Origin of the sequence: Acinetobacter shaoyimingii, assembly GCF_011578045.1 — a bacterium.
Classification (GTDB): Bacteria; Pseudomonadota; Gammaproteobacteria; order Pseudomonadales; family Moraxellaceae; genus Acinetobacter; species Acinetobacter shaoyimingii.
In genome coordinates, this window is the sequence record NZ_CP049801.1 from 1,499,456 (window position 1) to 1,557,126 (window position 57,671).

Here is a 57,671-nt window from a genome sequence, read left to right on the forward strand (position 1 = left end):
CATCACGCATTGCAGCATTAAAGCGTTCAACCAAACTGTCTTTAAGTTGTTCTGAAGTTTTGTCTCCATAAACCGCTTGATATGCTTTAAACGAATGATAAAAACGTGACAGGGTATTTTTTGCTTCTTTTAAAGCGGCATCCGAGAAGTTCACTGGACTACGGTAGTGTGAAGACACAATGAAGTAACGAATCACTTCAGGGTGGAATTTTTCCATCACATCACGAATGGTGAAGAAGTTGCCCAGCGACTTCGACATTTTTTCGCCATCAACGTTGATGAAGCCGACATGCATCCAGTAGTTCACATATTGTTCACCTGTTGCTGCTTCACTTTGAGCAATTTCATTTTCATGGTGAGGGAAAGTTAAATCTGAACCACCACCATGAATATCGAAATGATTACCAAGGCAGCAAGTAGACATGGCTGAACATTCAATATGCCAACCTGGACGGCCATTGCCCCACGGTGATGCCCACGATGGTTCATTTTCTTTCGCATGTTTCCAAAGTACAAAGTCAAACGGATGTTTCTTTTCAACTTCTACATCAACACGTTCAGATGCACCTGCTTGCATATCCTCAAGCTTGCGACCAGATAAACGACCGTATTTGGCAAACTTTTCTACTTCAAAGTAAACATCACCATTGTTTGATGGGTATGCTGTACCATTATTGACCAGCGTGCCAATCATATTTTGCATTTGATCGATGTATTCGGTGGCACGTGGTGCTTCATTTGGCGCTTCGCAACCTAAGCTTGCCGCATCTTCATTCATGGCTTGAATAAAACGATCTGTTAAAGCGGTAATGCTTTCCCCATTTTCATTGGCACGTTTAATAATTTTGTCGTCGATATCTGTGATATTGCGGACATAATTAACATTCCAACCTTGACTACGTAAAAAACGAATAATGTAGTCAAATGCAACCATGACTCGAGCATGTCCAATGTGACAGTAGTCATACACGGTCATACCACAGACATACATGTCAATGTGGCCTTCTTTACGTGGTACGAATTCTACTTTTTTACGTTGCTCTGAGTTGTAAAGAACAAAAGGTTGCATAGGTCTTCAAAATGTTTCATTAAAAAGGTGCTTCATCATAACGTAAGGCGTATATTTCACAAAGTTTTATACGTTAATTTTCTATATAAATGAAATTTGTACATTTAGGAAATCCTACTTAGCGCTGATATGTTAATATAGGAATATTATTCCTCTGTTTGAAATCATAAACTCCAAGTGAGTTAAGGTACGTTTATTTTGAATTCTGCAAATATGCCAAATCAGATTGATTTTCAAAAGGTTGCAATTGAGACTTTGTCTATTGAGCAACAAGCGCTTGCTGTACTTGCGACGCAAATTGATGATCGCTTTAGCAAAGCATGTGAAATAATTCTGCAGTGTCATGGTCGATTGGTTGTGACAGGTATGGGAAAATCTGGGCATATTGGTCGTAAAATGGCCGCAACCTTTGCCTCAACAGGTACACCATCATTCTTTATGCATCCAGGCGAAGCTGGTCATGGTGACTTAGGTATGCTCGTGCGTGGCGACGTCTTGATTGCGATTTCAAACTCAGGAAAAAGTGATGAAATCATGATGCTGATGCCACTGATTAAGCATTTAGGTGTGCCACTCATTACGATTTCAGGCGATGACAAAGGACCGATGCCTCAAAACGCTGACGTGGCTTTAACTTTGGGCAATATTCAAGAAGCTTGTCCACTTGGTCTTGCACCGACTTCAAGTACGACTGCAACTTTGGCTTTAGGTGATGCACTTGCAGTTGCTTTATTGGAAGCCCGTGGCTTTACTGCCAATGATTTTGCAATGTCGCATCCTGCAGGGGCTTTAGGCAAACGTTTGCTGTTGCATGTAAAACACTTAATGCATACAGGGCAAGAGCTACCCAAAGTCTCGCCAGATACACCAATGAACAAAGTTCTTTACGAAATCTCTAACAAACGCCTAGGTTTAACCACAATTGTCGATCAGAATGATGTTCTATTGGGCATTTTTACAGATGGTGACTTACGTCGCTTGATCGATAAGCAACAAGGCTTTGATGTGACTTTACCTGTGTCGGCGGTGATGATTCAAAACCCATTGACCATTTCACAAGAAGCGCGTGCGGTAGAAGCGCTTGAACAAATGAACGCAAAAAAAATTAATCAATTTGTGGTGGTGAATGAGAATCAGCAGGTCATTGGGGTCATTAGTATGCATGATTTGATTCAAGCTGGGGTAAATTAAACAATGGCATCGTATGTAATGTTAGAACAAGCGCGTCATGTAGAAGCTTTAGTTTTAGATGTTGATGGTATTTTAAGTGATGGTTTTGTAACATTAACCAATACGGGTGATGAAATTAAATCATTTGATATCCGTGATGGTCTAGGAATGAAACTGGTCCAGAAGGCTGGCATTAAAGTCATTATTATCACGGGTCGTAAGAGCAATATCGTTGAAAAACGTATGTCAGACTTGGGTGTAGATTTAGTTTTTCAAGGTCGTGAAGACAAAGGTGTTGCACTGAAAGAAGCGTGTAAACAGTTGAATCTTACACCAGATGATTGCTTATATATGGGGGACGATTGGCCCGATTTATCTGCCTTTGCAATAGCAGGTATGTCAGTCACCGTACCAAATGGACATGTTGAAGTACGACGTCGTGCAGATTTGGTCACTCAAGCTTATGGTGGTCGTGGCGCTGTTCGTGAAGTCTGTGACATGTTACTCATGGCAAAAGGCGTTTACGATGAACTACTTGAACAATTCCTTCAAGTGGCTCATTAAGTAAAGTAATTGCTTTTGTATTAATTAAGATGATGATTTATGGATACTAAGGCCCTATATGTCACTGCAGTAATCATCGCGGCTATGAGCGGCGGGTATTACTATTACAGTGGCAAAGGCAAAAAGCTTGAGGTAGCATCAGCTCAAAGCATGATCAATACTGCAAATGGTATTCAGGTATTACAAACCAATGACCAAGGGCAATTGTATGTGACGGCAAAAGTTGATCGCCTTGAACAAGACATGAAACTGCAAACATCAAAGTTGGATCACTTAGATGCTTCGGTTTATACCAATAATCAAGTTACTTCTACGTTCTATGCGAAAGAGGGCTTTGGTTATAATGACAATGAAAAAATTGTCCTTAAAGGTGATGTTAAAGCCACCAAGTTTGGTAATTTAGGCGAGATGGTTTTAGTTACAGAGCAGTTGACGGGTTATCCGAAAACGATGAAGCTTGAAACTCAAAATGTAGTTACAGTAAATGCGCCGAATGCTCAATTTGTAAGTCAAGGATTACAAGCAAACTTGAATCAAGGGCAATACGAATTTTTTAATATTCGAGGAAAGTATGCACCACACTAATCATCATTCTTTAATTTCATCTTTCCTGAAAAATGCTCTTTTGGGTGCAGGATTGTTGACTTGTTCAGTCATGGCTTTTGCATTACCTAGCGACCGTAATCAACCGATTTCATTAGTGGCAGATCATGCAACATATAATGATAAGACCGGTGTTACCACATACACAGGCAATGTGCTGATCGAGCAAGGGACAATGAAGCTACAAGCAGCTTCAATTGTGGCAAACCTCAATAAAAATAAGCAAATCAGTACGATTACTGCAAATGGTTCACCTGCAAAATTTCAGCAGCAAATAGAAACTAATCGTGGCATTGCGCGTGGTGAAGCCAAAAAGATTTTATACAATGCTGAAACAGGCATCATTACGCTCATAGGCAATGCTTATCTGAATCAAGATGGAGCAAGTCTACGAGGTAGTACCTTGAAATACAGTATGAACAAGGGTGATGTTGAAGTTTCTGGTAGCTCAAGTGAAGCAGGTTCAACCAAAGGTCGTGTACAAATCATTATACCACCATCAAGTTCACGTACATTCCAAGGAGTACGTGATTAATGTCAGCTGTAGAAAACAAAGTTCAAACGTTAACGATCAAACACTTGGCTAAAGTGTATAGCAAACGTTGGGTAGTCAAAGACGTTTCTTTTAGCATGCAAAGTGGTCAAATTGTCGGCTTACTTGGGCCAAATGGTGCGGGTAAAACCACAAGTTTCTATATGGTTGTAGGACTTGTACGTATGGACAAAGGTGAGATTCACCTTGATGATCGTGATATTTCTGATTTGGCGATGCATGAGCGTGCGCGTTATGGCATTGGATATCTTCCACAGGAAGCTTCAATTTTCAGAAAATTGACCATTGCTGATAACATCATGGCGATCCTGGAAACCCGAAAAGATTTGACCAAATCACAAAGACAAGCGCGCCTCAAAGAATTATTAGCAGATTTTAAAATCACCCATATTAAAGATTCTTTAGGTATGAGTGTTTCTGGTGGTGAGCGTCGTCGCGCTGAAATTGCACGAGCGCTTGCAGCCGATCCAAAATTTATGCTTTTAGATGAACCCTTTGCAGGTGTCGATCCGATTTCGGTTGGGGATATCAAAGATATTATTCGAAACTTGAAGGATCGTGGAATTGGTGTTTTAATTACAGATCATAATGTACGCGAAACCCTAGCAATTTGTGAGCATGCGTATATCGTGAGTGAAGGTGCTGTGATTGCTGAGGGAACACCTGAGCAAGTGTTAGCAGATGATACAGTGCGTAAAGTTTATCTTGGGGATGACTTTACGGTTTAACAGAGTGTTAGCACAAATCAGAAAAGAAATAAGGTGTAGAGATTTCATGAATGATTTGAATCTGCACCTTATTTTTTAATATAAATCTTTTTAATATAAATGTTTTTTAATATAAAATTAAAGATTACTATAGAATAATATATAAATAGTTTAATAAATATAATGAGCCAAGGTTACATCTTCAGCAGTAATGATGTAATTCAAATGAGAACAACGTGAATAATAAGAAGATCAAAATGAACAATAGGGGCATTGTTTGTTTTTTATTTTTGGCAATGTATGGCACAAGTTCATCAGCCGAAGATAAGAATAAAATTAATTTTCATGAGGTCAAACAGAATGTTCAACGTTTGTTTGTTCCAAAATCAAATGATGATTATCAAAAAGTTCAATTAAGTGAACTGAGTAACTTTGAATATCATTCAGAGCAGATCACTCAACTTCCTCTTATTTCTTTCACTGCAGAACATCAAAAGAAAGTGTTTAAAACAGCAGCTAAAATAACAAATATGAGTATAAATGAAGCCGTTCAAATGGCTGTTAAACGTCATCCAACCATTAGTCAAGGTGTTTCATCTCTTTCAGCACAAAATGCAAATATCGATTTTGCAAAGTCTGGCTATTATCCACAGCTGAGTGCAGGTTTAACTACGGGTGATTTAACCTCTCGTCAATATGGACGACAGTTATTTGAAGTTTCAGCTCGGCAGTTGCTGTATGACTTTGGAAAAACCAAAACCAATGTTGATTTGGAAAAAACACGATTACTGGCTTATCAAGCTAATTTCTTAGTGGGTGTTGATGATATTGCAGCGCAAGTTGCAAACTCAGTGGTCAATGTTCGTCGTTATGAAGAACTTATACGTATTGCAAAAGAACAAATTAAAGGCATAGCCCGTATTTTAGAAATTGCATCTTTACGAGCAAATGCGGGGATCAGTAGTCAAGCAGATCCCATTCAAGCCGAAACCTATTTACAAGCAGCTGAGGCGAATCTCATTGTTCAACAAACACAATTGAATTTGTATCAACAAAAACTCAGTACATTGTTGGGAATGGATGTAAAAAATATCAAATTTGATGTATCGGAAAGTTTAATTCGTTCTTCCGATATTTATGATGATCCACAATACAATAAAATTCCGCATATGATGCTGGCCAAAGTGCAATCGGATCTTGCACATTTGGAAAAAAAGCAAACCCAGCTGACTGCCTACCCAACACTTAGTGTACGCGGTAGTGTGAGCCAAGCGATTAATGGGCAACATCCAGATACGGGTAAAAGTAATGATACAGATGCCAATATGATGCTTGAAGTATCGAGTAATTTTTATCAAGGTGGAGCTATTGCTGCGAAAACACGCTCAGCAAGTTATGCAGAACAAGCTGCCAAAGCTAGACTAGATGAAATCTATCTACAAACCCAAGACAACATTCGCTTTGCCCAAGAACAAATTGAAAATAAACAAAAACAAATGAATGTGTTGTTTATTCAACAAGCAGCAACAGCCAAAACAAAAGAGCTATACCAAGAACAATACAAATTAAATACAAGAACGTTGGTTGATCTATTAAATGCAGAACAATCGATTCATAGTGCGCATCAGCAAATTGAATCGATACGATATGACATTTATACCCACATCATTGACTATATTTCTTCTGCTGGAAAATCTAGAGATGTGTATCAACTGAATCATTTAGTCATTCAAGGCATAGAGATCCAACCATGAATAATAAAATCAATGATCAAGCATGGTTGCAAGGGGTGCTAACCATTGCGAAACATTATCGAATCGAATGTTCTGCTGAACGTATTCGTCTGGCACTCAATTGGAATACGCAGAAAAATACCGACAATATTTTAAATATCATTACACGACAAATCGGGCTAAATGTTCGAAAGGTGAAGTTTACACCTGAAATCTTAAATCCTTGGCGTTTGCCTGTACTTGTTGCTTTTAAAGACAATATGGTGGGAGTAATTGATAAGGCAGATGCTGAAGGCAATGTGAGTATTCAATTCAGCGGTGATGAGGGCTTGACGCAAAATTTTTCAATTGAGTCGCTGAGTGAATCGATTGAAGCAGTTTATATTCTACGTCCTGAGACCTCAGTGCCAGATGCGCGAATAGATGAATATATTAAGCCTTATGAAAAAAGCTGGTTTTGGGACATCGTTTTAAAAGATTGGAAGCGTTATATAGACATTATGTTTTCATCGATGATTGCAAATATTCTTGCACTTGCAACCATCATATTTTCAATGAATGTTTATGACCGTGTTATTCCTTCACAATCTGAAACGACATTATGGGTATTGGCGGGTGGTGTTTTACTGGCTGCTATATTCGAATTTGCCTTGAAATACGCACGCCTAATTTTATCCGATATGATCGGTAAACGCGCGGATTTACGCATTTCAGACAAAGTTTTTGGTCACGCACTGCGTATTAAAAATAGTCAGCGTTCAAAATCGACGGGGACTTTTATTTCACAAATTCGTGAGTTGGAAGGTGTCCGCGATCTGGTCACTTCAACCACCATTACTGCTTTTGCAGATTTACCGTTCTTCTTTTTATTCTTGGGTATTTTTTGGCTGATTGGAGGCAATCTTTTTTGGGTCATTTTGGTGGTTGTACCGCTGATGATTATTCCAGGATTGCTTGCACAGAAAAAGTTCGCAGAACTTGCTAAAGAAGGAATGCGCGAATCTTCAATACGTAATGCCATATTGGTTGAGGCTGTTCAAGGCATAGAAGATATCAAACTGCTACGTGCTGAATCACGTTTTCAAAATCAGTGGAATCATATGAATGATGTGTCAGCCAGCATTAGTATGAAACAACGTAAGCTTGCAGGCGTCCTGACCCAATGGACACAAAGTCTTCAAAGCATCACTTTTGCTATTGTTGTGTTGGTGGGATGTTTTGCGGTGATGAAAGGGGATATGACGACAGGTGCTTTGGTCGCTTGCTCGATCTTGTCCTCACGAATGTTGGCACCTATTGCACAAATCACGGGTGTACTCGGGCGTTTTCAGCAAGCAAAAACAGCGAAAGAAGGTTTAGATGAGCTGATGAAAAAAGAAGTCGATCAGCCAGAACGAAGCCAACGAATACAACGCCCTGTGATTCATGGTGAATATCAACTGAGCAGTGTGTTATTTAAATACACAGAAGAGGATCCGAAACCCAGTGCAAAGATTGCCAATTTAACCATTGAACCAGGGGAGAAAATTGCCATTTTAGGGCGTAATGGTGCAGGTAAATCGACTATTTTACAATTATTGGCAGGCATGCAAACGGCCGTCCAAGGCAAAGTCAATTTAGATGGCGTAGACATCACATTGCTTGATCCAGCAGATATTAGACGTGATGTCGGGTTACTGAGCCAAACATCTAATTTATTTTTTGGGACTGTTCGTGAAAATCTGACATTAGGTGCACCACTTGCTTCAGATGAAGATATTTTACAAGCATTGGCTGTAACAGGTGCGCTGGCTTTTATTCAAGACAAAAAAGAAGGATTAGATCATTTAATTTTAGAAGGGGGCGTAGGTTTTTCAGGGGGGCAACGTCAAGCATTGTTATTGTCCCGATTACTACTTTGTCAGCCCAATATTTTGTTATTGGATGAACCGACGGCTTCTATTGATGATGTAGCAGAAAAGCAAATTATTGATCATTTAAAAACGTGGCTTGGGCATCGAACTTTAGTTGTAGCGACACATCGACGTGCAGTTTTAGAGTTGGTCGATCGTATTATTGTGGTGAGTGATGGTCAAATTGTCATGGATGGACCACGTGATCAGATTCTAAATGGCGCAACAAAAGAAAATGATCAAAAAATAAGTGCGGAGGCTGAAAAATGAGTGAGATTCGTAGACCAGGTGCAACGCAAATCACCCAATTAGAACCCCCGCTGCCTAAGGCCAGTATTACCATCTGGATTATTTGCCTAGGCTTATCTGCACTGTTGGTTTGGGCATGGTTCTTTAAATTAGAAGAGGTCTCTAATGGTACGGGTAAAGTCATTCCATCTTCTAAGGAACAAACGATTCAATCGCTTGAAGGCGGGATTTTAACTGAACTTAAAGTGAAAGAGGGCGATATTGTGCAAAAAGGTCAAGTGCTTGCTCAGCTTGATCCAACACGCTTTGCGTCCAATGTTGGTGAAACGCAATCCTTACTGATGTCATCGTTAGCTACGGCAGCTCGATTACGTGCAGAGGTTAATGGTGGGCCATTGAATTTTCCTGAAAGTGTTCAAAAAGATCCGAAACTGATTCAGGAAGAAACACAGTTGTATTATTCACGCCGTGCCAATATGCAAGAGTCGATTGCAGGTTTGAGGAAGTCTTTGGTCTTGGTACAACAAGAGCTACGTATGACTGAACCTTTGGTGGCGAAAGGGGCAGCTAGTGAAGTTGAAGTCTTGCGGTTAAAAAGTAAAGCCAATGAATTACAAAATCAAATCAATGATATTCAGAATCAATATTATGTCAAAGCACGTGAAGAATTATCAAAAGCCAATACCGATGTTGAAACCCAACAGCAAGTGGTCAAAGGTAAATCGGACAGCTTAAATCGCACAGTATTTAAAGCACCCGTACGCGGAATCGTCAAAGAAGTGGATGTCACGACTATTGGAGGTGTCATTCCTCAAAGTGGCAAAATCATGACCATTATTCCTTTGGATGAGCAATTGTTAATTGAGGCTCGAATTTCCCCAAGAGATATTGCATTTATTCATCCTGGTCAGGAAGCTTTAGTGAAAATCACTGCCTATGATTATTCTATCTATGGTGGTTTGGTTGGGAAAGTCACCGTAATTTCACCTGATACTATCCGTGATGAAGTAAAACAAGATCAATTCTACTATCGTGTTTATATTCGTACCGACACAGATAAGCTGTATAACAAAGCGGGCAAAGCATTTGCGATTACACCGGGTATGGTGTCCACTGTCGATATTAAAACTGGACAGAAAACCATCATGCAGTATCTATTAAAACCATTTAATAAAGCCAAAGAAGCTCTGAGAGAAAGATAAGCTAGCGATTGAACTTTATACTCATATAGTCAAATGTATATGCACTGGTTCAAATGGCAAAGGTGAATGATCTTGAGCATGGTGATGCAACTGGCTAAATCTATCTCATTTTGAAGCCCCATTTATTCATCATATTTGGGGTGTTTTTATAGATGGTTATCTTTAAAGGCATTGAAAACACGATATAATCGCTGATCTTTTTATGTTTAAGATGAAGATATGCCATTTACACTCACGCAAGAAACGCAGTTTGAAGAAGACATTAAGAAGAGTCGATTTCAAGCCATTGCGGCAGTCGTGGACAATGAGCAAGATGTTAAATCTTTCCTTGAACGACACAGAGACCCGACCACTACTCATCAATGCTGGGCATGGAAGATTGGTCATCATGTGCGCTTTAATGATGATGGTGAACCTTCAGGAACTGCAGGGCGTCCAATTCTCGCAACCATTGAAGGCAATGATTTGACCAATGTTATTGTACTGGTCAACCTTTGGTACGGTGGGATTAAACTCGGTACGGGTGGCTTGGTTCGGGCATATGGTGGCTGTGCGGGCCAATGTTTATTACTGGCTGAAAAAATCGAGCTGATTGCCAAAAAGAATGTTCAATTTAAATGTTTATTTAATGAATGGTCGATTTTGCAATATGAATTGAAAAGCCATGAGATTGAATATGTCGAGAATTATCAAGCCGATGGAGTATATGTTGAAGCTCGTTTGCAAATTCATCAAATTGAACCATTGGCACTTAAGTTACAAGACATTACTCGTGGGCGTGAAGCTGTAAAAGTTATGGACGAAGAAACATGAGCGATTTAGACAAAGACCATCAAGATCACGTCCAAGCTGAACGTCTATTAAAATATAGAGAGCAACATAAGCATCGTTTAAATTATATGCCTTGGCTCTATTGGTCGCTCAAAGCTAAAAACCGTGTCTGGGCGGAACAATGGCAAAAAGAATATCAGCAGTATTTGATGGATATGGAAACGGTCGAGATTGGTGAAAATTGCTTTATTTCACCATTGGCGCATATTTTTGCTGAACCTGGTCGTAAGATCAGCATTGGAGACAATTGTTTTATTGCAGCAGATTGTACGTTGCATGGACCATTAACCATTGGTAATGAAGTCGCAATCAATCATCATTGTATTTTAGATGGTGGACGAGTCGGTATTACCATTCATGATCAAGTGCGTATAGCAGCCTATTGTCATATGTATGCTTTTGATCATGGTATGGATTTGGAGCAACCCATTTATAAACAAGCGGTGACTTCAAAAGGCATCGAGATATTTGAAGATGTGTGGTTGGGTGCACATGTTGGGATCAAAGATGGTATTTCTATTGGGAAACAAGCAGTGATTGGCATGAATAGTATGGTCACCAAAGATGTTGCTGAGCGCGAAATTGTGGCGGGTAATCCTGCAAAATTTATCCGATATCGACATTAAATTCACAAGTATCTGTATTTTTTATGTTTTTTGGCTCACTTCGGCATAATCATTTTAAAAGCTAAATTACATAAAAAGGAATAATAATCTAAAAACTTATGTTAATTTAAAGAAAGAACAAAAACTGAGAATGTGTTTGGGAGACCATTATGAATCGTGTGATTGCATGTATAGATTCATCTCCATGCATTAATGCCGTTGCAGATGCTGCAGCATGGATTGCGCAGAGAACAAATCGTGAACTTGTGCTTTTACAAGTGTTGGATTATTACCCTGCAAGTTATCATTTAGGTGAAATTAGTGGTGTGATTGGCTTTGAAAGTAATGCAATGTTACTCAAAGAGCTGGCTGAATTGGAACAAAAGCAAAGTGAAATTGCTTTGGATTATAGTAATAATTTATTGCGTCACATCTCTGAAACGATTCATGAAAAATATGGCATTACTGCTGCACAAATTCAGGAAAAAGGGGATTTCTTAGAGCAATCTTTTAATAATATTGATGAAAAAGATTTTGTCATCATCGGCAAAGTTGGCGAGCGATCTGCGGAAAAAAATAAAAGTATAGGCGGTAATGTTGAGAATTTTATTCGCGGTGCCAAGTCTACAGTCATGACTGTTGGAGAAACTTTTAAGCCACCTACACGATTTATTTTTGCATATGAAGACTCACAAACGTGCAAAGACATGCTAGAACGTGTGGCGAAAAGTGATATTTTACGACAGCTCCAATGTCATTTGCTTTATGTTGGTGATCATCCTGAAATTTTAAATATTCCTTCGCAATTTTTAAAAGATGCAGGTCTTGATGTCGTGGTTGAATATCGCTATGGCGATGTTGCCGCCAATATTTTGGAATATCAACAAGAGCATCAGATACAACTCATCGTATTGGGTGCATACAGTCGAAGCAAAGTTCGTCAATTTTTCTTAGGAAGTGTCACAACTAATATTTTCCGAAATGCAACGATACCTTTATTGGTAGTGAAATAATTGATGCTAAAAAAATTGTTGGCAAATCGTTTTTGAATGAATGCAGCTGATGGTTTTATGATTTAAATTTATCTGAGAGTTAAGTTTAATCAATGAAGTTTATAAGCTGATTTCATCCTATATTTAGCCAACAAGATGTTTAAAAAATCATTTGGATATTTTATCATCTGTTAATTATTGTTTATTTAAAACAATAACTTAGATTTTAATTTAGTACTTATCCACAGAGATACAAACAGTAATCGGGGATAACTTCTGGGATATTTTGTTTATTTGTTAGGCATGGGATATTGACAAAAAAAGCCTCATATTTTATGAGGCTTTTTATTGTAATCTTCAACTTAACTTTGTGGATTAAATCAGTGATGAATTGCTCACCAAACTATTTAACAATAGCAATTGCAAAACCATCGTGTCCTTTACTTCCGACCGTTTGTAAAGCAGTGCTGCATAACAATTGTGGATGATTTTGCATGAGCTTATACATGTCACGAATGCCTTCAATGCTCGGTTTTTTATTTTCAGGATCCATGATATCACCAGCACGGATGACATTGTCCAACACAATAATGGTTCCTGAATGCGATAATTTCAGGCTAAGTTCTAAATATTCAGGATAGCTTTGCTTGTCAGCATCAATAAAAATGAAGTCAAACTTTTCAAAGTCTTCAGGGAGTGCACGTAAAATATTTGCAGCACGCCCCACTTTGAGTTCAATGGTCTGTGGGAGTTTGGCATTGTCGATATTTTCTTGCCCTAAGGCAGCATGCGTGTCACGACCTTCAATTGTTAAGATGTATCCATCCTCAGGTAAGCCTCGTGCTAACCACATGGTGCTATATGCAGCAAATGTCCCAAGCTCAAGCACTCGCTTACATTTGTTCATTTGAAGAAGCATTTGAAGGAGCATGCCTTGATTGGCAGCAACAGCTAAATGGTCAGGAAAACCTTTTTCATCCGTATTTTTTAACGTTTGTGTAAGAATTGGATCTTCTGGAATGAGATGTGATTCGATATACGCATCGATGTCTGACCACATTTGTTGCATAGCTGTGTTACCTAAATCTGAATAGTTGCATTGTAGTCGTTTCTCAAATCAGTGCAATTTATATCGTTTTTCTTGTTGATTATTTATACAAAGAAAAAAAGAAAAAGAGGCTGAAGCCTCTCATCAAGATCATCACGAATGGATAAAAATAAAATGATAAAGTTTTAGTAATTACACATTGAACTATAACGTGAATGATCGGGTCCCCACGTACGATAACCTTGAGTATCAATATGAATCTGACCAGATGAATATAAACCAAGACCCATATCTAGGCTTTGACCATGTGTTTTCCAGAATTCACACAGTTTAAATTTGGTATTTTCAATAAAAGCATAATCACTTGGTTTTGGATATTGAGGACCGATTCTAAAATCAACTGCAGAATTAAATAGATGGCGAGATGAGTTTGCACCGCCAGCACATTGATTTAGGGAAAGATCACGATAGACCGAAGTAACTTCAAAATCAGTCAATACTTTTGCAGCTACGAGATATTTAAACACACGTAAAGTTGGAACTTGATTTGCCCAAACTTCACGATTTGGCACCATATATTCTTCGCGGCCACATTTCTGCCAGTCACGAGCTGTTTTCATGAGCTCAAAACTTGGAATGATATTGCCAACACCTTTGGATTCTAAATATTCTTCATATTCACGTACAAGAGATTGATTATTCGACTGCATGATCCAATAACGATATGAATTCGGAACAACTTTTGGCGTAATTGGACGTTCTATAATAATTCTTTCTTGTGGAATATAAATGCGTTGCCCAGTTGGTGTTTGAATGGTTCTGGTTTTTTGAGGGCTTGAGGTACATGCAACCATAAGAAATGAAATTGCGCTGATCGAAAATATGCCCTTCAAAAGTGCTTTCATTATTAAGTAAGTACTGAATTTAAATAAATAACTATTTTAGTCCAATTTTGGTGCTGAAATGAGGATATTTTGAAAAAATATGTACTTTTTAAGTATAAAAAAAGACCAGACAAAGCTGGTCTTTTTTGATTGTATTATTTTTCTAAATACTGAAGTTTGTCTGGTTTACCATTCCATTCTTCACGGTCAGCAGGTTGATCACCAATTTGAGTGATGTTCGGCCATTTTTCTGCAAGTTCAGCATTTAATTCAATAAATACTTCCTGACCTTCTGGTAATTCATCTTCAGAAAAAATTGCATTTGCAGGACACTCAGGTTCACACAATGCGCAATCGATACATTCATCAGGATTGATGACGAGAAAGTTTGGACCTTCGTAGAAACAGTCAACTGGGCAAACTTCTACGCAGTCTTGATATTTACATTTAATACAATTTTCAGTGACAACAAAGGTCATGGCGACAGCTACCTAAAAAATATGGTTCTAATGACGAATGGTGTATTTTAGGCAAAAAAGGGTTGAACAAACAATTCCTTTTATTGATATTTGTTATTTATATGTGTGAAATACGAATAATAAATTGATATATAGCAATTTCGAACATGCTAGCTAACCATAAAAAAACATTTTTTATCAAGTACTCATGATTAAATCTAATTTTAACTCAAATTTAAAGTCTATTCTGATGATTCTTTCTTATGTTAGGTGATGGATATTATTTATTTTGAATCGTGATGATGTCGGCATATTTTGCTAAAATACGCTCATGCGAAAACGTCCTTATCGAAAGCCTGTTATTCCAGCATCAAGTTGGTCTACAGAGCAAGATTGCTATTTGATTGAACATAGCTTAATGAGCTATGAAGAGCTTAAGCAGGTGCTACCGTATAGCAACGAAGAGATCCAAGAACGTAAAGAGATTTTGGGTCTCATTCGTCGTAGCAAGCAATTGAAAAAGTGGATTTAAAAAAACCTCGTTCTAGAACGAGGTTTTTGCTTTTTTAAGATTTAAGTTGGTCTTTTAAAGCATACAACTGTTGCAAAGCTTCACGTGGCGTTAAATTGTCAATATCCAGTTGCATCAAGGCTTCAAGAGCTGGTGAGGTTTTCTCAATTTCAACAACTTTCTCTATGACCTTTTCCACCACCTGTATTGAACTTTCACTGCTTTCAGCAAACAAATCTGTTTGAATGGTCGGTTGTAACGGTTGGTGGTGTTGTTTTTCCAAAATTTTTAAACGATGTTGTGCTTCTTTGATGACGCTCGCAGGAATACCAGCAAGCTTAGCCACTTGTAAACCATGACTTTGACTGGCTGGGCCTTGTTGAACTTTGTGTAATAAGATCAAATTGCCATTCATTTCTTTGGCTGTCACATGATAATTTTCAATGGCTGCATCATGCCCTAATTCGGTCAGTTCAAAATAATGCGTCGCAAATAAACACAAGCATTTAATACGATGTGTTAAATCGAGCACGCAGGCCCAAGCCAGTGATAGACCATCATAAGTACTGGTTCCACGTCCTACTTCGTCCATCAGCACCAATGATTGATTGGTCGCATGATGTAGAATTTGCGAGGTTTCAGTCATTTCCACCATGAAAGTTGATTTACCTGAAGATAAATCATCGGCTGAACCAATACGGGTAAAGATGCGATCGATTGGGCCGAGTTTCGCAAATTTGGCAGGTACAAAACTTCCACAATAGGCGAGTAGGCTGATGAGGGCAGTTTGACGCATAAAGGTCGATTTACCGCCCATATTTGGACCTGTGATAATCGCCATACGGTGATTAAAATCAAGCTTTGTATCATTGGGTGTATAGGGAACTTTAATCAGTGATTCGACTACAGGGTGTCGACCTGCAACAATATGAATACCAATTTCAGGACTATATTCAGGACGTGCCCAGTTTTTTAATCGTGCTTGATGGGCGAAATTACTGATCAGATCAATCTGTGCAATGGCGCTACTCATCATTTGCAAATTGGCAATGTCTTGACGTAATTCATCCAGTAACATTTCAAATAACAGTTTTTCACGTGCCAATGCACGTGATTCACTAGACAAGACTTTATCTTCAAAAGACTTCAGTTCAGGCGTGATATAACGCTCTGCATTTTTAAGGGTTTGACGTCGAATGTAATGATCAGGCGCTTGCTCTGCTTGAGCGCGTGTCAATTCAATATAATAGCCACTGACACGGTTATAACCAATTTTTAAAGTATTGATCCCTGTGGCTTCACGTTCTTGAATTTCTAAATCAATCAGGAATTGCCCAGCATGATCACGAATTTGACGGAGTTCGTCGAGTTCTGTGTCGAAACCTTCTGCGATGACATTACCGTCACGTAACAGTACAGGTGGATTTTCAACGATTGCGGATATCAACCGTTGATGAAGTCCATGAAAATCTCCAAGTTCATCATTTAAATGTGCCAATAATATTGATTGATTTTGGCTGATAATTGGGTTTAAGGCATGGCGTAAATAGGGGATTTGCGCGCAAGCTTGGCGTAATTGAACCAAATCACGGGGTCTGGCACTGCCTAAAGCCACACGACTTAGCACGCGTTCGATATCGCTAATTTCTTTAAGTACTAAACGAATAGGGGCTTCATGATAACCCTTCAGCATGACCTCTATGGCATCTAAGCGTTGATCTAAAATGGCTGTATCACGCATGGGTTGCATCAGTGTTCGACTGAGTAATCGACCACCCATGGCTGTTTGGCAATCATTAATGAGAGAAAATAAAGAAGTACCATGTTCAAATAGTGGATCAATAATTTCCAAATTGCGACGTGTCACAGGATCGAGCGCAATAAAGTCACTGCTTTGTTCAAGTTGAATAGAGCGAATATGCGGTAATGCTGTTTTTTGAGTTTCTTTAGCATAGTGAATCAAGGCTGCTGCACAAGCTTTTGCAAGTGGCAAATGATCAATGCCAAAGCCTGAAAGTGTCGAAACGGCAAATTGATCGCACAATGTTTTTTGCGCATTATTTAAATTAAAGTCAACATTGGGGCGTTTAGTGATAGGGCATTCAATGTGTTTTTTTAAGTTCTCAACAATTTGCTGATCGACAAGATTTTCATCAATTAAGATTTCGCTTGGCATAAGACGTGCCAGTTCAAGCGGTAATTGTTCAAGTTGAAATTCTTGTTGTTGAACTTTAAAAATACCTGCACTTAAATCAAGTAGCGCAATACCAATCTGATTTTGCTGGATACACAATGCGACCAGATTTGAACTTTGATGTGCATTGAGTAAAGCGTCATCCGTTAAAGTTCCAGGAGTAATAATACGTACTACACCTCGTTCAACGGGTCCTTTACCTGTAACTTCACCAATTTGCTCACAGATGACAACGGTCTCGCCTTTTTTGATCAGTCGAGCCAGATAACCTTCAGCAGCATGGTAGGGAACACCCGCCATTGGAATAGGTTCACCATTGGCTTTACCACGATGCGTCAATGTGATGCCTAAAATTTTGGCTGCTTTATGTGCATCATCAAAAAATAATTCGTAGAAATCACCCATTCGATAAAACATCAATGAATGAGGATGCTGCATTTTTACGGACATGTACTGTTGCATCATAGGTGTGAGAGTTGAAAAATCAGTCATGTTTTCCGCAAAGTTCATGTATTCGAAATCCTAAAGTCAAAGCCGTAACTTTTAAAATTAAATAGCCTAAGTAATTATGAATAGATTAAGCCTTCAAGCCTTTAGATTCTAGCAAAAAGCATAGGTCAAAGGTAATTGTAAAAATTCAGTTCAATCTATTCATTTCCATGGATTCTTGAAAGTTACACTATAATGAACTGAGATGTCTTAAAGCCAGTCAGTATAAGTCAATCAGGGTTTCACTTATGTTCATTAAATCCAAAACTTAAAGCAATTCTTTCGGCAATTTCTAATGCACCAATGTACCAAATGATAATAAAAGAAAATCCAATTAGACAAATAAAAATATACCGAAACGAAAATGTTAGAAGATTTACTTTTGATGTTTTTATTAAGTAATAAGTCATTTGAGAAGTTGAATTTTTATGTTGTATTTTTATGGGTTGAATTTTTAAAGATTGCTCGTTCGATACAGCATCGACACAACTTTCTAAATAGATTTTAAAGTCGTGACGTAAGACATGGATATTCGCAATTACTAGATAAAGTGACCACAGTAAAACAATCAATCCTACTGAATTCAATAATAGATGATCCCATACTTCGATATCCTTTTTAGTGTTTGCGCGAACTATAATTACAATAGACAAACCTGTGATGAACGTGATTGCGGCAATATTGCGAGCAAAGGAAAGTAATCTTTCATTAAATTTATGATCGAATAGCATGTTTTAATTCCATATTTTTATAAAAATGTGTTGAATAAATGATCATAAATAAAATATGTAACTTCACAATATACATTGTACATCATGACGTCATTTTGTGACGCTGTAGATCGGCTTGAGTAAAAATAAGGAATGGTTATCGGAATGTTGAATTTGAAATATATGTTGAATAAATGTAGCTAACTAAAGCTTAGCGACTTAGCAGGAGTATTTAAGATAAGTGTTAGGTTGTGATGCTTGTTTGAATTTTTCATCAAAACAAATTTACTCAAAATAAAAAACCGATCCTAAGATCGGTTTTAAAAAAGTGGCTAATTTATTTTTATGCCAAGCTCTTTTAAATGTAAGCGTAAAATACGACGTAACTCTAGGACAGCTTCAGGTGTTTCTTGAATAGAATGGCCACCTTTAATAATGATTTCAGAGGCTGCACCATCTAAATGAGCGCTCTTATAAGGAACGACACCATCATTGATCTGACTTGGATCATTGTTCTTACTCAAATTGCCCAAAATAGAATGATAAACTATACCTTTTGCGGGCATAACATTTTCAGTAAGTTCAGTAAATTTAGAGTTATGGCTTAAGTCACTTGGACCATTTTGAATAAGACCGTGACCTAAATCTTTCATGAAACTTTTGATATTTACATCATTGTCTGTAATTGAGTCAGCCAGAGCGCCTAAGAAAGCACCTGGTACTTTAATAATTTTACGCGCAGCTAAGGTAAACCAACGATCGGCATAATCGGTCCCACGGTGAGGACTTGATAGGAAAATGGCACGATCAAAATTGGAAATCGGTTTGATCATCAAGCGTGCTTTAAACAATGGCTCATTTTTAAAACGGTAAAGCTGTTGTGGTTTCATGAGTTTTAATGCTGGTTGCGTCAAGTCCGCATCACTGACCATAAGACGCGCAATGATTCCACCCATACTATGTCCAATGAGCACCGCATCCTTAGCTGAAGGTGAATTTTGATCTAAGGTGGCAAAAGCTTGTTGCACAATGGCATCAATTTGAAAACGACTTTCCAAAATTGGCATATTCGTCGAGTAAAAAACTTGCCAAACTTGGTAATTTTCACGAAGTGCAGTGTCGCCCATGATGTCATTGGTTAAACGAATCCATGCTTCAGGACTACTTGCTAAACCATGAACCAAAACAATAATTTTTTTGTTTGGGTTATAAGGTTCTAGCATATATAAGTGTGGCATCGTAATGCTTTTATCACGATCAATCAGACTTAAATAAGCTGCAGCACCTAAGTTATTTTCAGCCAGCCATAAACCGTAGGGTGCTGAAAAATTGGCTGCAAGCGGATATTGATTACCACCAATATTTAATTTCTCAATACTATAAGGGTCATAGATATTGAGCTGAAAATTTGGACTGTTCAAAATGTCATCAACAGATGATGCATTTTGAGGCTGAGCTGTCATGGTGACAGACAAATAGCGAGGCTGATGAATATTGGGGTTGATGCCATTTTCATATTTATAATTCAATGGATCAACGATATATTTTGAGTCTTTGGTGGTTTTATCTGCAGGTAGAGTTGCAACAAATTCTGAACCGAAACCATCTCGACGGTTAATAGATCGTAAACCAGAAAAATTCAAATTATAGCTGGATTCAAGACGGTCTAATTTTTTATCGGCAAGTTGTGGGTAGTTGTTGTAATTAATGGCATATATACTTTTACCGATTTTAATTTGTTTGGGTACTTGTTCACCTTTATAACGTGCAGTGTAAATGGTGATCATCTTTGCCAAAGCTTGGTTATAGAAGTCACGGATCTGAACTTGTCTGTTGTCGAAAAGTCGTTCGGTAGGATGTCTTTTGGTTTTGAATAAATAAGCATAGCTATAGCGAATACTTTTATCGAGCATTGCCAATTCTTGATCTAGGCATTGTTCATATGCTTTTTGATGACTATCTTGTTTTTCTTTGGATTGATATTTATTGACAACGCTGATATTGCATGAAGAGCTTGAATCTAAAGATAAGGCATTGGTCAAGTAAATTTCGCTGGCAGTCGCTAATAATTGCTCGTCTTGAATTTGAGGAATAATTTTTAAATCATGAACACATTCGTCTGGCGTTTCAGTACATTTTTCAGCTTGGCGTCCAGTCATGGAAAGTACATTGAGGCTGGCTTCGCTCATTTTCTTTCGTGTCAGAATACTGTCACGCTCATTGGCGATTGTTACATTTAGGGATTGATTTTTTACACTAACAACTTGGCACCCACTAAAAAGCAAAGGAGTGAGGGTAAATAAAGCGATTAATGTGTGTTTTTGTATAGGCGACATCATGACGGATAAATACAATTAAGTTTCCGAAAATAATACGTTATTTTTTTTTAATTAAATATAACTTTAAAAAAAATAGACCGATAAATCGGTCTATTTTTTTAGGTAAATTGTAAACGACATAGAATTTTTATTTTTTCGTAGTCGTTAGAATTTGCCAAACGTTATAACGATTACTTTTTTCAATTTCAGCAATTAAACGATCTGCAACTTCAGCTTCGTCAGGGTATTTCACCTTATAGTTCTTTAAAGTTTGAATCGCATTTTTGTTTTGCTCAAGACTTAAAAAGTTATTTGCTGAAACCAAATACGCTTCTTGTACACCAGCTTTCATTGCTTTATCGATATAAGGAATTGCTTCTTTTTGAGCACCACCTTCAGATAAAGAGAAACCGAACCAGAAATTCGCTTCTGCATCATCTTGGTTAATCTTGATAATACGTTGTGCATATTTCAAAGATTTTGCTGAATAAGCAGAACCTAAATCTAAATTACGACCCAATACACTTGCTTTAAATGCACGGACTAAAATATCGAACGATGCATTATTATTCGCTGCTAAAGTGTCGAGTTTGGCAGATACTTCTTTAAGTTTTGATTCAAAACCTTGACGTTCTAAACGATTGGTAAACTTAGGTGGATAATGTCGTGCTTTGCCTTCAATGTTTTGTAAAACATCATCAATTTCTGTGATGTCAATTTCATTCTGACCTGCTAGAGGTGCATATTTCATTGCGCGACCGTTGTTGTTCACCGTCGGAACAATCAACTTATTGGTGTCTAAAACAAGTTTTTTATTCGGATTTGATGGATCGGTCACTTCAAGTTTAGTCACAGGTTGAAGTGCAGCTTTTCTCAAATGAAGTTCAAATACAGGCGGTTGATCATAATTAAATGGATTTAACGCATAAAATGGAGCACTAAGATCAGGTTCTGTGTAGACGATTGGGTCAGTTGCTTTAGTGCTTTGTTTCTTGACAGGAGCACTACCACAGCCTGCAAGTAATGAACCGGTAATGATTGCGCACACCAATGGTTTAATCGTCATAATTATTTCCAATAAATGAATGAGTTGTGTTAAAGACTTAAGTGCGTGTTGTTTAGTCTAAAAAAAGAATTCTAAACATGCAACTTGAATTCTGAACAGTTATTAAAAACTATACAGACAAGTTTTCTTATATTGCAAACTTGTATCCATTTCGCACTTGAAGTTTGATGAGTTACGCGGAATTTCACTCAAATTTAAGGTGTTTGAGTGGAACTATCCCGACGAACTGCATCGATAATTTTTAACTCATCAGAGCTGAAAGGTTCAGACTCAGGTTGAGATTTGAATGATGGATCCAATTCAGATAAACGTTTCGATAACTTATTCAAACGCTTTTCATTTTGTTGAATACGATCAAGCAAGACACGCATGGTTTCAAGCATCGGATCGGATTGATCTGGTGTTGTTGCGTAGGGTTGGAAACTGTCAGGCGCAGTTTCTTGAACCGGCGTAGGTTGTTTGCTGTTTAGCTTTTCTTTTTGCTCTACAGATTCTTTTAAAATAAAACGTGCAGGATTGCCTACAGCAGTTGCACCTTCAGGTACTTCTTTGGTGACCACCGCATTTGAACCCACTTTGGCATTTTTGCGTACTGTAAATGGACCTAAAATCTTCGCGCCAGCACCAATCACTACACCATCTTCTAATGTTGGATGACGTTTGCCTTTATTCCAGGTTGTGCCACCTAAAGTAACACCATGATAAAGCGTAACATCATCACCAATTTGAGCAGTTTCACCAATCACTACGCCCATACCGTGATCAATAAAAAAACGCTTACCAATTTTAGCGCCTGGATGTATTTCAATACCTGTTGCAAAACGACTAAAAGAAGACAGCATACGTGCAGAAGTTTTATGTTCTTTTAACCAAAGTTCATGCGCAACACGGTGCATAATAAGCGCATGAATGCCTGGGTAAGTGGTAAGCACTTCAAATGTATTTCGTGCAGCAGGATCTCTGGCGAACACAGCTTGAATATCTTCTTTGAGCTGTTTAAGCATTAGGCTGATCCTCTTTTTCGGCAGATTTTTTCCATGTTCCATTGTTCAAGGCTTGTACTCGAGAGAAAATACCTCTAAGTAGATGGTATTCCATACGATCTAATTGTATACGTCCAAACAAACGGCGCAAGCGTAATGGCAGTAGTCTTGGGTTTTTTGGATCCAAAAATTCAATTTCTGCCAACATTTTTTCAATGTGTGGATAAAATTGTTCCATTTGCTCATGGGTCACTAGTGGTTCGTCCCAATGCATTGATTCCTCATCAGTGACTTGCATGGTCGCATCTGTATCCACAGGTGTATCCATGTGTTCTACAGCGGCCATACGCATTTCATAGCAAATAATTTGAATGGCTTGAGCAACATTGAGTACGCCATATTCTGTGTTTACAGGAATGGTGACGTGATAGTTGGCCAATGCTAATTCTTCATTGGTCAAGCCACGGTCTTCACGTCCAAACACAACGGCAATTTCTTGTCGATCTTCGATCACGGCTTGCATGGATTTTTGTGCGGCAGGACGAGCATCGAGCAACGGCCATGGAATAGTACGTGTACGCGCACTGGTTCCAAAGACCAAATGACAATCTTTAATGGCATCTTCGAGCGTTTCAACAATCTGAATTTGATCAATCAGATCGCTTGCGCCAGCAGCAAGTGCATCGATATCTGGATGAGGATAGGTTTTCGGTGCAACCAATACTAACTTACATAAGCCCATTGTTTTCATTGCACGTAAAGCACTACCAATATTTGCAGGTAAGGTGGTATTCACCATGACAATACGCACATGTGCTAAATGCTGCTGGACTGCAGCATTGTCAATAATATTCATAACAGATCCGATAAATTAAGAGTATTGACTGATTTCAGATTGGTACAGATCCATGGCTTCATCCATGTCGATATTATTCGGCAATGGTGCGCGCGGGGGAGATTGAACTGGATCTGCTGCCTTACTCTTTGCAGCTTTGGATTTAACTTGATACTCAATGTGAAGCTTATCCTTTCCAAAATAATCTCGTAATTTGGCAAGGAGTTCATCGAGTGGAGCCACATTCCAATGTGCACCTAAATGCAACTCGGCTGTAGCATAAGGATAGTCCAGTAATACATGAACAGGAATATGATTACACATATCTATGTTGGTAAATGGACGTAAAATGTTCTGTAAGTCTTGGCTTAAACTTGGGATATTGGTCTCTTCGTTTAAGCTAATCTGAATCGAATTGGCACGCTTTTGGCGAATTTCATTTAAGGTAAAGGCTTTGGTTAAACGACCCATTGGGCGGTCAAAACCTTCACGTTCATAAATTTCACCTTCAATCACTACGACTTTTTCATTCACGATCACATCTTTAAAACGTTGAAAACGTTCGTGATTGGCAGAGATCTCAATGCGCGCTGTACCATCATCTAGCGTCACCATCATGCGGTTAGGGAAGTTGGCTATATCCACCACCAAACCTGCAAATACTGTGGTAACCCCACGACGTGTCGGTGTCAGCTCATTAATTTTATGCGGAATAAAGGCTTTAAGTTCAGGCTTATAAACATCAATAGGATGACCAGTCAGGTATAAACCTAATGTATCCTTTTCACCTTTTAAACGAACTTCATCTGACCACGGTTTGACAGGTTTTGCAGGTTTACGCTGAACTTCTTCAACTTCACCAAACAAATCCATAATACCTGTTTCACGGTTACTACGTGCTTGTTCAGCGGCTTGGACAGCTTCAGGAAGTTGTGCCATTAATGTCGAGCGTTCTTGACCTAGGCAGTCTAAAGCCCCAGAACGAATTAAAGCTTCAAGGGTGCGTTTATTGATTTTTTTGAGGTCAATACGATGGCAGAAATCAAATAAATCTTTATATGGCCCAAGTTGCAGACGTGAATCGATCACAGACTGCATCGCTTGTTCACCCACACCTTTAATAGCACCTAAGCCATACACAATGGTCGATTCGCTACTGGCGTGGAACTGATACAACGACATATTTACAGAAGGTGGGAGTACTTCTAATTTGTTATTACGACAGTCATCGATTAAGAATACAATGCTGTCCGTATTCTGCATTTCCGATGTTAGTACCGCAGACATGAATTCAGCAGGGTGGTAAGCTTTAAGCCATGCCGTTTGATAAGCAACTAAAGCATAGGCTGCCGCATGTGATTTGTTAAAACCATAGCCAGCGAATTTTTCCATATAATCGAAAATATGATTGGCTGTGGCTTCATCGATGTCTTTTTCAGCTGCACCCGTAATAAAGATTTGGCGTTGTTTCACCATTTCTTCAGGTTTCTTTTTACCCATAGCACGACGCAGCATATCTGCGCCACCGAGGGTATAACCTGCACAGTACTGCGCAGCTTGCATTACCTGTTCTTGGTACACCATAATCCCGTATGTCGGTTCAAGTACACCTTCAAGAAGCGGGTGTAAATACTCAAACTCACCACCATGCATACGATGAATAAAGTCAGGAATTAGATCCATTGGACCTGGACGGTACAAGGATACAAAGGCAATAATTTCTTCAAATTTACTTGGTTTTGCCTCTTTCAGCATTTTTTTCATGCCGACGGATTCAAACTGGAACACCGCAGTTGTATTGGCATCAGCAAAGACTGAATAGGCTTTTTTATCGTCTAATGGAATACGTGAAATATCGAGTGGTACTTCAGATTGAATACGTGAGTTGATGTGTTTAACAGCATCTTCAATGACTGTTAAGTTACGCAGGCCCAAGAAGTCGAATTTGACAAGACCTGCTGCTTCGACGTCATCTTTATCGAATTGTGCTACACGTGCGGTACCATCAGCTTCACACATGACCGCTGAATAATCAGTAATTTTGGTCGGTGCAATCACTACACCACCGGCATGTTTACCTGTATTTCGGGTAATGCCTTCCAATTTCAAAGCCATTTCCCAAATTTCAGCGGCATCTTCATGGTCTGGGTTAGATGGATTGGTAACAATGTCTTTGAGTTGTGGTTCAGCTTCAATCGACTCTTCCAAACTTAAACCTAAAGGTTTGGTCGGAATCATCTTCGAGATACGATCGGCTAAACCATAAGATTTACCCAATACACGTGCCACGTCACGAATCGCACCTTTGGCTGCCATAGTACCGAATGTTGCAATCTGAGATACAGCATCACGACCATAGTTACGTGCAACATAATCAATCACTTTGTCTCGACCTGCGATACAGAAGTCGACGTCAAAGTCGGGCATGGATACACGTTCTGGGTTTAAGAAACGTTCGAAAAGTAAGTCATAACGCAGGGGATCCAGATCTGTAATCTTTAAACTATACGCCACCAATGAACCTGCACCAGAACCACGGCCAGGACCCACAGGTACACCGTTATTTTTAGACCAACCAATGAAGTCCATGACAATCAGGAAGTAACCTGGGAAACCCATTTTATTGATGATGCCAATTTCATAAGCAAGGCGTTCATCATAGGGTTTACGAATTTCTGGCCAGTCTTCACCACGTTCTTCAACTGGATAAAGGAAATTTAATCGCTCTTCTAAACCTTCTTGAGAAATATGCTCAAAGAAGGTGTCAATGGTATGACCTTCAGGAATTGGATAATCGGGTAGATCATTGAAACCTAAACGTAAAGTAACATTGCAACGTTTGGCAATTTCCACAGTATTTTGAATTGCACTAGGAATATCTGAAAACAGTGCTGTCATTTCTTCAGCGGTTTTAAAATATTGATCTGGGCTGTAATTTCGTGGGCGACGGTTATCACCGAGGACATAGCCATCTGCAATACAGACACGTGCCTCGTGCGCTTCAAAATCTTCTGCATGAATAAAGTGCACGTCATTATTGGCGACGACACCAATTTGATATTTCGCTGCGAGTTTAACGGCTTCCTGAATAAATTCTTCATCTAAAGGTCGATTGGTACGACTTAAAGACAAATAAACACGGTTGCCAAATTTCTCAATCCATTCTTCGAGTAGTGGCTCAGCTTTTTGTGGATGACCAGAACAGAGCATCTCGCCAACATCACTGTTTTTTCCAAGCAAAACAATAATATCTTCAGACTGTTCAAGCACCCATTCTTTTTTAACGCAAGGGATACTGAGTTGTTGGCCTTCAATAAAACCACGAGAAACAATTTCAGTGAGGCTACGCCAGCCTTTATTGGTCATAGCCAATAAAATGACACGATGCGATTCATCATTGAGGCGTATCGTACTGCCCAAAATAGGCTTGATACCTTTATCGAGGCTTTTTTTATAAAATTTTACCGCAGCATGTAAATTGGACAAATCAGTAATGGCCAATGCCGGCATCTGATCAGTGACAGCAGCTTTTATAAGATCAGGTATACGTACAATCGATTCTGTAATCGAAAACTCTGTATGAATACCAAGATGTACAAACTGCATATATGATTCCTTCGCTAGGCTAGGCAATATTTTAACATGCTCTGATCAATGATAGATGGCTAAACTTCAATTTTGTAATAGAAGCTCTAAGTTATCAAAGCTTTTGATTATTTTGTATACACAAGTGAAATGTGTCGTTAAATTTTAAACAAAACACAGACTTGTCACTTCGCTTCGCATTCAAAAACCACCCCATTGTAAACAAAAAAAAGTGCCCTTAAGCACTTTTTTATATCACACTTGTACACATTTCAATGTGGATCAGTATTCCCAGAACATGCGTTGAATTTCTTTAGCATCTTTGGTTTTAGTGAGCGCAAGCGCTGCTAAAAGTTTAGCTTTTTGCGGATTTAAGTCATGCGCAACAACCCAACCATATTTATCATCAGGTTGTTCAGCATTTCGTAGCACAAAGCCTTGAGGAACACGTGATGAGCGAATAATTTGTACCCCTTGTTGTTGTAATTGGTTCAAGGTTGGCACAATATTTTTAGCCACTGATCCGTTGCCTGTACCTGCATGAATAATAGCCTTCGCACCTGCTTTGGCATAAGCGGTATAAGCATCTGGAAGCATGTTGCCTGAACCATAAACAATTTGAACAAGCGGCAATGCATCGCCTTTAATGTTTTCAATATTAAATTCTGAGCGGTTATTAAAACGTTTAACTGACTGTCTGAACCAATAGGATTTACCTTCAATAAGTGTACCTAAAGCGCCCCATTGGCTGACAAAAGCATTGGTATGTAAATTGATGGTTTTTGAAACATCACGTGCAGCAAAAATACTGTCATTCATTAAAATGAAAGTCCCTTTGCCTTTGGCACTGTCATCTGCTGCCAATGCTACCGCACTGTATAGATTGAGTGGACCATCTGCAGAAAGCGCAGTCGATGGACGCATTGAACCTACTAGAACAATAGGTTTGTCTGTATGTACCACCAGATTTAAAAAGAACGCTGTTTCTTCTAGGGTATCTGTACCGTGGGTAATCACCACACCATTCACATCAGGTTTTTTAACCAAATCATTGACTTGACGTGCAAGTGATAATAGCTCTTTATCGGTGATGCTTTCAGAAGCCACTTGCAATGCTTGAACGCCACGAACATTGGCAAGATCTTTAATTTGAGGAACAGCATTTAAAAGATCATCTACAGGGACTTTAGCCGCAGTATATGTCGCACTGTTGGTCGAACTTGCACCAGCACCTGCAATTGTGCCACCCGTTGCAACCACAACCACATTGTTTTTAGCATAACTAGAAAAAGAAAGGACTAAACCGAGAGATAATGTAAGGGCAGTAAGCGTTTTTTTCATAATGTTTCCTTTTTCTATATTTATTTGAGACCTGAAGTACACAGTCTGCCTTAAAGTGAGGAATCTTTAAGCCAGTCCAGCGCTTTTAAAGACTCATATAAATCTCAGAAAATTTGACAGACATTCAGTTTTAAATGAATTTTTAAAATAATCGAATTTTGAGTAGTACGCCAATACAATTGCAAAATAGTGAATCAAACTCGATCAATCAAATTGATACTGAATATTTTCGGCACTGAAAATATTGTAAATATAACAAAAGCGAGCAATAAAAAAGCCTCACTCTAAAAAGTGAGGCCTTTAAAATTGATTGTGAATCAAATCATCCCTAATCAAATGCTTCTTAATGGCATAATTTAGCTTAACGCATTTTTGCTAAGAATCGACCGAGACGGGTAATCGCTTCACGTAGCTCATTTTCAGCAGGAAGGAATACCACACGGAAATGATCTGGAGTAGGCCAGTTAAAGCCAGTACCTTGAACCAAGAGAACTTTCTCTGCACGAAGTAAATCAAGCATCAGTTTTTCATCATCTTGAATTGGGTAAATATTCGGGTCAAGTTTAGGGAAGCAGTACATTGCACCTTCGGGTTTTACACATGATACCCCGGGAATTTCATTCAGCATTTCCCATGCAATATTACGTTGTTCGTATAAGCGGCCACCCGGACGGATTAAATCATTAATGGATTGATAACCACCCAATGCAGTTTGAATCGCATATTGTGCTTGATGGTTGGCACAAAGACGCATAGACGCCAACATGTCTAAACCTTCAATATAATCGGCTGCACGTGCTTTATTGCCTGTAATTGCCATCCAACCTGAACGATAACCTGCAATACGATAAGCTTTAGATAAACCATTAAATGAAACGCAGAGTTGATCACCTGCAAGTGCTGCCACAGCAACATGCTCAACACCGTCATAAATAATTTTGTCGTAAATTTCATCTGCAAACAAAATCAAATCATATTTTTTAGCCAGATCTACAATTTGTTGTAATACGCGGCGCGGATACACAGAACCTGTGGGGTTGTTTGGGTTAATAATCACAATACCGCGAGTATTTGCTGTGATTTTGCTTTCCATATCCGCTATATCAGGATACCAGTTGTCTTCTTCATCACATTTATAGTGAATCGCAGTCCCGCCCGATAAATTGACCGCAGCAGTCCACAAAGGATAATCAGGCATAGGAATAAGCATCTCATCGCCATCATCAAGCAAACCTTGCATCGCCATAACGATCAGTTCAGAAACGCCATTGCCAATATACACGTCATTGACATGCATATCTAAAATGCCTTTTTGTTGATAGTACTGACAAATCGCTTTACGTGCAGGGAAGATCCCTTTTGAGTCGGTATAACCTATCGCATTGGGGAGGTTTAGAGCAACGTCATTAATAATTTCTTGTGGTGCTTCAAAGCCAAAGGGCGCAGGGTTACCGATATTAAGCTTAATAATTTTGTGACCTGCTTCTTCCATCTCATTGGCCGCTCGCAACACAGGTCCGCGAATGTCGTAGCATACATGCTCGAGCTTAGACGATTTTTTGATTTCGCGTGGGATGTGAGGTGTGTTTGGCATTTTAATGTTCTCGGAAAGAGTGGAGGTCACTTTTGCATAACGATATAAATAGCTTTTAAATGTCTCAGTCGTCACAAGGTCGAGATCGTGATCATCTCGAAGCAAAGCAACTATTTTTTCGTGCGTAAAACCGAGTTGCTGATACTGTTTAATTACAGGAAGCAAATTTTTGAATAATACGCTCTTTTTTTGCGACATTTTTTAATCCTGAGCAAGAATAGACCGTAGATTAGCACTAAATTTGCTCACAAAAAAGTATTTAAATAACAAAATGCTTACTTTTATTTTTCATTTTGCTTTCTTTTTGCTTTTTTGAAATATATATCTTTTGTAAAATCTAAAATAAAGACTAGAAATTTCAATATGAATAACGTAAATATAGGATTATCCTATTTTAAAATATCAAGATAAAAAGGTACGTCATCATGGGAAAACTCAATAAAACTGACAGAGAATGGCAAAGAGAGTTATCACCAGAAGAATTCAGGATTACACGTCAAAAGGGCACAGAGCCTGCATTTACGGGGAAATACTGGAATTCTAAACAAGATGGGACTTATATTTGTCGTTGTTGTGGCGAGGAATTGTTTTCTTCTACGACAAAATATGATAGTGGTTGTGGGTGGCCAAGCTTTTATAAGCCAATCATACCAAGCGCTGTTGAAGAGCATGATGATAACTCGCATGGAATGCACCGCGTCGAAATCATTTGTCATCATTGTGATGCACATTTGGGGCATGTTTTCGAGGATGGGCCAGAACCAACGGGATTGCGTTATTGTATAAACTCAGCATCTTTAGAATTAAAAACACAGAAGAAAAATGACGAGGAAACTTATCCATGACCACCAATATTCATCAATTTGAAGCGGAATTGTTAAATGGGGAAAGTAAGAAATTTTCCGACTACCAAGGAAAGGTACTATTGGTTGTTAACACCGCGAGTAAATGTGGCTTTACACCACAATTTGCTGGTTTAGAAAAATTATATGGAAAATATAAAGACAAAGGATTTGAAATTCTTGGGTTTCCTTGCAACCAATTTGGTGGGCAAGATCCAGGGACAAATGATCAAATTGGTGCTTTTTGTCAAAAAAACTATGGTGTTTCGTTCACGATGTTTTCCAAAGTAAATGTCAAAGGACCTGAAGCGCATGTGGTGTTTCGTTATTTGACCAATAATAGTAAAGGTGTCTTGGGCAGTGGAATTAAATGGAACTTTACCAAGTTCCTTATTGGCAAAGACGGTAAAGTGATTAACCGTTATGCACCTACAACAAAACCTGAAGCATTAGAAGCAGACATTGAAAAAGCGTTAAAAAAATAAATGATAAACAGCATAAAAAATCAGCTAAATTTAGCTGATTTTTTATTTTCTAATGATCGTTTTTAACTATTTTAGATAAACATTTCCCTTCCTTAAACTCGATAAAAACTCTCAAAGAAGGACTGACACCCTGTAATAAAAATTGGTGTAAGAATAAGAATAAATTTGATTAGAATATTTTTTTTCATTGTTTGTTGCTCTTATAATTAGATCTATTACTATAGAAAAACTTCATCCGTAAAACAATCGAATTAACAAAAAGCACGATACACTTTGCGTGATAGATTAAAATTTTAGGGTAATAATGATTTTACTTCTACATGTAAAATATTATCAATTATATATAACTTACTTGATAGCTATATTTACTTCACATCTTTCTATTCGACCTTGATAACTTCAATCTATACCGCAATGTAAAGCCAAGTTTTCTTGGCTTATTTTTTATGTTTGACTGATTATTTTTAACTATTTTTTTACTTTCCTTAAATACATCTGACTCCCTTCGATTTTGGTTTCAAATAACTCAAGCATTTTAATGAGCCCTGATAGCTTTGCGCGACCGTAATTTCGTGCATCAAAATCTGGTTTTACCATACTAATATATTGACCCACTACAGATAAGTTGGCCCATCCATTGTCATCTGAATTATCTTTCACTGCTTTATAAATTAGATGAAGCGTTGCAGGTTCAATTTCGACGTTTGTTTCTTTTTCTGAAGCTTTTTCAGGGGCTTTTTTCAATTCTTGTGCGGTTGTAGTTGTAGTCGTATTTGTATTTATTGCTTTGGATTTTTGGGGTTGAGTATTTTCTTCTTTATGTTCGGTGGGTTTTTCTAGTGTTGTTTTGACCTCTGAAATGGTTTTATCTTCGATTATGAGATTTTCAATATAAATAAATTTATCACAAGCTTTACGAAAGGCTTCAGGTGTTTTCTTACGACCAAATCCATAGACCACTAAGCCACTTTCTCTGATCCGAGAGGCAAGTGGGGTAAAATCACTGTCACTTGAGATAATACAGAATCCATCAAGCGCACCAGCATATAACAAATCCATGGCATCAATAATCATGCCCATATCCGTTGCATCTTTACCCGCGGTATAGGCAAATTGTTGTACGGGGGTGATGGCATTGGGAAGCAAAATATCGCGCCAATTTTTTAAAGTTTCGCTACTCCAGTCGCCGTAGACGCGTTTGACACTGGCGATGCCATATTTTGCCACCTCTTCTAAAATAGGTGCGATTGATGAAACGGATGAGTTATCAGCATCTATAAGCACTGCAAGTTTTTTTGTTTGTATTTCCAATGAAAACCCCAAGGAGTGATGATTATTTCACCATCATATGATTGATTCATTTGGGGATTCAAGTGAAAGATAGGGAAATTATGACCAATGGAATTTCTATTCATAGCCCTTATAAAGCAGCTAAAACACTCACCAAAATAGGTGCAAGTAAGGTTAAGATAAATCCACTGACCATGGCATGTGGAATAAATTCATTCCCACATGCTTGTTTCACCATAGGTAAAGTCACATCCATAGCAGTTGCTCCCGCAGATGCAATTGCTGAACGTGGGTAGCGCCAACCCAGGCTATACATCAAAATAATCGCATATATTTCACGGAATAAATCATTGAGTAGGGCAACACTTCCAAGTTCAGGTGTTTTCAGTTCACTCACCACGATTCCTGACATTGAATAAAAGCCATAACCTTGAGACAACATGATTAAATCTTTTAGGCTGATATTTTCAATGAATACGTATGCGATTAATGCGCCAATGATAGAACCTAAAATGCAGCCTAAAGGCACCAATACAATCTTCCAGTTCATCCATGAGCGCTCGATGGGAGAAAAGGACAAATCCAAACCAATCAAAAACATAAATACCAATAACAAATGCCATGTACTAATGGCATATGGAATTGCAAAATAATTAATCAGTTCAGACAGTACGTAACCAAATGATAAAGCAAGGAAAGCATAGCTGATATTGATGAAGGATTTTAACAGTAAGTCGAATGAAACTTTGCCTTGCGTCGTTTGATAGCCCGCGTATTTAAAAAAGACATAACAACAGCCAAAAGCGCCAAAGGATGTTAAACCCGCAAGGATGAGTGCATTACTTAAAATCAGTTGAGGATTTGCAATGGTGTGCAGGGTTTCAGCAAACTCACAGGCAATTGCAATCAATAACAAATAACTAAAATAAGGTAATACTTTCAAAGCGCCTTGCATAAGCCATAGTGGAAATCTGTGTGCAAATGCATAACCGATGAATAGACACAATAAGAGTTGAAAAATGAGCCAGAGAGAATGCATAAAAAAAGCAGAATAATAAAATTCTGCTTATTATGCCTTTAGTTAATGATAAATTAATGAAATTTACACAGATTAACCTAAAAAGCGATAGTCTGAAGGGTTCACTTTTAAGGTGTTTAGCCAGTATTTCCAAGTATAAGATGGCCAAAGTGCAAAGTTTTTCCCACCATCTTGTTGATACCAACTTACACAACCTGATTGCCAAACTGTGCCTTGAAACTGATCTTGTATCTTTTCATTAAATAGATCTTGAACTTGATCTTTGACTACAACAGCCTGTGTGTGGGTTCGATCGACCGTTTGTATGAGCTGTAAAATATAATTAACTTGTGACTCAATCATGAAGATCACAGAATTATGACCCAATACTGTATTTGGGCCTAACAGTTGGAAAAAATTTGGAAAACCTTTGGTACTCATACCATAGTAACTTTCAGCGCCATCTTTCCAGACTTGTTTGAGTTCCAGACCCTTTTCGCCATAACATTCAAATGATTTGAGGTAAATTCGTGGATCTGTGATAAAACCTGTGCCATAAATCAGGCAATCAATTTTACGATTTTTTCCGTCACGGCTAATGATTGAATCTTCGGTAATCTCCTGAATAGCATCGGTAACTAATTCAACATTTTGTCGGTTAAAAGTAGGAAAGTATTTGTTTGAAACCAATATTCGTTTACAACCCATGGTGTAGTTAGGGGTTAGCTTTTCAGCTACGGCTTTATCTTTAACTTGGTAGCGAATAAAAAGTTCAGCCAACTTTTGCCCGATTTTCATCATTTTGGGTTGTACAATTGGCATTACACGAGATTCGTTTGACCAATACAGGCGTGCGCGATGTAGTTTTCGATACCAATCAAATTTTGCAAAAAGTTTTTTATCTAGATTGCTATATGCACGTTCGTCACGTGGAATAACCCAAGCGGCTGTACGCTGAAAAACGTAAAGTTGATCGACTTCAGGTGCAATTTCAGGAATGTACTGAATTGCGCTACCTCCTGTACCAATTGAGGCGACCTTCTTACCTTGTAGTGCATAGTCATGATTCCAATGTGAAGAATGGAAAACTTCACCTTTAAATTTTTCAATACCTTTAATTTTTGGAATTTGAGGAATATGTAAAGGGCCATTTGCGAAAATTACAAATTGAGCTTCAAGCTGATCTTGCCCATTTAATACTAAATGCCATCGACAATTTTGCTCATCATAACGAGCTGAACTAAGTTCTTGATTAAATTTGATATATTTTTTTAAATCGTAGTCTTTTATAACGCTTTGAATGTAAGAAAAAATTTCAGGTGCTTCAGCATATCTTTTACTCCAATCCGATTTTGGAACGTAAGATAATGAATACATATGAGATTGCACATCACATGCAGCACCAGGGTACTGATTTTCACGCCAAGTACCGCCTACATCATTGGCCTTTTCAATGATGACAAAATCATGAATATTTGCTTGTAAAAGACGAATGGCAGTTGCAATTCCACCAAAACCAGCGCCAATAATTGCAATTTTAACTTTCTGATTTAATGTTGAATTTTTGACTGCGTCTTGCATTTTTTTAATTTCCGTATTGTTGATATGACACATCATAGTGTTTTTTTTTAACTTCTAATATGGTGATAGCGACCTTTACTTTTGATATTTTCGGCAATATCCATCTTTTACTAAATCATGTACAAATGTCAGTTCAGAAAAATTAGGCAATTGTATTTGATCTATTTTTTTGTCTATTGGGATTTAATCTGCTCATTAGAACAGATTCATCCTATGTATTGATAATTTGTAGCATCTTGAATATATGCAATAAATGTGATCAATACATGTTCGATTTTTTGACACTTAAATCGGTATCAGTACAGATTAAATTATTTGAAATATAAAACTTTTGGCGGTTGTAAATCGTACTTATCTAAGAAAATGCTCAGAATAAGCTTTGGGCATTAAATGCTGTTTATAAACAGATAAAGTATATGAAATTTGCGTTTTATTTCACATAAACAATTGTTTATCATGACCTTGGTCATTAAAAAATGTTGCAAATGAATGCTGGAATCATTTCCATTGCACATGAATCTGTGCTGAAATACATGTCTTCTATGAAGATGTTAGTCCAAAGTTTTATTTAAAAAATACCGAAATTCGATATACTTTCTTCAGCCTTAAAATAGTAAACGACTTATATGTTAGACCAAAACCTTACACACAGTACTAGTTTTACTGTTCAGTCTCCCTCGGAACGTTATGCAAAAGCAATTTCATCGGGTCAGTTTATGCCAGATGATGCCCAAGCCCAGGCTGTACATGAGCTTAATCGTACTTGGGAAGAGCTAATACATCGTTATAAATCTTCTAAAAAAGCGTTTCGTCGTTTTCGCCGTCAAACAGCACCTAAGGGCGTTTACATGTGGGGTGGTGTAGGTCGTGGTAAAACATGGTTGATGGATCAATTTTATGATGCTTTGCCATTTCGCCGAAAGACACGATTGCATTTCCATCATTTTATGCAATTTGTTCATAAAGAATTAAATCGTAACTCTGGTCAACAAAATCCACTCGATATTGTGGCAGATCAGATTTATAAAGATGCCGTAGTAATTTGTTTTGACGAGTTCTTTGTCTCGAATGTCACTGATGCCATGATTTTGAGTGATTTATTTCAGAAGCTCTTTCAGCGTGGTATTACCTTGGTTGCAACTTCAAACATTGCACCAGATGGGCTATATAAAAACGGTATTCATCGTGATCGTTTCTTACCTGCTATTGAAATGGTGAAGAAAAATTGTGTGGTTCTAAATGTAGATGCAGGGGTAGATTATCGTTTACGTGTTTTAAAACAGGCACAACTGTTTAAATCACCATTAACCCACGATCATCAAATCTGGATCGCAAAGCGTTTTAGTGCTTTGACACAGTCACAAACAGTCAGTGATGAACCCATTATTATCAATAAACGGATTGTGGAAACACTTGGACATACTGAAGATGTGTTGTGGTGTGAGTTTTCAGAATTGTGTATGAAACCTCGTAGTCCAGCAGACTTTATTGAAATTGCCAATATTTATAATACAGTTTTGGTGAGCAATGTTCCTGATCTCAATGACTTTTTGTCTGAAGGTACACGTCGATTTATCTATTTAGTCGATGAGTTTTATGATCGTGGTGTGAAATTACTCCTCACTTCACAGGCCAGTATTATTGAATTGTATAGTGGTGAGAAATTGGCTTTTGAAATTGAGCGTACCCGTTCACGATTACTAGAAATGCAGTCAGATGATTACCTTCAATCTGCACATCGTCATCTGGATGCGGTTGAGTCTGCTTAAACTTTTCATGATTCAAAAAGCACTTCTCTTGAAGTGCTTTTTTTTGCTTAAATATTCTTGTCTTGTCTTGTCTTGTCTTGTCTTGTCTTGTCTTGACTTGTCTTGTCTTGTCTTGTCTTGCTCAAATTTTTACTTAGATCAGCGCAATAAAAGATATTATTTGAATTGATATAAACTTTGTTGCTAAACATTTTAATAAAGAAAATCATTGCACTTGTATCAATTTATTTACAGTTCTGAACTTAAGTCTAATGTCGGAGAGTGTTAAATTTAAATACAGTAAAGACTGATTCTAAAAGTTGAAATAAATCATATCTCTATTGTCTGTAATATTCATCATTTAGTCTGGTGTACTAAATAAAAAATGATCATTATTTAGCAATGTGATATTACTATTCAGCTTGGTATAAATAGGTATACTAAGGGTCTCTTGTATAAAAAGTAGCAATGATCAGGAAAGACAATGACTGCACGTATTCAAAAAGGCAAGTTAGCGATTGCTAAAGAACTTTACGATTTCATCGAAAATGAAGCATTACCAGGTACTGGTTTAGACAGTGAAACATACTGGAAAAATTTTGAACAAGTCGTTGTCGATCTTAGCCCTAAGAACAAAGCTTTATTGGCTAAGCGTGATGACATTCAAGCTAAAATTGATGAATGGCACCGCAACAACACATTTGAATTGGGAGCTTACAAAGCTTTCCTGACAGAAATTGGCTACTTGCTACCAGAAGTAGAAGATTTTCAAATTACCACTGAAAATGTAGATGAAGAAATTGCATTATTGGCAGGTGCACAATTGGTTGTGCCAGTACGTAATGCACGTTACTGCTTAAACGCTGCTAATGCACGTTGGGGCTCACTCTATGATGCACTTTACGGCTTCGATGTTATCTCTGAAGAAGGTGGTGCAGAGAAAGGTAAAGGCTATAACCCTGTTCGTGGTGACAAAGTTATTGCATTTGCAAAGAATTTCTTAAATGAAACTTTCCCATTGGCAAATGGTTCACATGCTGATGCGACTCAATATGTCGTTGAAGGCAATAAGCTTGTTGTAACTTTAAAAGATGGTTCTAAAACTTCTTTAGCTAAAGAAGCTCAATTCGTTGGTTTCAATGGTGAAGCTTCAGCTCCTACAGAAATTGTATTATTGAACAATGGTCTGCACGTAATCATTGAGATTGACGCAACCAGTCCTATTGGTAAAACTGATGCGGCTGGCGTAAAAGACTTAGTTCTTGAAGCTGCGGTAACGACTATCCAAGATTTAGAAGACTCGATTGCAGCAGTTGATGCTGAAGAAAAAGTTGAAGGCTACCGTAACTGGTTAGGTTTAATGAAAGGAACTTTGGAAGAGAAAATTGAGAAAAACGGTAAGACCGTTACTCGTTCTTTAAACAAAGACCGTACGCATAAAAACTTAATTGGTGGCGAGACTAAACTTCATGGTCGTTCATTGATGCTCCTTCGTAATGTAGGTCATTTGATGACAAACCCTGCGATTCTTGTTGATGGTCAGGAAATCTATGAAGGCATCATGGATGCTTTGATCACACCATTGTTGTCTTTTGCAGACATTAAAGGTCAAAACGAAAACAAGAACTCTCGCAAAGGTTCAATGTATATTGTTAAACCTAAAATGCATGGTCCTGAAGAAGTGGCTTTTGCAGTAGAGTTATTTGAACGTGCTGAGCAAGCGCTTGGCTTACCTGCAAAAACTTTAAAAATCGGGATTATGGATGAAGAACGTCGTACATCTGTGAACTTGAAAAACTGTATTGCTCAAGCGAAAGATCGTACCATCTTCATCAATACAGGTTTCATGGACCGTACAGGTGATGAAATTCATACATTCATGGAAGCTGGACCATTCGTACGTAAAGGCGAAGTGAAGTCTCAAATTTGGTTCCCAGCGTATGAAAACCGTAATGTGATGATCGGTCTTCAAACAGGTTTACGTGGTAAAGCGCAAATCGGTAAAGGCATGTGGCCAAAACCAGACATGCTTCTAGACATGTATAAAACAAAAATTGAACACCCTGAAGCAGGTGCAAGCTGTGCTTGGGTTCCATCACCATCTGGTGCTGTCATTCATGCGATTCATTACCATCAATGTAATGTATCTGAACGCCAAAAAGAGTTACTCAATACTCCAGCATTACCGCTTGATGATTTGTTAACACCACCTTTAGCGACAGATACTAACTGGACTGAAGAAGAAAAGACCAAAGAACTTGAAAATAACCTTCAAGGTATCCTGGGTTATGTGGTTCGTTGGGTCGATTTAGGTGTGGGTTGTTCTAAGGTTCCAGACATCAACAACGTTGGTTTGATGGAAGACCGTGCAACGCTACGTATTTCGTCTCAACACGTTGCAAACTGGTTGCGTCACGGTGTTGTGTCTAAAGCGCAAGTGGAAGAGGTATTCCAACGCATGGCTAAAATCGTGGATGAACAAAATGCTAACGATCCTGCGTATACGCCAATGGCACCTGGTTTTGATGGTTATGCATATAAAGCTGCTTATGATTTAGTCTTTAAAGGTGCAGAACAACCATCAGGTTATACAGAGCCTTTATTGCATGCTTATCGTTTAAAATTAAAAGGTTATACAGGTGACTAAATCACCTAAAGTATAGTTTTTTAGTAAAAAGAAGCCTCTAAGGAGGCTTTTTTTACATCTGGCGTTTTGACAAAATATCGATAAATAATAAGAAAAAGAATCATAAAAAGATAAAATAGTTAACTAATTTCAATCATTTTGTTACATGACAGCTGTTATTATTAAGTTTTAGTTTATTTTAGCTGTTGTGCTTATGTCACAAATCTTAAAACTAGATGCTTTAAAGCAAGCACCTGTTCATCAATCTCCTTATCCATATTTTGTTGTAGAAAATGCAATTTTAGACAATGAAGTGAAATCGGTTATTCAGGATTTTCCATCGATTAAGCAAGGCGGTAGCTTTAATCTTGAAGATGTTGAAATCAAACCAAATTTCGATCGCCTTTTAAAATCAATTGATACGCCAGAATTCCGAAAAATTTTAACCGAAAAATTTGATGTAGATGTTATGGAACATCCAATGATGATTACATTGCGTGGTCATTCACGTCAAAAAGACGGACGTATTCATACCGATTCTAAAAGTAAGTTATTAACCATCTTAATCTATTTAAATGAATCATGGGACCATGAAACAGGTCGTTTACGTATACTTAATAATCAACATGATATGAATGATTACGTGGTAGAAATCAACTCTGGACCTGGTGATCTAGTGGCGTTTAAAGTCACTGAAAATGGTTGGCATGGGTATATTCCATATGAAGGTCAACGTCAGTCGATTCAAATTAATTTCTTAACCAGTGATAAAGCCAATGCCAAACATCGTTTTGTACATGGTTTAAGTGCGAAATTCAAAAAACTTTTTGGTTAATGATGTAGATGTTGACTATAGATATCAGTAGATCCATATAAGATTTAAATGATTGTCTAGATCATCAGTTAAAACCTTGAATCACGAGCGTGGGATTCAAGTTAAAAAGCCTCCTTTGGGGGCTTTTTTGTTTTTATTTGTTCTTTCAATAAGTCTGTGCACATAAATTTAGGCTGAAAGACTAGAAGCACAGTGAAAATCGAATTACATTGAATGTAGACATGATGAAGGATGCAATAGGATGAGTGCTTATCAATTTTTAAATGAGTTGTATATATCGGGTAAGTGGACAGTCGGTTCATCGTCACATGTAATCAATGATATCAATCCTTTTAATCAAGACCATATTCTTACATTGAATTCAGCCAATCAAGATGATGTTGATTTGGCGTATCAGGCTGCGGCAGATGCTTTTAAAGTATGGGCAAATTCTGCAGCTCAATCACGTGTTGAATGTATTGAGCGCGTGATTCAGATCATCACTGCTAGACGAGAAGAAATGATTGATTTACTGATCAGTGAATCTGGTAGTACGCGGTTAAAAGCCAATATCGAGGTCGATGCTGTTTTAGCCATTTCAAAAGAAGCAGCGACATTTCCACATCGATTAATACCTGAAATGCTTGAATCTAAAAACCCGCATCGCAAAAGTTGGGTCTATAAACAGGCCTTAGGTGTCATCGCGGTGATTAGCCCATGGAATTTTCCATTTCATTTGAGTATGAGATCGGTTGTAACAGCAATTGCAATTGGAAACACTGTGGTTCTAAAGCCTGCAAGTGATACTCCAATCACAGGTGGTTTGTTGTTGGCCAAGCTATTTGCTGAAGCAGGCTTGCCTGAAGGTGTATTGAATGTGGTGACAGGTGCTGGTGGTGAAATTGGTGATTATTTTGTACAGCATCCAGTGCCTAAAATGATTTCATTTACGGGATCAACTGAGGTCGGTAAAAGAGTGGGCGAATTGGCTGTTGGCGGTCAACATTTAAAACGAGTGGCTTTGGAATTGGGGGGGAATGCACCTTTGGTGGTTTTAGATGATGCAGATCTGGATTTGGCTGTAGAACTTACAGTTATGGGGCGTTTTCTGCATCAAGGGCAAATTTGTATGAGCACCAACCGTGTCATTGTAGATGCTCAGATTTATGATGAATTTGTCAATAAACTGAAAGTGCGTGTTCAAGGAATCGCCTATGGTGATCCAAATTCCGCACAAACTTTAATTGGTCCTATCATCAATCAAGACCAAGTACACAGAATTGAACAACTCATTCAAACAGCCAAAAATGATGGAAGTCAGTTGCTGTATGGTGGTGAAATTCATGGCAACGTCGTTCCTCCGCATATTTTTATTGATGTAGATCCTCAATCATCATTGGCACAACAAGAGACTTTTGGACCTGTACTTCCTATCATTAAAGCAAATGATGAAGCACATGCCTTAGCACTCGCAAATGACACTGAATTTGGTTTAGCCAGTGCGGTTTGTACATCAAATCGAGAACGAGGGCTACAGTTCGCTTTAGCAGTAGATGCAGGTATGACGCACATCAATGCAATCAGTGTTGCTGATGATCCAACAGCGCCTTTTGGAGGAGAAAAAAATTCAGGCCTAGGACGTTTCAATGGGCAGTGGATTTTAGATGAATTTAGTCGCACGCATTGGATTAGCGTAAATGACTAATGTGAATGGATTGAAGTAAATATTGAAGTAAATAGAGGGGGATAATCATGTGCGCAAATTATAAACCAATCACACTGCAACAGATCGCAGAGCTGGGTTTGCCTGAAATTCCATTTGCGTATCCTGAAGAAGTTTTTCCTCTTTTTTTGACGCCACTCTTATTCGAAAGTGAGCAAGGGTTAGAATGGCGATTGGTTAATTTCGGATTGGTACCCAAATGGGCGACAGATTTGGACATAGCTAAACGCACGTATAATGCACGAAATGAAACACTGCATGAAAAAAGAAGTTTTCATGAGGCTTTAGAAAAATTCAAGTTCGGTGTGATACCTGTGACTGAATTTTATGAAGCAAAATATGTACGTGGAAAAGCGCAACGTTGGGGGGTAAGACGTAAAGATGGTAAAGCCTTTTATATTGCAGCGTTATATGAAATTACTAAAATTCAGGATCAAGTTATTCGATCAGCAACAATGCTGACTATGAATGCAATAGATCATGAAATGATGAAAGAATTCCATGAGCCGGGTGATGTCAAACGATCAGTTATTATTATTCCAGATTATCGTTTATTAGAGTGGTTAAGTTTAAAAAGTGTAGACATTCAAACTTTTGTCCAAGGGTTCCCAGTAAATGAGTTTGAATGTTTTTATTGCCCCAAAACAAAACTATCGAAAGACTCACCCCAACTTAATATTTTCGATTCCTTATAATATTGTTGATCTATTATTATAATTGATAAGGAATTAGTGCGATAAATTTTTGAAAATATGTTTGAGTGATTCCATCATTTTTTCAATTTGAAGTGGTGTCAAACCATCAAACGATTGTTCTAAAACAACGGTCATTAGATCATTAATTTTAACTGTCATATCTTTACCCGCTTGGGTTAAGACAACACGAGTAATACGTGCATCGTTTTCACAAGAATAGGTATCTACAAGACCTTCTTCTTTTAAACGATAAACGATTTTCGTCGTGGTCGACATTTTAGAAACAATCATTTCTGATAAATCTGAAACACTTGCATCAGGTTTAGCATTTAAGGCCAACAAAATGCGTCGTCTTGAATTATCGACTCCGTATTTTTTAAGTACATGATCTACGTTTAAAACATATTGCGAATGTACTTGAGTCACCCAAAAAAAAGGAAAGTTTTCCAAGTTAGAATTATCTACGGAAGGTAGAAATTTTGTATACTTTTTTGACATTGGATTGTCCTTAAATTTTTTTTTTATATAAATTGATCGGATTGATTCAGGTCTATGATAGTAGATATTTAATACAATAATCAACATGTGATCAATAACTTAATGCGTAAAATGTAGATAAATTAACCAATATGTGTAAAGTTTTTTGATTAAAAAATGAACATATTAATTGATTAGTAATATAGTTTTAGCTATATTATTTCGTCTGAAAACCGCAGTACATATACAAAAAATAATTGCCTTTTCGTTTAATTTATGATCTTATTTACGATCAAAAAAATTATTTAAAAAAACTTCATTTTTTTGAAAAAAAATTTAATTTAATACCTTATTTGTTGCGCTGATGATTAAATCTCTTGGATTTAAGATATGAAGGTGAGTGTTGCAATCTTTAGCACAAGTACAAATTATTCAGATTTCGACATAAATTTAATATGTGGGTATTGTTTTGTCATATTGGCATCACTTTGTTTGGTGTTTAGTACAAAGGAATGCAAATTCGGTATCTAGACCTATATTCCTCGGTCAATACTCAGGTTATATTAATTAATTTTTGTGGTTTTAGGTTGGCAATTTATTTTAAAAATACTGTCATTTAAGTCATAGGGAAAAGCATAAGACATTTAGATTTAATTCATAATCCATATCTTAAATATAAATCCTGATCGCATTTGTTTTGGCGAATGAACAATGAAGATTATGAATTGTATATTAATTGTAAGTTTTTGTTAAATATGGATTTTTATAGATGGATTAATTTAACTAAACTTGATTCATCATTTAACTGAAAATCATTTGATCAATCCTTTAAAAAATGTGCATAATTATAGTCACTATTTTTGAAAAGGTATCTTATATGGACCCATCGCCGAGTTGGTTAAACGCTTTAATGATTATATATGCGTTTGAGGGGGCCAAATAATGGAGTTTTTATTAGATCCTGGGATTTGGGTTGGCCTACTTACACTGATTGTGCTTGAGATTGTTCTCGGTATTGATAATCTCGTCTTTATTGCTATTTTGGCAGATAAACTTCCTCCAGAACAACGAGATAAAGCTCGTGTCATTGGTCTATCACTCGCATTGGTTATGCGTTTGGGGCTTCTTTCAGTTATTTCTTGGTTAGTCACTTTAACCAAACCGATCATACATTTATGGGATTTAAGTTTTTCTGGTCGTGATCTGATTTTACTTTTCGGTGGATTATTTTTGGTCTATAAAGCCGTGACCGAATTACACGAAAAAATGGAAGGCAAACCAGAGCTTAAAAGTTCAGGAAGTATTGCTTATGCAAGTTTCTGGGCGGTCGTGGCTCAAATTATTGTACTGGATGCCGTATTTTCACTAGATTCAGTGATTACCGCAGTGGGTATGGTAGATAACATCTATGTCATGATGGCCGCTGTAACAATTGCGGTGATTGTGATGCTTATTGCTTCGAAACCGCTTACCGCATTTGTAAATCGACACCCAACTGTTGTTATTCTATGTTTGAGTTTCTTGCTCCTCATCGGAGTTAGCCTAATTGCTGAAGGCTTTGGTTTCCATATTCCTAAAGGTTATATTTATTCTGGTATTGCAGTTGCAATCTTAATTGAAGCATTTAATCAATTTTCATCACGTAATAAAGCAAAAGAAGAGGCGAAAATTCCATTACGTCATCGTACAGCTGATTCGATTTTAAAATTAATGGGCAGTAAGCTCAATGCAGATGTTCAGAATGACCCTGATATTGCAGAAGCACAGCGTACTTTTGGTGATGAAGAACGTTATATGGTCGGCGGGGTATTATCGCTTGCTGAACGTCCTGTAGCGTCCATCATGACACCAAGAAGTCAAATTTCTTGGGTTAACTTAGATGATGATGCTGAATCGATTCGTGAGCAAGTGCTTTCTGTACCGCACAGTTTATTTCCAGTATGTCGTGGGCAACTGGATAAGGTTATAACCATTTTACGTGCGAAAGAACTGATTGATGTTCTGGATGATGCTGAAGAATTAAAAGCATTGCTAAAACGCAATCGACCCATATTTATCTATGAAAAGATGAAGGTAATCGATGCAATCAATACCTTGCGATCTTCAAAAGGTTCATTGGTTTTAGTGACCAATGAATATGGCAATGTTCAAGGTTTGATTTCACCACTCGATGTTTTTGAAGCAATCGCGGGCGAGTTTCCAGATGCAGATGAGCAACTTGAGCTACAAAAAATAGATGAAACCACTTGGAAAGCCACGGGGATGCTGGATCTTTATCAGCTTGAACTTGAGCTCGAAATGATGGATTTGATTGAAGATGATAGCGATTACTTTAGTGTTGCAGGGCTAATCTTAGATAAAACGCAAGGTGATGTCACTGTTGGTACCATCATTGAACATCAGGGGATTCACTTTGAAGTCCTTGAGATGGATCAAACACGGATTAAATTTGTGAAAATTACCTTGCCACAAAGTGCTTAGTTCAAGAAATTAAATTTTAATGTTTTAAGTGAAAAAAGCCTCAGTACCTGAGGCTTTTTTTATTGGCTTTTATTATTTGTAGTAAGGGGCTATGGAATAAGTGCTGCAGCTAAAACAGGCCATAGATTTTGGTGAGATTTTTTAAACATGTTCATATGCCCAATCGTTTGATGATGAAATTTCGATGGTACCAGTTCAATCATTTTGGTCTGTGCATTTGGATATAATCGGATCAAATCTTTTACATTGGCTTCAGTGGCAATTTCATCATCAGATGACCAGAGCACAGTGATGGGGATGCGAATCTCTTGGTGATAATCTTCAAATATAGTCTTACCTAAGGCGTTGAAAATATAGCCTGGACGACTGCAAAATTGCGCCCATTGTTTGGCAACATTTTTAGGTAAATCTTCACCCATACCAATAAATTTTGTTGTGCCATATCCTTTGATGATACGTGAAATCGGGAAGATCACATTAAACATGACAGGGGCAAGAAATTTGGTTTTACCTTTTAAACCCTTCACATGACCGGTTGAACCTGAAACCGCCACCAGATTTTTGACTTTATTATAATTCGGCACAATTCCGAGCAATTGACCACCAGCACTATGTCCAAGTAAATTGACGTGCGTTGCACCTGTTTTTTCAAGCAATGCATCGATAGCTGCGGGAATATCTAATTGTCCCCAGTCTTGAATGCTGGCATCTGAGTCTTTAAGTTTTCCATGTAAGGATGCACCAATGCCACGGAAATCAAAGACTAATACGGCAAAGCCTTGCTCTGCTAACCATGTGGCAAAACTATGGTAAAACCATTTGGTGACACCAGTGGCAGGGCAAATTAACACTGGGGTCATTTTTTTTGGCCCTTGTTGTGGATAGAAACGAGCACTTAAGGGGTATTGATCTGCACAAGTCAAAACAAGATCTTCAAATAATTCCATACTCTTTTTGGTCGTGTATCCTAATGTTGGTGTTAATTTACACATTTTCGCTGATGATCAGCGCTTTAAAGCTGACTTAGAAGTCATAAGGAAATCGAGCTTTTTTAAAAAACCAAATGTTAAAGATGTAATCTCATGTATTTAACATGCTTAACTTGTATCAACAGTACAAAATCATTTACATCCAAAGTTTTAAATAGATTGAAATGCTGTAAGCGCAAAGTTGGATAGCAAGAATACTAGGGTTCAAAAACTGAAAATTAGGTAACTGTTAATTCAGCAGCTGGAAATTTAATAACTGCAAATTAAGTAACTGCAAATTCAGTAACTGGGAATTAAAACACTTTAAAATAAATTCAATAACAAGGACGTATGTCGAGGATTGCTATGCTTGAGCTTTATCAATTTGATTTATCAGTTAAAATTGCTTTACTTTTTAGTGGCATTTATTTGTATGTTGGCATGTTAACTGGGGTCTGGAAGTATTATCAAATCGCACATTCTGAACAAGCACGTGCGCATTACTATGTCGATATCGCGCATCGCAGTAGCTTACTTTATGCACCCGCAACACTCATTTTAGCTGTTTTGGCGCATTTTTCTGTGTGGAATGAATGGGTTAATTTCTGGTGTGTCATCATTAATATTGTCTTTTTTTCATTTTCTATCATAAGTTATATCCTGCATGGGATATTGAAAGACACTAGCAATCAATTTAAAGAGCCACATCAAATTGGCACATGGACTCTGCCTCGTATTTGTATGCGTTTAGCGATGCTATCACTGATATTTGCTGAATTGGCAGGGACGGGGCTTCTATTGCTTGGTTTAGCGTTGAATCTTATGCCTTGAAAAATGTCGTTAAAGTTTGCTAATGATGGTTGGTATAGTTAATTTCAGTTCATTGTATATCTAGATATAATTTGATCGACTTGAATTTGAATGTTGAACGTTAAAAATAAGGCTTATTCAAAGTGTTTAGCACAATGGATTTTATAACGAAATTAGAAGGGATATTTGAGGGTAGGATTGCTTAAACTGAAGGCTTTTGATTTTTTAAGTGGTTAATTTTTAATTTTAATTATTATTTTTCATTTTAAAGATGGATGACGAGTCATCCATCTTTTAACTATTTTCTGAATCTTGATCAATGATCGATACGTTGCGGTATTTATAGTCAATAAATGCCCAAACATAAAATGCCATAGAGACAATGACGGCATACATAAAGAATTGTGGTTTCAAGTTACCTTGGATTGTGCCTTGTAATAATAATGTGAGCATCAAAGCAATGGTTGTACTTAGAAATACAATTGTATTGTTGTTGGCCTTCAAGGTGCTAATGAAGACTTGCTTGTTGAAATGTATTGGTGACATCTCCATCCCTCCTGTTGACGATAAAACTAAACCGAATAATTTAGTCAGATTTATATTTATAGTTGTACAGGTCTTTGCAAAAGATTTCAAGGGAAAATACTACCATTATGTAAATTAATTATGACAGTTTTATGACAGTTTGTCATATTTCTACATTTTTTGCAGTTTTTCGATTGAATTTGACAACTGAGTAAATATAAAAGTTAAAATAAGTATGTGTTTTTTTAATACATTCATTTTATAAATGAGACTATAACATCAAATTTATGAGAATGAATAGACATAATTGACCACATCACATGTAAATATAAGCAATTTTTTTGCCAAATAAGAAAAATATGAAATCAAAAAATAATATGATGAATTCATTCATAAAATTTAGAAAATAACGGCAAGATCTAAAAATTATATTGTGCAACATGTGTTATGGGCTGGCGATTATAGTGGAATTGCTACATGACAGTGCAAAATAAATGTTACAAATTGAAAAAGCGACGCAAAGCGCATCAAGTTGAGATAAGAAAAGGGGGAAGTAAATTATAAAATTGAGTAATGATTTGAAATATGGAACTCAAGATAAAGTTGCAATCAATAAGCGTCATTTGGGTAAAACAATCATTTATTGAATATCGGGCTAATCAGTTTGGGTAAAACTTAATTAGTGCAACTTTAATGAATCAGGAGCTTTAAGCAGATTTCTTTGTTTTATCTAATGCAAAACATAAAATAAATACGATAAAAGAAGGAATGAGCCACGCTAAGTTTTGTGAACTTAGAGGTAAGTGATTAATCACATCTGGTAAGAAATGATCAAATCCAGCGACTTTCATACCGTCAAATATACCGAATAGAAATGCTACAGCTGTCACCGGTGCAACAACACGTGAGGGATGATTGAAATATTTCCAAAGGAAACATAATAAAATCACGACAATTGCAGGTGGATAAATTGCGCTCAATACAGGTACAGAGAAAGCGATCAATTTTGTCAAACCTAAGTTTGAAATAATGAATGCGAAACCGACTAAAATAAATACCCATTTTTTATAGGTAATTTTAGTGATTTGAGAAAAGTATTCAGCACAAGCACAGGTTAGACCAATGGCAGTAACCATACATGCAATAAAGATCATCGCGCCTAAGAAGATTGAACCTGAGTCACCAAAAGCATGTTGTACATAAGCGTGTAAAATAATTGCGCCATTTGCTGCATTGGGTGCAACTTCATGGCTACCTAAACCGAGCTTAAATAAACTGAGATAAACTAAGGTTAGACCAACACCTGAAATCAGGCTGGCGATGACTGCGTATTTAGTCACCAGTTTTTTATCCGTCACACCACGAGAGTGGATTGCATGGACGATAACAATACCGAAAACTAAAGCGCCTAAGGTATCCATGGTCAAATAACCATTGACGAAACCTTCAGAGATAGGCGAGTTTACATAGTTATCGATTGCAGGTGGAATATAACCTGAAGGAATCAACACTGCAGCAATGCCGAGTACAATCAGTGACAAAATCTTTAAGGGTGCAAGAAAATGTCCAATTGTATCGAGTAATTTGTTTGGATATAAAGAAACAACAGTTACTAGAGCAAAATAAATTGCACTATAGATCAATAAGCTAGACCCTGAAGTTCCAAAATAAGAAGAGAAACCAATTTCATAAGAAACAGTTGCTGTTCGTGGTGTTGCAAATAAAGGTCCTACAGCTAAATAGCACGCGACAGTTAAAATCAAACTTGCGATTTTACCTAAAGGTGAACTTAAATTTTGAATAGAACCTTCAACACGCGACAAAGCAATAATGGTAATGACAGGCAGACCCACTGCGGTCACTAAGAAACCTAACGCAGCTAACCATACATGTTCACCCGCTTGCTGAGCCACAATCGGAGGGAAAATAATATTGCCCGCACCAATAAATAGTGCAAAGGTCATAAAACCTAAGGCAATAATATCCCGTGTACGTAAATTCGTCATGGTGGGAGATGGTTCGAACAAAAAAAGCGATTTTAGTAGAAAAACACTGAATTTTGGAGTTTATTTTATACTGAATATGAGTTTTATTTATATTGATTTGCAATTTTTGAATAAACATTCAATAAATAGTTAATTTATATAATTGAATCATTTATGAAAAATAAAAATATAGTTTTATTATTGAAAATACTTATCCATTTAATTGAAAAAAACATAATCCTATATTGGATTTCAAGTGTCTAATATTTCGACAAATCTCCCAAATTATTTTAGCAAATGATTTGGATCAAACATTCATTCATGAAATAAATTATTATAAGTATTATAATTCTATTTAATTTATTAGAGATCGTGGCAATGAAAGCACGCAATATCACAATTAAAACTGAACAAGATCTTGAAAATTTGAGAATTTCAGGGCGTTTGGCTGCTGAAGTTTTATCGATGATAGGTGCCTATGTTAAACCAGGTGTCACGACCGAATATTTAGATGATATTTGTCATGATTTTATTGTGAATGAGCTAAAAGTGATTCCAGCCAATATTGGTTATTATGGCTATACCAAAACCACCTGTATTTCTAAAAATGAAGTGGTTTGTCATGGAATTCCATCTGACAAAATCGTGCTTGAAGATGGCGATATTATCAATATTGACGTTGCAATTATTAAAGATGGATATTTTGGTGATACCAGCCGCATGTATTATGTAGGTGAGGTAAAACCAGCTGCAAAAAAACTCGTTGATACCACCTATGAAGCAATGGTTGCAGGTATTCATGCCGTTAAACCTGGTGCAACATTGGGTGATGTTGGCTTTGCCATTCAATCGGTTGCGCACCGTGAGGGTTATAGCATTGTGCGTGAATACTGTGGTCACGGCATAGGTAAGATTTATCATGAACAGCCCAATGTTTTGCACTACGGACAACCAGGTCAGGGCATTGTGTTGAAAAAAGGCATGGTGTTTACCATTGAACCGATGGTGAATGCTGGACGCTCATCTGTGAAAGAGTTAAGAGATGGTTGGACAGTCGTGACTTCAGACAAATCATTGTCTGCACAATGGGAACATATGGTTGCCGTGACTGATGATGGCTTTGAATTATTAACACCTTGGCCAGAAGGTACGGGTGAATATCCAGCGATCTAATTTTAGATCATTAAGATGTATAAAAAAGCTCATTCATTTGAATGAGCTTTTTTATTAAATTTTTTGAACAAGTTATAGGCTTCATGTTGATTGATGATCATCATTACAATAATGAAGAGTACGACTATTCATGGGTTTTAGATTTAGATTTGACTTTAAAAATAAGATAAACCGCAAACCCAAACAATAAACCCCAAAATGCTGATCCTATTCCAAAAAATTGCACGCCTGATGCGCTAAATAAAAAAGTCATCAAAGCTGCTTCTCGCTCATGAGTTTGGGAAAAAGCTTGAGCAATGTTGTGTCCAATGGTGGCAAATAAAGCAATGCCAGCCAAAGCGATCATAAACACAGTGGGAAACGACATCAAAAAAGTGGTCAGCGTGGTAGCAAATAGCCCTGTTAAAATATAAAAAAATCCGCTGCTGATACCTGCAATATAACGCTTTTTAGGATCAGGATGGACTTGATCATCTAAACTTACCGCGGCACTGATTGCGGCAATATTGGTTGAGAATGCACCAAAAGGTGCAAGTAAAGTTTGAGCAACACCCGTCCAGCCAATGAGATATTTTACATGTGGGGTATAGCCATAACTTTTGATCATGGCGATACCTGGTAAATATTGCGAAGCCATATTAATCAGGAAAAGCGGCAAGGCTAAGCCCAGTATAGCTGACCATGTAAATGTGGGTTGCATCCAAACAGGTTGTGTTAAATGGAAATCCAATTGTGGAATATTCCAAACCATGAAATAAGGACAAATCACAAAACCCGCTAACAATGTAATGACAATGCAATAACGTTGTGCAACTTTTCTAGTAATAATATACACAGAAAGCAAAATCAGGATAAATGCCCATTCATGATTCAACTGCGCAAAAACTGCAATACCAAATTTAAGTAACACGCCAGCCAACATTGCGCTGGTTAAACTTTGAGGGATGTATTTGAGTAGTTTTTCAAATACCCCAAGAAACCCTAAAATGGCAGTGAGTAAACCACAGATCAGAAATGCGCCAATCGCTTCATATAAAGTATAACCACTGCCTGTGGCAATTATGAGCGCAAGACCCGCAGTCGACCATGAGGTTGCGACAGGATATTTAAACCAAGCAGACAGTAATAAACCTGAAACTCCAATGCCAAGTCCTAAAGCCCAAAACCACGAACTGATTTGATCGGGATGTGCACCTAATATTTGAGCAGCTTGTATCACCAGTACCGAAGAGACGCTAATACCAATCAGAAAAGTGATAAAACCTGCGAACACCGCAGGTATAGAAAAATCTTTTATAATATTGTGCATGGTTTGTCTTAAGAATATGAGAATGGTTGTATAAATTTTCATTGATCATACGCTGTTCATGCAGGCTCTGAAAGTCTGATAAATGTACAGATGACTGTGAAAAGTATGGTTGGCAAATCATGATTGAACAGCTACGTATGTAAGCACTTTTACAAGCGTTATTCCACATCTTAATTTGATTCATATTCACTTAGTTTGTGTTCAGTGTTCAGTGTTTTGTATACAAGCTTATAGGTTCAAAGAGGTGATTATATTCACATGGTCGAGAGTGCCAGTTTGATCCCGAAACCACAGAACAATAAGCCAACTGTGGCAACAGCGATCGCAGAGAGTTTATATCTTTGATTAAAAAAGTTGGCAACTTTCACGCCTGAAAAAATCAGCAGGGTTAAATACGCCATGCTCAAGATCTGTAAAATAATGGAAAGAATTGTAAAACTCAGCGCTGGGTAAGGATAATTCGGCTCTACAAACTGAACAAAAAATGATAAATAAAATAAAATGGCTTTCGGATTCAGTAAGCTTACGGTAAGTGCAGTGCGAAATGGATGAAATTTTTGAGGATTCTCAGTTTCATCTTGTTCTATGCGTTGTGTATGATTCGCCCAAGTATGATATGCCGCAATCAATAATCTTAAGCCTAAGTAAGACAGATACAGCGCACCAACAACTTTAAGGGCAATAAACAACCACGGAAAATTGTGCAATAAGGTTGCAGCCCCCAAGACCGTACATAAAATTAAGATACAATCGCCAGTAAAAACGCCTAAAGCACCGATATAGCCAATTTTTATGCCATATCGTGTCGCAATAGACATCACATAAAGCGAATTTGGTCCTGGTAAAAGAATAATAAGAATCGTGCCTATGATAAAAGTCACGATGTCAGTAATACCAAACACAATCAATCTCGCTGTTTACAAAACTTGGGGGGAAACTTGATCTACGTAGGATGAATAAATCAAATCAAAAATAAAACGAGCCTTCTAAAAGACTCGTATATCTTATATATAGTGCAATGTAGTAATCGACTTCGGAAACGTTGATTATAGTCGTATTAATTATGCATGAATGTTTGCATCGACACCAAAAGATTGACGTAATAACGTACTCAATTGTTCACGGGCTTTAATAAAGCCATCAATACCGCCTTGTAAGAGCTGAAAAGCCATCAAGTCTTTTTCAACTTCAGCTTTGAATTCCGCTTTAGCAATTTCAGTGTATTCATGTTGTTGATGTGCGTGAGCATGATCTGTGCATAGCTGTCTTTCAACAGTACGTTGATCTTGTGCAAGATCAGCCAGCAAATTTGGTGATACAGTGAGTAAATCACAACCAGCCAGACCAAGGACTTGATCTACACTACGAAAACTTGCACCCATGATTTCTGTTTTTACATTGTGTTGTTTGTAGTAATGGTAAATTTGTTTGACTGACAAGACACCTGGATCTTTTTCAATCGGATATTGGTCAACATTTTCAGCTTTTTTATACCAATCTAAGATACGGCCCACAAAAGGTGAAATCAGGGTCACTTTGGCATCTGCACATGCACGTGCTTGATGCAAGCCAAACAATAAAGTCAGATTGCAGTGAATTCCTTCTGCCTCAAGTTGACGTGCAGCTTGAATACCTTCCCAAGTGGATGCGATTTTAATCAAAATACGATCTTGATCGACACCATAAGCTTTATAAAGAGCCAGCAATTCCTTGGCTTTCTCCACGGTCGCCTCAGTGTCGTATGAAAGTGCGGCATCAACTTCAGTTGAAACACGACCTTCAACAATTTTTAAAATTTCAGCACCGAGTTTGACGGTTAAAATATCAATCGTACGTTCTATAAGGAGATCTGTTTCATAACCTTCAGCTTTTGCTTGAGCATAAGCCGACTCGATCAACGCTTTATTTTCTGGAAGTGAAGCTGCTGCAGTAATTAAAGATGGATTGGTCGTCGCATCTAAAGGTCGGAATTGTTGTATTGCTTTTAAATCACCAGTATCTGCAACAATAGTGGTCATTTTTTTTAATTGATCTAATGCTGATTGAGTCATTGCGGTGTAATTCTTTATTCAAAATACTTGTAACTTTATTTATATCACAAGGTGATTTTTGAATTGAATCAAAATGCATCATAATGGTGATTATTTTGTAGAATTTCGTTGATTTCTGACGTGATGAATCAAAAAACGTGCAGCAGCCCCCAGTTTGTTTTCACGACTCCAGACTAAATCGACCGAATATTCAAATCTTGGGGTGAAATCGGTCAACTGTAAAACTTTTAATTTCTGTTTTAAATCAGGGTTTTCCTCTAACATTTGTAAGGGGAGAATGCCCCAACCTAAATTCGCTAGTATGAGCATCGCAGCAGAGTGATGGTTATCTGTGCGCCAGTATTTTTTGGAAAATAAAAGTTCAGGTTTAATCGATTTATCACGACTTGCGATCACAATTTGACGATTATTCTGCATTTGTTCAAAAGAAACTTGTTCAAAATCTGCCAATGGATGTTGCGTTGAAACCACAGGTATTATTGTTTCCCGTTTTAATTCTACAAACTGTTCGCTTGTGTCTAAAAACTCTCGTTCAAACATCAGTGCCAGTTGAGCGGATGAGTTCATCAGCATGTTTTGTGCATCTTCTTGTGGCGCTGAAATAATATTGATTTGAAGTTGAGGAAAATTTTTTTCCAGTAGTGCGATGTACTCAGTCCATTGTGTGTGTAGAAGTTCAGAGACCACCACAATATTTAAGGATGATTCTAAGCCTTCACTCAGTGCAAAGGCTTGTTGTTTCCATTGATTCATTTCAACCAAAAGTTGTTCGGTTTTTTCAAACAGTGCAATTGCTTGCGCTGTTGGTCTTGGCTCACGTCCAACTCGATCAAACAATTGTAAATTTAAATCAATTTCTAAGTTTGCAATAGACATGCTGACGGCTGAAGGAACTTTACCTAGTTGTCTTGCCGCTGCTGAAAATGAACCTAATTCCATTACAGTTTTAAAGATGACCAACTGGTCTTGATTGATATTCATAATGCTCAATTCTTAATTGGAAAATGATGTTTTAGATTGCCACAAATGAATAAACAAATAGCTTTATCCATGTGTTTTCACTCACACTTTACTCTGCTGGAGAAGTAATAAGGATAAATATTGCGTCTTATCTATCAATATTATTGAAAGAATCTGACTACTATCTTCAATTATACAGACATATAATGCCAAAACTTTAAACAAATTGAGAATTTTTATGTTGATTTCCAAAAGAAGGATTATTCATGCGCTGAGCTATGAAATCATCTTATTGGTGATCATTGCGATTGCGTTGAGTTATATGTTTGAAATGCCGATGGAAGTGACGGGTACATTGGGTATTGTGATGGCGGTGACTTCTGTCATTTGGAATATGATTTTTAATCATTTCTTTGAAAAGGCAGAAGCAAAGTACCAATTTAAAAGAACTATACCTGTACGTATTGGGCATGCGATTGGATTTGAAGGTGGTTTGATGTTAGCGACTATTCCAATGGTGGCTTATGCGTTAAATCTTGGCATATGGGAAGCTGTATTACTCGATTTAAGCTTAACCTTATGTATTTTGGTTTATACCTTCATTTTTCAGTGGTGTTATGATGGTATAGAAGCTCATTTTACAGAGGTCAAAGCTTCTTAAAAATTAATTTTAATAAAATTACTAAATATAGATTAGACCCAATATAATGAGATAAATACCTCATTATATTGGGTTTTTGAGTACTTGATATTTAACATAAGTTGGATAATTAAGACTTTTTTTATTGTTAAATTTTTTCGAAAAAAATAGAAAAACATATGTGTAACATTATAGTGATTTATTTTCTTATAGTAAAAAAATATTAATCAAAAAAAACTTTTGTCGGATTTATGAAACTTTTGTTTGATTTCGTATATCTTATATGTGCAGGAAATGTATAAGATTTTAAAAATATTTAAGGACAAAAAATGAATAAAATGATTTGGGGCAAAATCATCGTAGCAGGTTCATGTGTTGCTTTAACCAATATAAGTTACGCAGAAAACTTTAAACGTTTTTCAGTATCAGCGGGTTGGATGCATGTGATGCCACAAGGGAAAGCCAATCCTTTCAATATCAATAGTGTCGTAGATCCTAATAAAGAGAATGGATATGGTATCGGTAGCATATCACAGCAAGCATTTTTAGGTTCAATAGATCCAGATGCGCAGTTATATACGGGTGAGAATGCGCTCGATTTTTTACCTTTAACTTTTGAAAGACCAGGCATAGGAAATCAATCGCTTGCACAAATGTTAGGTGCTTTGGAAAATAATGATGCTTCTGATGATCAAAGTTACTTATCTAATATAAATGCATCTACTGCAGGTTCAGCACAATTAAAAGGAATTGATCAATGGACCGCACAAGACACAGGTCTTGAAGCGAAAAATGTTGATACCCTAGGTCTGACTTTCAACTATTATTTAAATGATCATGTTTCTCTTCAATTTATTGGAGGAATTCCACCTAAAGTTGATATTAAAGGTAAGGGGGAAATTGTTGCCAATATGACAGGTGAAGCAATGCCACAAGGTGATATTGCTATGCTATTTCCAGACGGAATTTTGGATCTTGCACAAGACATACCAATTACTAATTTAGGAAATAAGAAAAGGGCATCATCTGTACGTGCTTGGACACCGGCTATGGAAGTCCAGTATCAATTTGGTCAATCTGGCGTGAATAAATTTAGACCATTTGTTGGCGCTGGAATCATGTATGCGTATTTTAATGAAATTAAGCTTGATTCAACGATTAAACAAGATTTAGTTAATGCTGGGCACATGATTCAAAATATTTTGGATGATAAGGCTGGTGCAGCTTTAGATGGTGAAGTGTCAAGTGCTGACCCTAAAGTACGTGTTAAAACAACGGATGCCA

Annotated in this window: 48 protein-coding genes (2 of these 48 running past the window's edge); 24 read left to right on the plus strand and 24 right to left on the minus strand. The window is 37.4% G+C overall.

Going from position 1 to position 57,671, the window contains the following annotated elements; translation table 11 throughout:
- Positions 1–1,069, minus strand: partial view of a cysteine--tRNA ligase gene (gene cysS, locus G8E00_RS06690; RefSeq protein WP_166222960.1) — the 5' portion only. The gene continues 353 nt to the left of window position 1, outside the view; 1,069 of the gene's 1,422 nt are visible here — the first part of the coding sequence; the start codon lies at positions 1,067–1,069; the stop codon falls past the left edge of the window.
- Positions 1,070–1,282: 213 nt separating this feature from the next.
- Here cysS and G8E00_RS06695 point away from each other — a divergent pair, with 213 nt between their 5' ends.
- The 11 genes from G8E00_RS06695 to G8E00_RS06745 all read left to right on the plus strand — a co-directional run bounded on the left by G8E00_RS06695 (position 1,283) and on the right by G8E00_RS06745 (position 12,191).
- The gene (locus G8E00_RS06695) at positions 1,283–2,260 is read left to right on the plus strand and encodes a KpsF/GutQ family sugar-phosphate isomerase (RefSeq protein WP_166011934.1); all 978 of its coding nucleotides are present in this window, start codon (positions 1,283–1,285) and stop codon (positions 2,258–2,260) included.
- Positions 2,261–2,263: 3 nt separating this feature from the next.
- Complete coding sequence (locus tag G8E00_RS06700) at positions 2,264–2,803, plus strand: KdsC family phosphatase (RefSeq protein ID WP_166011935.1); 540 nt, start codon at positions 2,264–2,266, stop codon at positions 2,801–2,803.
- A gap of 39 nt (positions 2,804–2,842) precedes the next feature.
- A complete protein-coding gene (lptC, locus tag G8E00_RS06705; RefSeq protein WP_166011936.1) occupies positions 2,843–3,388 on the plus strand; it encodes an LPS export ABC transporter periplasmic protein LptC in 546 nt (181 codons plus the stop codon).
- Positions 3,375–3,941: a lipopolysaccharide transport periplasmic protein LptA gene (gene lptA / locus G8E00_RS06710; protein WP_166011937.1), complete on the plus strand. Its 567-nt coding sequence runs from the start codon at positions 3,375–3,377 to the stop codon at positions 3,939–3,941. Before lptC ends, lptA begins: the two co-directional genes overlap by 14 nt.
- Positions 3,941–4,687: an LPS export ABC transporter ATP-binding protein gene (gene lptB / locus G8E00_RS06715; RefSeq protein ID WP_166011938.1), complete on the plus strand. Its 747-nt coding sequence runs from the start codon at positions 3,941–3,943 to the stop codon at positions 4,685–4,687. Before lptA ends, lptB begins: the two co-directional genes overlap by 1 nt.
- A gap of 275 nt (positions 4,688–4,962) precedes the next feature.
- Complete coding sequence (locus G8E00_RS06720; protein WP_171522917.1) at positions 4,963–6,420, plus strand: TolC family protein; 1,458 nt, start codon at positions 4,963–4,965, stop codon at positions 6,418–6,420.
- Entirely contained in the window at positions 6,417–8,561 is a 2,145-nt protein-coding gene (locus G8E00_RS06725; protein ID WP_166222966.1) for a type I secretion system permease/ATPase, read from the plus strand. Before G8E00_RS06720 ends, G8E00_RS06725 begins: the two co-directional genes overlap by 4 nt.
- Entirely contained in the window at positions 8,558–9,742 is a 1,185-nt protein-coding gene (locus G8E00_RS06730; RefSeq protein ID WP_166222970.1) for an HlyD family type I secretion periplasmic adaptor subunit, read from the plus strand. The genes G8E00_RS06725 and G8E00_RS06730 overlap by 4 nt, the downstream gene beginning before the upstream one ends.
- A gap of 219 nt (positions 9,743–9,961) precedes the next feature.
- Positions 9,962–10,555 (plus strand): IMPACT family protein, encoded by a 594-nt coding sequence (locus tag G8E00_RS06735; protein WP_166222974.1) that lies wholly within the window; start codon positions 9,962–9,964, stop codon positions 10,553–10,555.
- Positions 10,552–11,199: an acyltransferase gene (locus G8E00_RS06740; protein ID WP_166011943.1), complete on the plus strand. Its 648-nt coding sequence runs from the start codon at positions 10,552–10,554 to the stop codon at positions 11,197–11,199. The genes G8E00_RS06735 and G8E00_RS06740 overlap by 4 nt, the downstream gene beginning before the upstream one ends.
- A 149-nt stretch (positions 11,200–11,348) precedes the next feature.
- Positions 11,349–12,191: a universal stress protein gene (locus tag G8E00_RS06745; protein ID WP_166011944.1), complete on the plus strand. Its 843-nt coding sequence runs from the start codon at positions 11,349–11,351 to the stop codon at positions 12,189–12,191.
- 382 nt (positions 12,192–12,573) lie between these two features.
- Here G8E00_RS06745 and G8E00_RS06750 read toward each other — a convergent pair whose 3' ends face one another.
- From G8E00_RS06750 to fdxA, 3 genes are all read right to left on the minus strand, one after another.
- The gene (locus G8E00_RS06750) at positions 12,574–13,239 is read right to left on the minus strand and encodes an O-methyltransferase (protein ID WP_166011945.1); all 666 of its coding nucleotides are present in this window, start codon (positions 13,237–13,239) and stop codon (positions 12,574–12,576) included.
- A gap of 164 nt (positions 13,240–13,403) precedes the next feature.
- Complete coding sequence (locus G8E00_RS06755; RefSeq protein WP_166222977.1) at positions 13,404–14,123, minus strand: D-Ala-D-Ala carboxypeptidase family metallohydrolase; 720 nt, start codon at positions 14,121–14,123, stop codon at positions 13,404–13,406.
- 134 nt (positions 14,124–14,257) lie between these two features.
- Positions 14,258–14,581: a ferredoxin FdxA gene (fdxA, locus tag G8E00_RS06760; RefSeq protein ID WP_166011947.1), complete on the minus strand. Its 324-nt coding sequence runs from the start codon at positions 14,579–14,581 to the stop codon at positions 14,258–14,260.
- Between the two features lie 310 nt (positions 14,582–14,891).
- Here fdxA and G8E00_RS06765 point away from each other — a divergent pair, with 310 nt between their 5' ends.
- On the plus strand, positions 14,892–15,092 hold the full coding sequence (locus G8E00_RS06765; RefSeq protein WP_166222981.1) for a hypothetical protein: 201 nt from the start codon (positions 14,892–14,894) through the stop codon (positions 15,090–15,092).
- 34 nt (positions 15,093–15,126) lie between these two features.
- Here G8E00_RS06765 and mutS read toward each other — a convergent pair whose 3' ends face one another.
- The 9 genes from mutS to G8E00_RS06810 form a co-directional block, all read right to left on the minus strand.
- Complete coding sequence (gene mutS / locus G8E00_RS06770) at positions 15,127–17,775, minus strand: DNA mismatch repair protein MutS (protein WP_166222984.1); 2,649 nt, start codon at positions 17,773–17,775, stop codon at positions 15,127–15,129.
- A 221-nt stretch (positions 17,776–17,996) separates the two neighbouring features.
- On the minus strand, positions 17,997–18,485 hold the full coding sequence (locus G8E00_RS06775) for a hypothetical protein (RefSeq protein ID WP_166011950.1): 489 nt from the start codon (positions 18,483–18,485) through the stop codon (positions 17,997–17,999).
- Between the two features lie 311 nt (positions 18,486–18,796).
- The gene (locus tag G8E00_RS06780; RefSeq protein WP_406741405.1) at positions 18,797–20,803 is read right to left on the minus strand and encodes an esterase/lipase family protein; all 2,007 of its coding nucleotides are present in this window, start codon (positions 20,801–20,803) and stop codon (positions 18,797–18,799) included.
- Between the two features lie 127 nt (positions 20,804–20,930).
- Entirely contained in the window at positions 20,931–21,848 is a 918-nt protein-coding gene (locus tag G8E00_RS06785; protein ID WP_166011951.1) for an ABUW_2363 family tetratricopeptide repeat lipoprotein, read from the minus strand.
- A gap of 194 nt (positions 21,849–22,042) precedes the next feature.
- A complete protein-coding gene (gene cysE, locus G8E00_RS06790) occupies positions 22,043–22,852 on the minus strand; it encodes a serine O-acetyltransferase (RefSeq protein WP_166011952.1) in 810 nt (269 codons plus the stop codon).
- Complete coding sequence (locus tag G8E00_RS06795; protein ID WP_166222987.1) at positions 22,845–23,687, minus strand: RNA methyltransferase; 843 nt, start codon at positions 23,685–23,687, stop codon at positions 22,845–22,847. Before G8E00_RS06795 ends, cysE begins: the two co-directional genes overlap by 8 nt.
- A gap of 15 nt (positions 23,688–23,702) precedes the next feature.
- Positions 23,703–27,272, minus strand: coding sequence for a DNA polymerase III subunit alpha (gene dnaE, locus G8E00_RS06800; RefSeq protein ID WP_166222990.1), 3,570 nt, complete (start codon positions 27,270–27,272; stop codon positions 23,703–23,705).
- Between the two features lie 261 nt (positions 27,273–27,533).
- Positions 27,534–28,592 carry a type II asparaginase gene (locus G8E00_RS06805; protein WP_171522281.1) on the minus strand — a complete coding sequence of 353 codons (1,059 nt, stop codon included), beginning with the start codon at positions 28,590–28,592 and terminating at the stop codon, positions 27,534–27,536.
- 361 nt (positions 28,593–28,953) lie between these two features.
- Complete coding sequence (locus G8E00_RS06810; protein ID WP_166222993.1) at positions 28,954–30,384, minus strand: pyridoxal phosphate-dependent aminotransferase; 1,431 nt, start codon at positions 30,382–30,384, stop codon at positions 28,954–28,956.
- A 227-nt stretch (positions 30,385–30,611) separates the two neighbouring features.
- Here G8E00_RS06810 and msrB point away from each other — a divergent pair, with 227 nt between their 5' ends.
- Together msrB and G8E00_RS06820 are read left to right on the plus strand one after the other, a co-directional pair.
- Entirely contained in the window at positions 30,612–31,031 is a 420-nt protein-coding gene (msrB, locus tag G8E00_RS06815) for a peptide-methionine (R)-S-oxide reductase MsrB (protein ID WP_166222996.1), read from the plus strand.
- A complete protein-coding gene (locus G8E00_RS06820; protein WP_166011957.1) occupies positions 31,028–31,513 on the plus strand; it encodes a glutathione peroxidase in 486 nt (161 codons plus the stop codon). Before msrB ends, G8E00_RS06820 begins: the two co-directional genes overlap by 4 nt.
- 468 nt (positions 31,514–31,981) lie before the next feature.
- On the opposite strand, the gene G8E00_RS06825 is transcribed toward G8E00_RS06820, so the two are convergent.
- The 3 genes from G8E00_RS06825 to G8E00_RS06835 form a co-directional block, all read right to left on the minus strand.
- Positions 31,982–32,824, minus strand: a complete 843-nt coding sequence (locus G8E00_RS06825) for an NYN domain-containing protein (RefSeq protein ID WP_166222999.1) — start codon at positions 32,822–32,824, stop codon at positions 31,982–31,984.
- 109 nt (positions 32,825–32,933) lie between these two features.
- Positions 32,934–33,842, minus strand: coding sequence for a lysine exporter LysO family protein (locus tag G8E00_RS06830; protein ID WP_166223002.1), 909 nt, complete (start codon positions 33,840–33,842; stop codon positions 32,934–32,936).
- Between the two features lie 72 nt (positions 33,843–33,914).
- Positions 33,915–35,402 carry a flavin-containing monooxygenase gene (locus G8E00_RS06835; RefSeq protein ID WP_166223005.1) on the minus strand — a complete coding sequence of 496 codons (1,488 nt, stop codon included), beginning with the start codon at positions 35,400–35,402 and terminating at the stop codon, positions 33,915–33,917.
- Positions 35,403–36,028: 626 nt separating this feature from the next.
- On the opposite strand from G8E00_RS06835, the gene zapE reads away from it, so the two are divergent.
- The 5 genes from zapE (at position 36,029) to G8E00_RS06860 (ending at position 43,008) form a co-directional block, all read left to right on the plus strand.
- A complete protein-coding gene (zapE, locus tag G8E00_RS06840) occupies positions 36,029–37,171 on the plus strand; it encodes a cell division protein ZapE (RefSeq protein WP_166011961.1) in 1,143 nt (380 codons plus the stop codon).
- A gap of 463 nt (positions 37,172–37,634) precedes the next feature.
- On the plus strand, positions 37,635–39,797 hold the full coding sequence (locus tag G8E00_RS06845) for a malate synthase G (RefSeq protein ID WP_166011962.1): 2,163 nt from the start codon (positions 37,635–37,637) through the stop codon (positions 39,795–39,797).
- 193 nt (positions 39,798–39,990) lie between these two features.
- Positions 39,991–40,611 carry a 2OG-Fe(II) oxygenase family protein gene (locus G8E00_RS06850; protein ID WP_166223008.1) on the plus strand — a complete coding sequence of 207 codons (621 nt, stop codon included), beginning with the start codon at positions 39,991–39,993 and terminating at the stop codon, positions 40,609–40,611.
- A 241-nt stretch (positions 40,612–40,852) separates the two neighbouring features.
- Positions 40,853–42,295, plus strand: coding sequence for an aldehyde dehydrogenase family protein (locus G8E00_RS06855; RefSeq protein WP_166223011.1), 1,443 nt, complete (start codon positions 40,853–40,855; stop codon positions 42,293–42,295).
- Positions 42,296–42,342: 47 nt separating this feature from the next.
- The gene (locus tag G8E00_RS06860; protein WP_166011965.1) at positions 42,343–43,008 is read left to right on the plus strand and encodes an SOS response-associated peptidase family protein; all 666 of its coding nucleotides are present in this window, start codon (positions 42,343–42,345) and stop codon (positions 43,006–43,008) included.
- A 33-nt stretch (positions 43,009–43,041) separates the two neighbouring features.
- Here the strand turns inward: G8E00_RS06860 and G8E00_RS06865 are convergent, their stop codons facing one another.
- The gene (locus G8E00_RS06865; RefSeq protein WP_166011966.1) at positions 43,042–43,506 is read right to left on the minus strand and encodes a MarR family winged helix-turn-helix transcriptional regulator; all 465 of its coding nucleotides are present in this window, start codon (positions 43,504–43,506) and stop codon (positions 43,042–43,044) included.
- Positions 43,507–44,427: 921 nt separating this feature from the next.
- Between G8E00_RS06865 and G8E00_RS06870 the strand changes: the two genes are divergently transcribed.
- The gene (locus G8E00_RS06870; RefSeq protein ID WP_166223014.1) at positions 44,428–45,966 is read left to right on the plus strand and encodes a TerC family protein; all 1,539 of its coding nucleotides are present in this window, start codon (positions 44,428–44,430) and stop codon (positions 45,964–45,966) included.
- An 89-nt stretch (positions 45,967–46,055) separates the two neighbouring features.
- Here the strand turns inward: G8E00_RS06870 and G8E00_RS06875 are convergent, their stop codons facing one another.
- Positions 46,056–46,913: an alpha/beta hydrolase family protein gene (locus tag G8E00_RS06875; protein WP_166223017.1), complete on the minus strand. Its 858-nt coding sequence runs from the start codon at positions 46,911–46,913 to the stop codon at positions 46,056–46,058.
- A gap of 372 nt (positions 46,914–47,285) precedes the next feature.
- Here G8E00_RS06875 and G8E00_RS06880 point away from each other — a divergent pair, with 372 nt between their 5' ends.
- Complete coding sequence (locus G8E00_RS06880; protein ID WP_227591406.1) at positions 47,286–47,765, plus strand: hypothetical protein; 480 nt, start codon at positions 47,286–47,288, stop codon at positions 47,763–47,765.
- Between the two features lie 273 nt (positions 47,766–48,038).
- On the opposite strand, the gene G8E00_RS06885 is transcribed toward G8E00_RS06880, so the two are convergent.
- Positions 48,039–48,290, minus strand: coding sequence for a hypothetical protein (locus tag G8E00_RS06885; RefSeq protein ID WP_166011969.1), 252 nt, complete (start codon positions 48,288–48,290; stop codon positions 48,039–48,041).
- A gap of 686 nt (positions 48,291–48,976) precedes the next feature.
- On the minus strand, positions 48,977–50,275 hold the full coding sequence (brnQ, locus tag G8E00_RS06890) for a branched-chain amino acid transport system II carrier protein (protein ID WP_166223020.1): 1,299 nt from the start codon (positions 50,273–50,275) through the stop codon (positions 48,977–48,979).
- 357 nt (positions 50,276–50,632) lie between these two features.
- Between brnQ and map the strand changes: the two genes are divergently transcribed.
- Positions 50,633–51,427, plus strand: coding sequence for a type I methionyl aminopeptidase (gene map, locus G8E00_RS06895; protein WP_166223023.1), 795 nt, complete (start codon positions 50,633–50,635; stop codon positions 51,425–51,427).
- 124 nt (positions 51,428–51,551) lie between these two features.
- Here the strand turns inward: map and G8E00_RS06900 are convergent, their stop codons facing one another.
- From G8E00_RS06900 to aceR, 4 genes are all read right to left on the minus strand, one after another.
- Positions 51,552–52,778, minus strand: coding sequence for a benzoate/H(+) symporter BenE family transporter (locus G8E00_RS06900; protein WP_166223026.1), 1,227 nt, complete (start codon positions 52,776–52,778; stop codon positions 51,552–51,554).
- 212 nt (positions 52,779–52,990) lie between these two features.
- Positions 52,991–53,638, minus strand: a complete 648-nt coding sequence (gene leuE, locus G8E00_RS06905; protein WP_166223029.1) for a leucine efflux protein LeuE — start codon at positions 53,636–53,638, stop codon at positions 52,991–52,993.
- Between the two features lie 159 nt (positions 53,639–53,797).
- Entirely contained in the window at positions 53,798–54,787 is a 990-nt protein-coding gene (tal, locus tag G8E00_RS06910; RefSeq protein WP_166223032.1) for a transaldolase, read from the minus strand.
- Positions 54,788–54,877: 90 nt separating this feature from the next.
- Positions 54,878–55,768 (minus strand): HTH-type transcriptional regulator AceR, encoded by an 891-nt coding sequence (aceR, locus tag G8E00_RS06915; RefSeq protein ID WP_166011975.1) that lies wholly within the window; start codon positions 55,766–55,768, stop codon positions 54,878–54,880.
- Between the two features lie 217 nt (positions 55,769–55,985).
- Between aceR and aceI the strand changes: the two genes are divergently transcribed.
- Together aceI and G8E00_RS06925 are read left to right on the plus strand one after the other, a co-directional pair.
- Complete coding sequence (aceI, locus tag G8E00_RS06920; RefSeq protein WP_166011976.1) at positions 55,986–56,408, plus strand: chlorhexidine efflux PACE transporter AceI; 423 nt, start codon at positions 55,986–55,988, stop codon at positions 56,406–56,408.
- 308 nt (positions 56,409–56,716) lie between these two features.
- Positions 56,717–57,671, plus strand: partial view of an OmpW/AlkL family protein gene (locus tag G8E00_RS06925; RefSeq protein ID WP_166223035.1) — the 5' portion only. Its footprint extends 203 nt past the window's final position; the window shows 955 of its 1,158 coding nt (coding positions 1–955); its start codon is at positions 56,717–56,719; the stop codon falls past the right edge of the window.

Bases quoted from the DNA above. Each gene is read 5' to 3' on its own strand.
- G8E00_RS06865 (WP_166011966.1), bottom strand. From the start codon at position 43,506: ATGTCAAAAAAGTATACAAAATTTCTACCTTCCGTAGATAATTCTAAC.
- G8E00_RS06780 (WP_406741405.1), bottom strand. From the start codon at position 20,803: ATGATGTCGCCTATACAAAAACACACATTAATCGCTTTATTTACCCTC.
- cysE (WP_166011952.1), bottom strand. From the start codon at position 22,852: ATGCTTAAACAGCTCAAAGAAGATATTCAAGCTGTGTTCGCCAGAGAT.
- G8E00_RS06880 (WP_227591406.1), top strand. From the start codon at position 47,286: ATGTCGAGGATTGCTATGCTTGAGCTTTATCAATTTGATTTATCAGTT.
- G8E00_RS06830 (WP_166223002.1), bottom strand. From the start codon at position 33,842: ATGCATTCTCTCTGGCTCATTTTTCAACTCTTATTGTGTCTATTCATC.
- G8E00_RS06775 (WP_166011950.1), bottom strand. From the start codon at position 18,485: ATGCTATTCGATCATAAATTTAATGAAAGATTACTTTCCTTTGCTCGC.
- G8E00_RS06860 (WP_166011965.1), top strand. From the start codon at position 42,343: ATGTGCGCAAATTATAAACCAATCACACTGCAACAGATCGCAGAGCTG.
- G8E00_RS06855 (WP_166223011.1), top strand. From the start codon at position 40,853: ATGAGTGCTTATCAATTTTTAAATGAGTTGTATATATCGGGTAAGTGG.
- aceI (WP_166011976.1), top strand. From the start codon at position 55,986: ATGTTGATTTCCAAAAGAAGGATTATTCATGCGCTGAGCTATGAAATC.
- tal (WP_166223032.1), bottom strand. From the start codon at position 54,787: ATGACTCAATCAGCATTAGATCAATTAAAAAAAATGACCACTATTGTT.
- G8E00_RS06875 (WP_166223017.1), bottom strand. From the start codon at position 46,913: ATGGAATTATTTGAAGATCTTGTTTTGACTTGTGCAGATCAATACCCC.
- G8E00_RS06870 (WP_166223014.1), top strand. From the start codon at position 44,428: ATGGAGTTTTTATTAGATCCTGGGATTTGGGTTGGCCTACTTACACTG.
- G8E00_RS06900 (WP_166223026.1), bottom strand. From the start codon at position 52,778: ATGAAAATTTATACAACCATTCTCATATTCTTAAGACAAACCATGCAC.
- zapE (WP_166011961.1), top strand. From the start codon at position 36,029: ATGTTAGACCAAAACCTTACACACAGTACTAGTTTTACTGTTCAGTCT.
- lptC (WP_166011936.1), top strand. From the start codon at position 2,843: ATGGATACTAAGGCCCTATATGTCACTGCAGTAATCATCGCGGCTATG.
- lptA (WP_166011937.1), top strand. From the start codon at position 3,375: ATGCACCACACTAATCATCATTCTTTAATTTCATCTTTCCTGAAAAAT.
- map (WP_166223023.1), top strand. From the start codon at position 50,633: ATGAAAGCACGCAATATCACAATTAAAACTGAACAAGATCTTGAAAAT.
- dnaE (WP_166222990.1), bottom strand. From the start codon at position 27,272: ATGCAGTTTGTACATCTTGGTATTCATACAGAGTTTTCGATTACAGAA.
- G8E00_RS06740 (WP_166011943.1), top strand. From the start codon at position 10,552: ATGAGCGATTTAGACAAAGACCATCAAGATCACGTCCAAGCTGAACGT.
- G8E00_RS06720 (WP_171522917.1), top strand. From the start codon at position 4,963: ATGTATGGCACAAGTTCATCAGCCGAAGATAAGAATAAAATTAATTTT.
- brnQ (WP_166223020.1), bottom strand. From the start codon at position 50,275: ATGACGAATTTACGTACACGGGATATTATTGCCTTAGGTTTTATGACC.
- msrB (WP_166222996.1), top strand. From the start codon at position 30,612: ATGGGAAAACTCAATAAAACTGACAGAGAATGGCAAAGAGAGTTATCA.
- G8E00_RS06820 (WP_166011957.1), top strand. From the start codon at position 31,028: ATGACCACCAATATTCATCAATTTGAAGCGGAATTGTTAAATGGGGAA.
- G8E00_RS06755 (WP_166222977.1), bottom strand. From the start codon at position 14,123: ATGAAAGCACTTTTGAAGGGCATATTTTCGATCAGCGCAATTTCATTT.
- G8E00_RS06765 (WP_166222981.1), top strand. From the start codon at position 14,892: ATGCGAAAACGTCCTTATCGAAAGCCTGTTATTCCAGCATCAAGTTGG.
- G8E00_RS06805 (WP_171522281.1), bottom strand. From the start codon at position 28,592: ATGAAAAAAACGCTTACTGCCCTTACATTATCTCTCGGTTTAGTCCTT.
- G8E00_RS06810 (WP_166222993.1), bottom strand. From the start codon at position 30,384: ATGTCGCAAAAAAAGAGCGTATTATTCAAAAATTTGCTTCCTGTAATT.
- mutS (WP_166222984.1), bottom strand. From the start codon at position 17,775: ATGAACTTTGCGGAAAACATGACTGATTTTTCAACTCTCACACCTATG.
- G8E00_RS06725 (WP_166222966.1), top strand. From the start codon at position 6,417: ATGAATAATAAAATCAATGATCAAGCATGGTTGCAAGGGGTGCTAACC.
- G8E00_RS06835 (WP_166223005.1), bottom strand. From the start codon at position 35,402: ATGCAAGACGCAGTCAAAAATTCAACATTAAATCAGAAAGTTAAAATT.
- G8E00_RS06785 (WP_166011951.1), bottom strand. From the start codon at position 21,848: ATGACGATTAAACCATTGGTGTGCGCAATCATTACCGGTTCATTACTT.
- lptB (WP_166011938.1), top strand. From the start codon at position 3,941: ATGTCAGCTGTAGAAAACAAAGTTCAAACGTTAACGATCAAACACTTG.
- G8E00_RS06735 (WP_166222974.1), top strand. From the start codon at position 9,962: ATGCCATTTACACTCACGCAAGAAACGCAGTTTGAAGAAGACATTAAG.
- G8E00_RS06885 (WP_166011969.1), bottom strand. From the start codon at position 48,290: ATGTCACCAATACATTTCAACAAGCAAGTCTTCATTAGCACCTTGAAG.
- G8E00_RS06850 (WP_166223008.1), top strand. From the start codon at position 39,991: ATGTCACAAATCTTAAAACTAGATGCTTTAAAGCAAGCACCTGTTCAT.
- G8E00_RS06730 (WP_166222970.1), top strand. From the start codon at position 8,558: ATGAGTGAGATTCGTAGACCAGGTGCAACGCAAATCACCCAATTAGAA.
- G8E00_RS06745 (WP_166011944.1), top strand. From the start codon at position 11,349: ATGAATCGTGTGATTGCATGTATAGATTCATCTCCATGCATTAATGCC.
- G8E00_RS06695 (WP_166011934.1), top strand. From the start codon at position 1,283: ATGCCAAATCAGATTGATTTTCAAAAGGTTGCAATTGAGACTTTGTCT.
- G8E00_RS06845 (WP_166011962.1), top strand. From the start codon at position 37,635: ATGACTGCACGTATTCAAAAAGGCAAGTTAGCGATTGCTAAAGAACTT.
- fdxA (WP_166011947.1), bottom strand. From the start codon at position 14,581: ATGACCTTTGTTGTCACTGAAAATTGTATTAAATGTAAATATCAAGAC.
- G8E00_RS06750 (WP_166011945.1), bottom strand. From the start codon at position 13,239: ATGCAACAAATGTGGTCAGACATCGATGCGTATATCGAATCACATCTC.
- G8E00_RS06795 (WP_166222987.1), bottom strand. From the start codon at position 23,687: ATGAATATTATTGACAATGCTGCAGTCCAGCAGCATTTAGCACATGTG.
- G8E00_RS06700 (WP_166011935.1), top strand. From the start codon at position 2,264: ATGGCATCGTATGTAATGTTAGAACAAGCGCGTCATGTAGAAGCTTTA.
- aceR (WP_166011975.1), bottom strand. From the start codon at position 55,768: ATGAATATCAATCAAGACCAGTTGGTCATCTTTAAAACTGTAATGGAA.